Source organism: Marinobacter azerbaijanicus, from assembly GCF_030250645.1.
In the GTDB taxonomy this organism is placed as follows: Bacteria; Pseudomonadota; Gammaproteobacteria; order Pseudomonadales; family Oleiphilaceae; genus Marinobacter; species Marinobacter azerbaijanicus.
The window spans coordinates 1-51991 of the sequence record NZ_JASSVS010000016.1; the positions used below are offsets into that span (position 1 = coordinate 1).

Annotated in this window: 40 protein-coding genes and 1 pseudogene; 22 read left to right on the plus strand and 19 right to left on the minus strand. The window is 56.7% G+C overall.

Annotated elements, in window-relative coordinates:
• Window positions 1-355 precede the first annotated feature (355 nt).
• Window positions 356-1291, minus strand: a complete 936-nt coding sequence (locus QPM17_RS21240) for a hypothetical protein (RefSeq protein WP_285393669.1) — start codon at window positions 1289-1291, stop codon at window positions 356-358.
• A gap of 404 nt (window positions 1292-1695) precedes the next feature.
• Here QPM17_RS21240 and QPM17_RS21245 point away from each other — a divergent pair, with 404 nt between their 5' ends.
• Window positions 1696-1902, plus strand: coding sequence for a helix-turn-helix transcriptional regulator (locus QPM17_RS21245; RefSeq protein ID WP_285393670.1), 207 nt, complete (start codon window positions 1696-1698; stop codon window positions 1900-1902).
• A gap of 101 nt (window positions 1903-2003) precedes the next feature.
• Here the strand turns inward: QPM17_RS21245 and radC are convergent, their stop codons facing one another.
• The 6 genes from radC to QPM17_RS21275 form a co-directional block, all read right to left on the minus strand.
• The gene (radC, locus tag QPM17_RS21250; protein WP_285393672.1) at window positions 2004-2501 is read right to left on the minus strand and encodes a RadC family protein; all 498 of its coding nucleotides are present in this window, start codon (window positions 2499-2501) and stop codon (window positions 2004-2006) included.
• Between the two features lie 11 nt (window positions 2502-2512).
• Window positions 2513-3124 (minus strand): lambda exonuclease family protein, encoded by a 612-nt coding sequence (locus QPM17_RS21255; protein ID WP_285393673.1) that lies wholly within the window; start codon window positions 3122-3124, stop codon window positions 2513-2515.
• A 56-nt stretch (window positions 3125-3180) separates the two neighbouring features.
• The gene (locus QPM17_RS21260) at window positions 3181-3969 is read right to left on the minus strand and encodes an ERF family protein (protein WP_285393675.1); all 789 of its coding nucleotides are present in this window, start codon (window positions 3967-3969) and stop codon (window positions 3181-3183) included.
• 11 nt (window positions 3970-3980) lie between these two features.
• Window positions 3981-4166, minus strand: coding sequence for a hypothetical protein (locus QPM17_RS21265; RefSeq protein WP_285393677.1), 186 nt, complete (start codon window positions 4164-4166; stop codon window positions 3981-3983).
• A 113-nt stretch (window positions 4167-4279) separates the two neighbouring features.
• Window positions 4280-5248 carry a DUF932 domain-containing protein gene (locus QPM17_RS21270; RefSeq protein ID WP_285393679.1) on the minus strand — a complete coding sequence of 323 codons (969 nt, stop codon included), beginning with the start codon at window positions 5246-5248 and terminating at the stop codon, window positions 4280-4282.
• A gap of 128 nt (window positions 5249-5376) precedes the next feature.
• Entirely contained in the window at window positions 5377-5709 is a 333-nt protein-coding gene (locus tag QPM17_RS21275; RefSeq protein ID WP_285393680.1) for a hypothetical protein, read from the minus strand.
• Window positions 5710-6136: 427 nt separating this feature from the next.
• Here QPM17_RS21275 and QPM17_RS21280 point away from each other — a divergent pair, with 427 nt between their 5' ends.
• From QPM17_RS21280 to QPM17_RS21295, 5 genes are all read left to right on the plus strand, one after another.
• Window positions 6137-7828 (plus strand): methyl-accepting chemotaxis protein, encoded by a 1692-nt coding sequence (locus QPM17_RS21280; protein WP_285393682.1) that lies wholly within the window; start codon window positions 6137-6139, stop codon window positions 7826-7828.
• A gap of 330 nt (window positions 7829-8158) precedes the next feature.
• A complete protein-coding gene (locus QPM17_RS21285; RefSeq protein ID WP_285393684.1) occupies window positions 8159-8878 on the plus strand; it encodes a hypothetical protein in 720 nt (239 codons plus the stop codon).
• Complete coding sequence (locus QPM17_RS23855) at window positions 8815-8985, plus strand: hypothetical protein (RefSeq protein ID WP_422732792.1); 171 nt, start codon at window positions 8815-8817, stop codon at window positions 8983-8985. The genes QPM17_RS21285 and QPM17_RS23855 overlap by 64 nt, the downstream gene beginning before the upstream one ends.
• A gap of 826 nt (window positions 8986-9811) precedes the next feature.
• Window positions 9812-10933 (plus strand): YagK/YfjJ domain-containing protein, encoded by a 1122-nt coding sequence (locus QPM17_RS21290; RefSeq protein ID WP_285393686.1) that lies wholly within the window; start codon window positions 9812-9814, stop codon window positions 10931-10933.
• A gap of 264 nt (window positions 10934-11197) precedes the next feature.
• A complete protein-coding gene (locus tag QPM17_RS21295) occupies window positions 11198-11356 on the plus strand; it encodes a hypothetical protein (protein WP_285393688.1) in 159 nt (52 codons plus the stop codon).
• Window positions 11357-11371: 15 nt separating this feature from the next.
• On the opposite strand, the gene QPM17_RS21300 is transcribed toward QPM17_RS21295, so the two are convergent.
• A complete protein-coding gene (locus QPM17_RS21300) occupies window positions 11372-12661 on the minus strand; it encodes a hypothetical protein (RefSeq protein WP_285393690.1) in 1290 nt (429 codons plus the stop codon).
• A gap of 215 nt (window positions 12662-12876) precedes the next feature.
• On the opposite strand from QPM17_RS21300, the gene QPM17_RS21305 reads away from it, so the two are divergent.
• The 8 genes from QPM17_RS21305 (at window position 12877) to QPM17_RS21340 (ending at window position 25504) form a co-directional block, all read left to right on the plus strand.
• On the plus strand, window positions 12877-13539 hold the full coding sequence (locus tag QPM17_RS21305; RefSeq protein WP_285393692.1) for an SH3 domain-containing protein: 663 nt from the start codon (window positions 12877-12879) through the stop codon (window positions 13537-13539).
• 304 nt (window positions 13540-13843) lie between these two features.
• Complete coding sequence (locus QPM17_RS21310; protein ID WP_285393695.1) at window positions 13844-14341, plus strand: BrxE family protein; 498 nt, start codon at window positions 13844-13846, stop codon at window positions 14339-14341.
• Entirely contained in the window at window positions 14338-15123 is a 786-nt protein-coding gene (locus QPM17_RS21315; RefSeq protein WP_285393697.1) for a DUF1819 family protein, read from the plus strand. The genes QPM17_RS21310 and QPM17_RS21315 overlap by 4 nt, the downstream gene beginning before the upstream one ends.
• Window positions 15104-15676 carry a BREX protein BrxB domain-containing protein gene (locus tag QPM17_RS21320; protein ID WP_285393699.1) on the plus strand — a complete coding sequence of 191 codons (573 nt, stop codon included), beginning with the start codon at window positions 15104-15106 and terminating at the stop codon, window positions 15674-15676. Before QPM17_RS21315 ends, QPM17_RS21320 begins: the two co-directional genes overlap by 20 nt.
• Before the next feature lie 15 nt (window positions 15677-15691).
• Window positions 15692-19363 carry a BREX system P-loop protein BrxC gene (brxC, locus tag QPM17_RS21325; protein WP_285393701.1) on the plus strand — a complete coding sequence of 1224 codons (3672 nt, stop codon included), beginning with the start codon at window positions 15692-15694 and terminating at the stop codon, window positions 19361-19363.
• A gap of 3 nt (window positions 19364-19366) precedes the next feature.
• On the plus strand, window positions 19367-23221 hold the full coding sequence (pglX, locus tag QPM17_RS21330; protein ID WP_285393702.1) for a BREX-1 system adenine-specific DNA-methyltransferase PglX: 3855 nt from the start codon (window positions 19367-19369) through the stop codon (window positions 23219-23221).
• Window positions 23222-23510: 289 nt separating this feature from the next.
• Window positions 23511-24803, plus strand: coding sequence for an IS1380 family transposase (locus tag QPM17_RS21335; protein WP_285393704.1), 1293 nt, complete (start codon window positions 23511-23513; stop codon window positions 24801-24803).
• Between the two features lie 98 nt (window positions 24804-24901).
• Entirely contained in the window at window positions 24902-25504 is a 603-nt protein-coding gene (locus tag QPM17_RS21340; protein ID WP_081712043.1) for an exopolysaccharide biosynthesis protein, read from the plus strand.
• 251 nt (window positions 25505-25755) lie between these two features.
• On the opposite strand, the gene corA is transcribed toward QPM17_RS21340, so the two are convergent.
• A complete protein-coding gene (corA, locus tag QPM17_RS21345) occupies window positions 25756-26646 on the minus strand; it encodes a magnesium/cobalt transporter CorA (protein ID WP_285393708.1) in 891 nt (296 codons plus the stop codon).
• Between the two features lie 88 nt (window positions 26647-26734).
• Between corA and QPM17_RS21350 the strand changes: the two genes are divergently transcribed.
• The 3 genes from QPM17_RS21350 (at window position 26735) to QPM17_RS21360 (ending at window position 28144) form a co-directional block, all read left to right on the plus strand.
• Window positions 26735-27313: a YqhA family protein gene (locus QPM17_RS21350; protein ID WP_023006438.1), complete on the plus strand. Its 579-nt coding sequence runs from the start codon at window positions 26735-26737 to the stop codon at window positions 27311-27313.
• A 53-nt stretch (window positions 27314-27366) separates the two neighbouring features.
• A complete protein-coding gene (locus QPM17_RS21355) occupies window positions 27367-27831 on the plus strand; it encodes a hypothetical protein (RefSeq protein WP_023006437.1) in 465 nt (154 codons plus the stop codon).
• A gap of 115 nt (window positions 27832-27946) precedes the next feature.
• The gene (locus QPM17_RS21360; protein ID WP_023006436.1) at window positions 27947-28144 is read left to right on the plus strand and encodes a TerB family tellurite resistance protein; all 198 of its coding nucleotides are present in this window, start codon (window positions 27947-27949) and stop codon (window positions 28142-28144) included.
• Window positions 28145-28190: 46 nt separating this feature from the next.
• Here QPM17_RS21360 and QPM17_RS23860 read toward each other — a convergent pair.
• From QPM17_RS23860 to QPM17_RS21370, 3 genes and pseudogenes are all read right to left on the minus strand, one after another.
• A pseudogene (locus QPM17_RS23860) lies at window positions 28191-28955 on the minus strand (FAD:protein FMN transferase); the annotation flags it as partial.
• Window positions 28871-29671, minus strand: coding sequence for an undecaprenyl-diphosphate phosphatase (locus tag QPM17_RS21365; protein ID WP_023006435.1), 801 nt, complete (start codon window positions 29669-29671; stop codon window positions 28871-28873). The pseudogene QPM17_RS23860 and the gene QPM17_RS21365, both read right to left, overlap by 85 nt.
• A gap of 64 nt (window positions 29672-29735) precedes the next feature.
• Window positions 29736-30011, minus strand: coding sequence for a hypothetical protein (locus QPM17_RS21370; protein ID WP_146132026.1), 276 nt, complete (start codon window positions 30009-30011; stop codon window positions 29736-29738).
• A gap of 33 nt (window positions 30012-30044) precedes the next feature.
• Between QPM17_RS21370 and QPM17_RS21375 the strand changes: the two genes are divergently transcribed.
• The 5 genes from QPM17_RS21375 (at window position 30045) to brxL (ending at window position 40018) form a co-directional block, all read left to right on the plus strand.
• Window positions 30045-31364, plus strand: a complete 1320-nt coding sequence (locus tag QPM17_RS21375) for an IS1380 family transposase (RefSeq protein WP_285393716.1) — start codon at window positions 30045-30047, stop codon at window positions 31362-31364.
• A 225-nt stretch (window positions 31365-31589) separates the two neighbouring features.
• Window positions 31590-32951 (plus strand): IS1380 family transposase, encoded by a 1362-nt coding sequence (locus QPM17_RS21380; RefSeq protein ID WP_172416000.1) that lies wholly within the window; start codon window positions 31590-31592, stop codon window positions 32949-32951.
• Between the two features lie 167 nt (window positions 32952-33118).
• Window positions 33119-35335, plus strand: coding sequence for a GmrSD restriction endonuclease domain-containing protein (locus QPM17_RS21385; RefSeq protein ID WP_285393719.1), 2217 nt, complete (start codon window positions 33119-33121; stop codon window positions 35333-35335).
• Window positions 35336-35395: 60 nt separating this feature from the next.
• Window positions 35396-37924: a PglZ domain-containing protein gene (locus QPM17_RS21390; protein ID WP_285393721.1), complete on the plus strand. Its 2529-nt coding sequence runs from the start codon at window positions 35396-35398 to the stop codon at window positions 37922-37924.
• Window positions 37925-37927: 3 nt separating this feature from the next.
• Window positions 37928-40018, plus strand: coding sequence for a BREX system Lon protease-like protein BrxL (gene brxL / locus QPM17_RS21395; protein WP_285393722.1), 2091 nt, complete (start codon window positions 37928-37930; stop codon window positions 40016-40018).
• Between the two features lie 821 nt (window positions 40019-40839).
• Here the strand turns inward: brxL and QPM17_RS21400 are convergent.
• The 7 genes from QPM17_RS21400 to QPM17_RS21430 all read right to left on the minus strand — a co-directional run bounded on the left by QPM17_RS21400 (window position 40840) and on the right by QPM17_RS21430 (window position 51713).
• Window positions 40840-42417, minus strand: coding sequence for a dynamin family protein (locus QPM17_RS21400; protein ID WP_285393724.1), 1578 nt, complete (start codon window positions 42415-42417; stop codon window positions 40840-40842).
• Complete coding sequence (locus QPM17_RS21405) at window positions 42414-44699, minus strand: dynamin family protein (protein ID WP_285393725.1); 2286 nt, start codon at window positions 44697-44699, stop codon at window positions 42414-42416. Before QPM17_RS21405 ends, QPM17_RS21400 begins: the two co-directional genes overlap by 4 nt.
• On the minus strand, window positions 44700-46484 hold the full coding sequence (locus tag QPM17_RS21410) for a dynamin family protein (RefSeq protein ID WP_285393727.1): 1785 nt from the start codon (window positions 46482-46484) through the stop codon (window positions 44700-44702). It abuts the gene before it with no gap.
• Window positions 46485-46663: 179 nt separating this feature from the next.
• Entirely contained in the window at window positions 46664-47689 is a 1026-nt protein-coding gene (locus QPM17_RS21415; RefSeq protein ID WP_285393729.1) for a helix-turn-helix transcriptional regulator, read from the minus strand.
• Between the two features lie 41 nt (window positions 47690-47730).
• On the minus strand, window positions 47731-48375 hold the full coding sequence (locus QPM17_RS21420) for a DUF2201 family putative metallopeptidase (RefSeq protein WP_285393731.1): 645 nt from the start codon (window positions 48373-48375) through the stop codon (window positions 47731-47733).
• Window positions 48376-48941: 566 nt separating this feature from the next.
• Window positions 48942-50360: an IS1380 family transposase gene (locus QPM17_RS21425; RefSeq protein WP_285393735.1), complete on the minus strand. Its 1419-nt coding sequence runs from the start codon at window positions 50358-50360 to the stop codon at window positions 48942-48944.
• Between the two features lie 171 nt (window positions 50361-50531).
• A complete protein-coding gene (locus QPM17_RS21430) occupies window positions 50532-51713 on the minus strand; it encodes a tyrosine-type recombinase/integrase (RefSeq protein ID WP_285393733.1) in 1182 nt (393 codons plus the stop codon).
• Between the last annotated feature and the right edge of the window lie 278 nt (window positions 51714-51991).

Sequence of the window (51991 nt, forward strand, 5' to 3'; positions counted from 1 at the left end):
AGCACGCCTGGAAAGTGTGTAAGTCGAAAGGCTTCGAGGGTTCGAATCCCTCCCCCTCCGCCACAGAACATAGATAAGCCGCTGATTTGAGCGGCTTTTTCTTTGTCTGAAAAACGGCGGTCCCCCACCCAGTCCCCCAGTCGTTTCTAATGGTGCCACATCATCCAACCCTCTAAACTTTTCTTCATCATCGGGGACACCAACCAAGGGTGTTCAGGCATACGGCATTGGTCTCCCCGTTACCGCCTCACCGCGCCCTTAGATCACTCGTTCAATGCCCATCGTGAGCAGTGCTACAGCATGCATCTTGCTCATGTGAATCCAATCAGCCACCCAGGGTGCGGCTAGCTGGTTTCTACTTGAAGCGCTCCTCCCAGAAGCCCTGCGCATTAATGTGACTTTCATATTCCTTGTCGATCAGCCATTCAATTGTCTTGTTGATATTTTGTCCTCGCTGCTCGGATAGCCAATCAAGCTTGGCCTTAGTCTCTTTTCTTATATATGTATTTAAAGGTTTTTTTCCTTCTTGCTTTTGACGGTATTTTTTCTGGTCCCATGCTTTTTTCATACTTATTGTAAATAATTTCTTTGTGTCTTTATGGGTGTCGTTAAGATCTAGAGATGCAACGGTGGCAAGGTATTTTTCTGAATAGTTCATGGGCTTGAAGATCGAAAGGGCCATTTGGTGTTCGTTTAAATAATTCCACGCCCATTCGCATTGCTCGCTATTGGTTGGGGAAATAAACTTTAAAGGGTGAGCGTTATTATAAATAGTGGCCCAGGCTTCTTTCATGGTTTCAATAGTATTTGTTAAGAAGTCTAGCAAGTAACCAGTGGTGTCAAAAAAATAAATAATAGCTTCTAGTCTTTCTTTTTGGTTGCTTGGGTATATTCTTGGTTTACTATAGAAGTCAGTTTCGTTAAAGCCTTTATAGTTTTCGATAAAGGAGAATGCGGATTGTACGGGAGGTGTAATCGGCTTGATTATTAGCCTTCCCCAAGCCCAACAGCATGCTCTCTCGTCATTCTCCAACCATTCGAAAAATTCTCTAGGCAGCATGTATATATTTCTTTTATGGTTTAACCAGCTTATCTGATCTTCTCTTTCTTTTTCCTCGTGCATCAAGAGATAGTTTAAAACCTGCTGCCTGCAGGCATCATGGCTAATGGTCGTTCCGTCAGAGATTAAACCATGAGAAATAAGAATGTTTGAGTAAAAGACGAAGTCCCGTGATGAGGTGCCATCCAGTCCTCTGAATAATTCTCTCTTATTTCCTGTGTATACGCCCATAAGTATTTTCCGAGGTTATTAATAAATATTGTCCATCAATCAAGAAGTGGAACTACGTAGTTTTTTTGTCGTTTCTTCGTTGTTGCTCCATAGTGTTTGGCAGTTAGTTATGTAGGTTTTGCGTACCTTTTACGTCTTCTTGCGTAGGTGTCTCATCGTTCTGAATTTTTTATAAAACAGTATGTTACGGTTATTTTCTTGGGTTGTTCTCTGCATTTTCACCAATTTCTTCGCACAAAGCAAGAAGTGATAGGTGCCTGCTTTTTTAGTTCGACACCATAGATTTTTTTGGCTTCTCCATGTTAGCTGTTAATAATTTGTGTGCTTTTTCTCGAGGGTTCCTTATGGTGGTGGTAAGTTTGTATGCTCTCGACCCATCTCATGGGACAAATGGAGACTTTCTCATGAGACTTATCAAGCTTGCAAAGGTGATGAATGTCACAGGGCTCTCGCGCTCAACAATCTACAAGTATATTTCAGGTGGATGCTTCCCAAAGCCAGTCTCCTTGGGTATTAGGAATGTTGCTTGGGTTGAAAGTGAAGTAGAGGACTGGATCCTTGAGAAGATCAAGAAAAGAGACGAAGGAGACTTGGGTGCGAAGTTGTACTAAGTGTTTTGTTTTTGCATCAGTCTCTTGAAAAAAATAGTGTCATTGCCATCATAGGCTACTGTGGCGCCTAACAGGCGCCACAGTAGCCTATGCTTTAAATCTTATAAGTAACCTAGTTCTGCAAATGATTTGCAGCCCCCGCTTCCGATGACAATATGGTCAAGGACTCTAACCTCAACAATACATAGTGCTTCTTGAAGGCGCTTTGTGATGCGTCGGTCTGCGTCGCTCGGCTCGGGGTCGCCACTAGGGTGGTTGTGAACTAAAATCACAGCGGCGGCGTTGTGTGCCAAGGCCTGCTTGACTACCTCGCGGGGGTAAATGTTGGCCGAGTCAATCGTGCCCCGGAACAGCTCCTCAAAGCTGATCACGCGGTGCTGGCTATCGAGGAAGATGGCACTGAATACCTCGTGCTCGTAGTCTTGCAGCAGGATTTGCAGGTACTCGAACGCCAGCGTTGGCTGGGTGATTTTGCGTCCCCTGGCCAGACGGCGACGGGCAAAGGCCTTGGCGATGCTTAAGAGCTCCGCTTCGGTCACCGTGTCGGTGATGCGATAGGTACCGGCGGTCTCGCCGGCACTCAGCTTGCGATGATTCATAATTGTGCTCCTCAGGCCGCCATGACCATAGCCATGCGCCGCTCCAACTCCTCGTAGAACACCTCGACACGCTCGGCAATCGTGCGGATCAGTGCCTCGTCCCGGTAGGCCCGCTTCACGAACAGCGGCATGCCCGGCCAGTAGCTGACGAAGTCGATCCACTCCCGTTCGCTGACCCACAGGCCACCCTGGCACTGCGCCACGTGCTCCTGGGGCAGCTCATCGGCCAGAAGTAGCTCGATCTGGTACTTGGGCAACTTGGTCTTGATCTCCACCAGGCCGTTACTGTCCACCAGGCAGTCGGGGGAGTAGCCCACTTCGTGATTGAGGATGATGCCGACCTGCTCCAGACGAGGCAGGCCGGTAGCTTCCTGGTAGAGCTCCCGAGCCATCGGCTCCAGTTCGTGGCCACGTTGGGTATGGGCGTTGCCCTGGAAAGCATCCGCCGGCTCACCGGTAATGCGCTCGCCTATCAGCTGATGCATGTAGCTGATGGCGCCAGTACCGAAGCCCGCCGGGCCCTTGCCTTTGACGAGCAAGGTCTTCAGCTCGGACATGGTGACGATACCGAGGCGTGCGGCATGCCACTCGGGCGTGCCTTGTTCCAGTGTCAGGATCTGCATGACGATCTCCTTGTAACATGACGGCATAACGGCGAGGGGTAACCCTCGCCGATCGCTCAGTGACGTTGGTGGTTGGGTAAGGCCCGCTTCTGCAAGGAGGCGCGTAGCTTGTCGAAATCACTGCGGGGGACCCGCTCAACCTCGCCGTACTTGCCGACGAACCACTCCTGGGTGGTGACGGGGCAGGTGGTGATCAGCTGCTTGAGCTGACTCGCCTGGAACGGCGTGACTACCTTCACCGGTGGTGCGGCGCCATGACCGTTGTCGTCCTGCCCGCGGGTGGTGATGTTGAGCAACGCGCACAGCACGTAGCGCTTGCCGTAACTGGTCGATGAACCGAAGGCCTGCACAGCGTTCTTGCTGCCGCTGCTATCGGCCGGCAACAGCATGCTGGTCTCCTCACGGTGGCCGTCCTTGTGCATCAGCACACCAGTGACCTGAATACCGCGCTCCTGGGTTTGGATACGGAAACTCACCGCGAAGCCGTGCTGCTTCATGATCGGCCGCACGGTGTCGACGATATCCTCCAGGGTGGCGTAGGCCCCGTTATTGCTCTGGCCACGCTCGGCGATGCTCGGCAGCTCCGTTTGCATGGCCGCCATGGCGGCGCTGTAAGCCATCAGCGCCTGGCGATCAAGCACGCGCTCCTGCATCTGGAGCAGGCGCTCCATCTTGTCGATATCGACCTCAGGGTTGAGGGCGGCTCGCTCAATCACCTGAATGATCGCGGTACTCTCCTGAAGCGGCGACGCCGGGACCGGGACAGTCTCGGTGACCGTGGCCTGGCGGGTAGCCGGAGCCCGGTCGTTGGGCTTGCTGCGTAGGGTTTGGCTGGGTGTGGTCATGTGACCTCCTTTTACTGATAGTGCTTGAAGACGTCCTGGAGCTGATCGGCAGGCACCGGCTCCAGCGACACGACCACGCGAAACACCTGGCCCTGGGCCATCACGTGGGTCTGAGCTTGCTTCTCGTTAGCTCCGAGCAGCTGACGAGCCAGCTGCGTCAGCGCCCGACAGGCCTCCAGTGAGAGGGGCAGTGGCATGGGACCTCCAGAATCGAAAACGCCCGACCTGGTGGGGTCGGGCGCTATGCCGTGAAAGGGAAATTTGAACCTGATGGGCGCGACCGCAATGGGTACGTCATGTCAGGTGAGGATCAAGCCACCAGGGCCATGGCGGACTCGAGTGCCATGTCCTTGAGGCTCGCCCCCTGGCCGAACCAGGCAGAGTCCATTCGGTAGTCATTGCTGCGCGCCCGCTTCTCGTGGTCGACGTACTCGGTGATGGCGTTGAGCAGACCCCATGCGGTGCCCTGGGCGGAACACAGCTGCGATCCCCGCCCCTCGCCGTGGTAGAGCTTCTGTACACGATTGAGGGCGCGGTAATTGGGTAGCTTGGAAGGATCGTCCACCGGTTCTTCGGCGTTGCAAATCACTGCCTGGAAGTAGGTCTTCACTTCCTCCTTATTGACCTTGCGCTCGGCCAGGGTCTTCATGCGGTACATGAAGTCGTCCCACTGCGTGACCGAGATCCCCAGCTGCTGCTTGACGCGCTGCGGGTTGAACTCCGTGCTGTGCGGCACCTTTACCCCCTGACTCATGCCATCCACGGCAATGGTCAGGGTGTTGTTGCAGACCACCCGGACCGAGGTGGGCGTGGCTACGGTCGCTAGCGATCCGTCACAGGAGGTTGCCAGCAGCAGATAGGCGTTGACCTGATCCTGCCCCTTCAGCGCCGTGCCCAGCCCGCTGCGGGCCAGGGCCCAGAACTTGCGGCCCCCCTTGAGCACCCCGGCGGTCTCCAGCTCATAGCCCGCGTACTCGGTCAGGTCGCGATAGAACTCCAGCACCTCCTCCGGCTGGACCACCTTGTAGCGCTGGGAGACCACCGACAGCGGTGCCCGGGTATCCGAGCGATAGAGCACCTTCTGCTCGGGGAAGGAGTGGATGCTGCCCAGGTGGCCGACGCCATCGGCGATGAAGCGCACCGGGGATTCCTCGATATGCCAGTCCATGCCGGCCTGCTGCCGCCAGACCTCCAGGGGTTGATGACGCGACAGCTGCTGCCCCAGGCCGTGCCAAGGGGTGTCGCCGACGTAGGCCATCTGTTCGATTTGGTGTGCCATGGGTATAGCTCCTTGAGAAGTGACGATCACGGCATAACGGCCCGCCACCTCGAGGGCAGCGGGCTCGACATGACGTAGGGAAAAGGGAAGAGGGGGAAAATGGGGCTGGAGCGTGATCACGCGCTCGACTAGTCAGTGTGCGGGCGAAAGGTGTGATGACAGCGACAGCACTCGTAGTTGTCGAGAACCTTGCTATCCAGTTCCTCACCCAGCCTGGCTCCGGCGATGCCGCCGGCGGTGCCACCGACCAGCCCGCCGAACACCGCTCCGGCCAGACTGCCCAGGGCGATGCCTACCGGACCACCGATGGCTCCTATCGTCGCCCCCGCCTTGGCGCCCCCAAGGGCACCGGCTGCTCCACTGGCGCTACCGGCTGCCGCGCCGGTGACGCCGCCCACCTTGCGCCCGTAGTTGCGTGATACCACCTGGTGCGAGCCGCAGCTCGGACAGTAAATCGACATGCTCACCTCCTGTTCGAAAGATGTCGTTTCGTGAAGCCACCGGGTGGGGCTCCAAGGAGGTAATACGGGGCTGAGATCGGGTTATTTCGATTCGGCGGACCTGAGGCTTGCCACAACAATCTGTTTTGTAAAGGTTTTTTCGCGTTTAAAGCAGCCAAGGCTACGCGCTCTGAAATGATAAGCGGGTGGAACGTTAGCGACGCGGCATTTAGCATGCAAACTAAAAAAAATCAACAATTTTTGTGTTTTTTTCAACTATAACAATGACCTGCATCAAATTTAGCGGTTCTATGTGGCCATCTGCCTCATGTCGCTTACTGAGTGGCCGATATGGGTCAGGACTGATAAAGCAATCGGGGTGACTCGGCGCCTGTCAGTCAGCAAAAGACAAAGAACGATATGACGATGCAGCTGATTAGGGGGCACTATGAAACGTTTGCTTGGGAATCTTTCGATCAAGGCTGGATTGACCGGTGTGCTCGGTCTTTTTATCGCTTTGATTATGTTGGTGTCTTTCTTAGGCTACCAGTCCAGCCAGCTAGGAAGCGCATCCATCCAGGAGCTCAACACGATAAACGTTCAGCAGCTGAATGAGCTCAACCGGGCGCAGGTGAACGTTGCTGATACCCAATTAGGCTTTCTTAACCATCTTGATGCCATAAACGAAGGCGATCCAGCATTGGCCAGACGCTACTTGGAGATGAGTGAGCGTTTTCTTGATAGTGCACAGGAGCGTTTTAACGCCTTTCAAGTTGTCCCTAAGTCCGAGCAGGGTCGGCCCTACGCGGATCGCTTAGAAGACATTTTCACCCGCTTGGTTGAGCGCGGGCTGGAGCCGCAACTGGCAGCGCTTCAGCAAGGCAACGAAAGCGCCTATCGGGCCGCCAAGCGAGAAGGCGATGCCATCAACCAGGAGTTCATCGAGGCCAACCGGGATTTCGTGACTTACGCCAATGAGCGGGGAGCCAACCTGATGGAGCACTTTGCCGACACCATGCAGACGTATGGAACGATTGGTCTGGCGGCACTGCTGCTGGTGGTTATATGTGTGGCCGCCGTTCGTGTTGGCATGATGCGTATTCTGATACGCCCTTTGCAAGAAGCGGTACAGCACTTCGAGCAGATAGCCAAGGGGGATCTATCCCAGAGGATTACCGACCGAGGACGCAATGAGATCGGGCAGCTCTTTGCCGCAATGCAGCACATGCAGACGGGGTTACAGCAAACCGTCGCTACGGTGCGAGACAGCAGCGGCTCGATCCATATCGGTGCACGGGAAATCGCCAGCGGTAACGCCGACCTTTCCTCGCGCACCGAGGAGCAGGCAGCTTCCCTACAGGAAACCGCTGCGAGCATGGACCAACTGACTGCTACAGTGCGGCAGAATGCAGAGAACGCCCGTCAAGCCAGTGCGCTGGCCAAGGAGGCGTCGAGCACTGCCGGACGGGGTGGGAAAGTGGTAGAGGAAGTCGTGCATACCATGCATGGCATTACCGAGAGTTCACGCAAAGTAGCGGATATCATCAGCGTGATCGACTCGATCGCCTTCCAGACCAATATCTTGGCACTGAATGCCTCAGTTGAAGCGGCACGTGCCGGTGAGCAGGGGCGTGGTTTCGCGGTGGTAGCCAGTGAGGTGCGCAACCTAGCGAGCCGCAGCGCGGAAGCCGCCGGCGAGATCAAACGACTAATTGAAGCCTCCTCTGAACAGGTCGATAAGGGCTCATCGCTGGTTGAAAGCGCTGGCACTACGATGCAGGAAATTCTCACTTCGGTGCGTCGAGTGACCGATATCATGGACGAAATCTCAGCTGCCTCCCAAGAGCAGAGCTCTGGCATCGAGCAGGTCAATACAGCCGTCACGCAGATGGACGAGGTCACCCAACAGAATGCCGCTCTAGTCGAACAGGCTTCGGCCGCGGCGGCGTCGCTTGAAGCGCAGGCGGCCCAACTGGAAGCTGCTGTGGCTACCTTCCGCCTGTCAGACAACCAGCCGTCGGGAATGCTCGAGGACCCCCGCGTAGCGGCAATCAAGAGCGGCTCCCGCGAAGTGAGCAAGCTGGTCAAAAAGCTGGCAGCGCCTACCAGTACTCACGAAGGAGAATGGGCCGAGTTCTAAGTACTCATGCGTACTGCTTGCCGGAGCTAGGTGCGCTCCGGCAAGCATACGCCAAAGAGCTGCGACCAAGGTCACCTTGGATGGAAAGAGAGAAATGTTACAAACTGATAAGAATTCTTGCGCTACCGTTGGTGACTAACGAATACTCAAGCTTGCCTAGGAAGCAGCGATCGTTTGTTGAGTTGTTCGGCTGTATGCCAGAGGCTAACACTAGGCGGCTCGCCAGTCAGCCGTGAGCTTGCCTCCCAACTCGTACGCCTTCGGTTTTTGACTCAGCTATGCCCTCCATGAAGGGGCACGCTCTGAACAACCACAAAGGAAGGCGCGACCATGAAACAACAGCCCCTCCGCGCTTACCTGACCCGGCTGATCTGGCTGAGCATTTTACCCTTAGTATTTCTATCCATCTGGTTAGCATGGGAAAGTGTGCGTGACCGGGAGCAGGACCTAAGGAAGAAAGCACATCACCTTGCTCACAACGTGTCCAGTGCCATCGAACAAACACTGGATTCACATATCCGAGCCTTATCTCTGCTGGCGGACTCGCCCTTGGCAGGTAACCCAGATCGCTGGCCAGAACTGTATGCCGAGGCACAAGCATTCCGGGAACGCTTTGAGAGCCATGTCATCTTTGCGGATACCGGCGATCCGATGCGCATGCACTTCCATACACGCCTTCCTTTTGGAGAAGAACTGCCTCCCGTTCCCCGACCGGAAGGCCGGGCGGCTGCCCCCCAGGCTCTAGCGACGGGACAACCTGCGGTGGGGGACAGTTTTGCAGGTCCCATAGCTGAGGAAACCCTGGTGGCCATCGCCGTTCCGGGCGGGCGTGGCGAGCAGATAGAGCATTTACTCCCCCAGAGGATATACCTCGCCTATTGGCAAATGTCGCAGAAGTGGCAAGCCAGACAAATCCCGTCTATCACCTGGGAGACGTTGAAGCATGGCGACACTACACCAGGGACGGCAGGCAGCTTGATGTCGAGATCCACTCTCACGCGTTGCAGTATGACGGCCAGCCAGCAGAGCTGGTACTTGCCCACGATATAACTGACCGTTTGCAAGCCGAAGCGGCATTGCGACATAGCGAAGCCGAGTTCCGCGGCAACCGTCCATCTCAAGCATCAGGAGCGTGTATGGCAGACGCAGAAAGATGATGCTTGGGGTAATCAGGGTTCTAGCGAACCCTGTTTCCTAGTGGACCTTCCTATCGTCAGCACAGTCCGCATGGTTGACGAGTCCGCTGCGCGGCGCCGCTCAGGGCACCGGCCGCGCCACTGGCACTACCGGCCGCCGCGCCGGTGACACCGCTCACCTTGCGCCCGTAGTTGCGTGATACCACCTGATGCGATCCGCAGCTCGGGCAGTGAATCGACATGCTCACCTCCTGTTCGAAAGACGTCGTTTCGTGAAGCCGTCGGGTGGGGCTTCATGGAGGTGAAAAGGGATGGAATCGACTCGGCCTTCGACCAGCCAGAAACCCTGTGAAAACCCTGTCTTCGACACTAACTTTTTCAAATGCTTAGGGGCGGAATCGCCCCGTCTACGGTCGAATTTGAGGGGTCATGTCGCCCATTTTGCCCGGTTTTCGCTGCCCGGCTAATTGGCTATATATGTTATTGGCGGTAATCAGTAGCTCTATAGCGAGTATCCATAGCACCTGAGAGATCAATGGGCTCACGAAGTAAGAGCCCAAGAGATAGCTCAGCAGAGTGAGGTAGATGACGATGGAACTCATCCGATAGGACACCCCACCAGCACGCCCTGACGAAGAAGACGACTGCCAAGAGCCATCGATTCAACGAGACCCATGAGGGAGTGACGGCAGCGCCACGTCACGATGTCTCCAAGGCGATCAGCCAGCGAATCCATGAACAGGCCTCTGGGGGGGCCTGATGCGTGCTTGCTGTCGACGTAAATCTCTACACGCCTCGGCGATGGTACGAGCAAACCGCTCCCAGACCATCAAGAGAGGCGTTTCCCATGTACGACGAGGTTTACGACGATACCCTGAGCGAAGCCGACATGCTGGCCATCTCCCAGAGCATGAGCAGCAGCGTGCTAACGACTTCCACCCTGGGCCAGGAGATCGCCACCCTTTCCGACCACCTGTGGCGACAGGACGTGATCGAGGCCGATCGGCAGCTGAAAGCCTTGGCCGCCGCGGAGCCGCTGTTGCAGAGTGAACGGGTGATCCTGCCGGATGGGTACGGCAGCAATATCGTGGTGTTAACGCCGGATGCGCTCCTGGATACGCTGACCACGCTCTACACGGTGCTGGTGACGATCTTCCAGGAGACCGAGATCGGGGAGCATTATCGGCCGAGCCCTTACGCCAAGCGCTTCCTGTGGGCGTTTGCCAGCTGTGCCTACCTGCACGAAGCGGGGTTTCATGAACCGCCGACCATGAGCCGACAGATCGCCGAACAGACGGTCATCGACCTCAATAAACGGCTGACGGCTTGGTATCAAGGCCTGAAGCAGCCGGACTTTGCCTACGAGTGCAGCCGCAATCGTCGCAACAGCGGCAAAAACTACCAGCGTCTTCGCCACTTGGTGGACGCGCTGTTCGCTCGCCACAGTCGCATGACGGTGCTGCGGGTGGATCTGGGCTACACCAAGTTCGATGGCCCCTACATCGATTACGAGACGGCGCGCTACCACCGCGAGCAGCTGTGTCTGGCGTTCCACTCTAGCCAGCTGTTCGATCACCTGATCGGCTACGCCTGGAAGCTGGAGTGGCAACCCGTGAAGGGCTTCCATTACCACTTCTTGTTCTTCTTCGAGGGGCGCCAGGTGCAGGAAGACATTACCCAGGCTCGGCGCATCGGTGAATTCTGGCAGCATGCGATCACCGGCAGCCAAGGGAGGTACTACAACTGCAACCTCGACGCAGAGGGTAGATACCATTACAACGCGATGGGGTGCATTGACTATCACGACTTCGAGAAGCAGCGTGGGCTGGACTATATCGCCCGTTACTTGACCAAGGTCGACGAATACGCCGCCATGCTGGTAACGGGTCGTACCTTTCAGACCAGCAGTCCCTCCGGATCTTTCTTCGGGCCTCGCCCTGGACGCCCACGACAATACCGCCGCCACTAGGTGTTACTGCGGCCTCATTTTTGACACCCGTTTGCCTCTTCTTTGTAAGGTACCTGAGATAACGGGAAGAATCCGGCGGTACATGACAAAGCATCGGGGACGACGCTGCTTCGGGGTGAGCAGAGACGTATTGCTGCGAGGAGTTCAAAAAATCCCACTTCGACTCCCCTCCCGGGAGAGCATCACCACGGCGATCCTCTCAGTACCCAGTAGCGCAGTGAGCTCGCTCTGCTGCTGGTTCACCCATCACAGGAGATGATCACCATGGCAAAAGGTAAGACAAACATGACCCAGGCAGCTGCCTCACGTATCCAGAGCAGCACGGCGAAATCGAACGGCGGCAAAGTGTCACCGGGTGACTTTGCTGCTCGAGCTACCAGGGCGGCCGCTCACAACACTGGTGGTAATGGCGGTAAGAAGTAGCTGTAGGGTCCAGTGCTAAGGCCCAGGTTCACCGCTGGTGGCCTGGGTCTTGGCATGTGCCCAGTACTGGGGGTATCGCGAGAACTTCTGTACTAACCATTCAAAATCCAAATCCTCGGCAAGGGCTGGCTGTTCTTGAACTAGCTGGTTCAACAGGGTCCTTTCCTGTTCGATCCATCTGGTCCAGACGGTGGCTACGCGTGTCATGATAAATGGAAAGAAAGCGCCATAGTTCTCACCAGTAATAGACTCTAGAAAATCGGTCAACTGATCGGTATCGGGGACAGTTCCAGCCCTCCATTCCTTTAACCTGGAAAGCCGGGTCGCATCGGCAGCATTCTTGATGTCTTCTTGATCCGCCTGGCCTCTGACTCTTGTCCTCCCCTCGTTAGGGCGAGGCAAGTGCTGCGCCATGAGTCGGTACGACATCGGCCTCTCGCCGAGTGGCGAGAGAACATCTCGCCAGAATTCGTAAAGCTGATACGTTGGAGTTGTTAGCTTTCCCTTTGTAAGCAGAGGCATCAGTTTCCCCATACCACCGTGGTTGACCAGAGCATCTGCTAGTTTGCATGGCATCTTAAGCGATTCTTTTATTTCCAGCATGTCAGCCATGATGTTGGCAAGGAGTTGATGGTAAAAATCGACTCGAAGGCAAAATAAACATTTTAGAACGTCTGCTACCATCGGCGTCGTTCTCGGCTGTCCAGGCCGACTGGTATCGATCATTGCAGCGCTATAGTTTTGGATCTCGTGTGAGTTTAGCAAGGTGTGGTGTCGGAACGCTTCGCAAATAGTTTTGCGCATTAGAGTAAGCTTCTCTTCTGGCAAGGCCTGCATCTTCCTGGATTGATGACATGACAGGATTAGCTCCCTTTCCGCTTTGGCGCGCCTCTTCAGAAAAGAGAATGTCAGGGGGAGATCGAGTTTCTGTATCGGCTGATGTCTGTTGATTCCCTCGAGAAGTCCTTGGCTGAATATCAGCCACTTGGTTCCGTTGGTATTGCTGGCTACGGGCTCTGTCGGAGTAATACGATTGAGCAGTTCTGTGACGTTTTTTTGTTCTAGAACTCTATGGAGGTTGCTCTCGATTCTTTCGGCAGTGCGAGGAGACACCCCATTCTGACAGGCCTTCCTTAGTGTCTTTCGGTCGACCCGTGCTGGCTCAAAATGTTCATCTTCCTGCATCCGATAGAGGAGCGTGTGCATACCGGTGCATTTGTCGTCGATCCAGCCGACAAGCTCCCATACTGGTGGCATAAACGGGAATAGTGCTTCGGGTGTATCAATGATTACCTTCTCTGCCATGGGGTGTCCTGCCAAGGCTGCTGGCGTCCTGCACCGGCTGATGTCCCTAACCCTAACCTATGTACTAGCAGTGGTGGCAGGCCATTAAGTATAATTTTCTAGTTCAGTCGAAGCTGTCATGATGCTGCGGTGAAGGTATGGCTACGCTTGGGCACTGCAGCAGTGACCCGTGGGGTACCATCCCCGTAGGGCTCACAGAGAGAATTGGGTTGATAATGAGAAGAATTATTTTTTTTGCGTTGTTATGGCTGATGTCGATGGCCACGGCAGTGGCAATGCCGATCGGGATGACGACGGCGCAGTCGTTGAATGTCCGATCAGCGCCCTCGGGTGAGGTGGTGGCCTCTTTGCCAATGGGCACGGTCGCTGGCGTGCTGGATATGGAGGGGAACTGGCTGAAGATCATGTACTTCGAGGGAGGGGGCACCAATCGTTCTAGAGAAGGTTGGATCCATAGCCAGCACTTCCGCTTGACCTCTGCGTCCGGTGTCGGTGGTTCGAGCTGCGATACGGAATATCGTTCTGGGGCAGAGGTCTGCTTGAATATCATTAATACCAACCTTGATTGTCGCGAAGACTTATCCAGCGACACCTACCGGAGCTGCGACGTCACTGCCGAGTACGAACTGACGACCGACTACCGTGGGCAATCGTCCCTAGGTGTGGATGTCTCCTGCGACGCCGAGATTACCCACCAGACCGTCAACGGCAGGCGGCGGAGTAGTTCAGAGTCAGAGTGGTTCAGCCATTCGCTGTATTCTCAGGGCTCAGACTGGGATGCGATGAATCTTTCCTTCAGTTTCAATAGCTTTGATGATATCTATCGGGTTCAACTTGATTCGGTGACGTGTAGGATCGAGAGCATACAGCTGTGGTAACCAAAGCTAAGAAAAGCGGAGCTTGCCTTGCACCTCAACACGCGCCAGCCCGGCTGGAGCTGACCTTTCCTCAATCGGTATGGCCGATAGAGCCACTTACCGGGCAGGGCGTGTCAAGTCAGTAGACTAAGGGCGAGCCTCCCGGCTGGAGCTATGCCCAGAGAGGCAATCCAGATGCTGCCTCTCGCGATTAACTGTGACCTGGCGTAACATGAATTTCTTCATGAGAGGTACGAGAAGGCTCTCGTTAATACATGTTTTTTCAACGTATTGGCGTCAAGCTTTCAGGCACGCAGGGGACACCATGATCAAGGATGCAGCAACGCTGGCCGAGCTGCGCGTGCTCGTCGGCTACCTGGGGGAGCAGTCACCGGCCTGGTGGAGCTCTCACTTCTTCGGCCCATCGGCCATGGCCTTTCTGACGCCTGTGTTTGGCCGATCTGCTCGGCAGGCGCAGTACCAAGGGGTGCTGGAGGCTGCCCGGCGTGTTCATGATGAACACATCGGCATAGGCCGCACCCTGCACCTCTTCCATATGCCGGAGCACTATGAACAGGGAGCAGCCAGCCTGGTTGCCGATCGCGAGCGGGTCGAAGCGTTATTTGCCCACATCGATTCGCCACAGAGCGTACAGGCCCGCCTGGAAGCGCTGGCCTCGCCGCAGAAGGCAAAGGAAGGTCCCGTCGTCGTCGGCGACCTTGGCGATAGCCTGGCGATGCCCCTTGCCACCATGGCCGGCCTCTATCTGGACGCGTTCCGGCGCGGCATTCAGACCTACCCCTACCTGCGGGAGGCGCAGTGAGCCAACCGCCTCTCTACACGACTCAGCTTCAGGCCGGCCTGGGATTGATCGAGGAAACCCAGCGGCTCCTCGAGCTCTATGAGCCCGGGATGCGCTATCCCCAGCTGTTCACCAAGGCACTCGAGTCAGGCCAGTTTCCGCTGGTCTCGGCGAGACGATTGGATAATATCGTTCGAGAATGTTTCGGGCCGCGCTACCTGCGCCAGCCGGGCGTCGCCGAGTGGCTGAAGCAGCTGCTGCCCCATCTCGATAGCGACGCGCGCCGCCAGCTGTTGATGCTGCACACCGCCCGGGCCAATCCCATCCTGGCCGACTTCATCCGCGAGGTGTACTGGCCCCGCTATACCTCCGGTCGAGATTCTCTCTCTCGCGATGACGCGCTGCGCTTCGTCGAGGATGCCGTGCGCGCGGGTAGGACACAGAAACGCTGGGCCGATAGCACCATCAGCCGGATTTCTAGCTACCTGCTCAGCGCTTGCGCCGACTTCGGCCTGCTGGAGTCTCGCCGCAGCGGGCCACGCCGGCTCTATTCCGTGCGACTCTCCACCCGCGTGGCCGGCTACCTGGCCTATCACCTCAAATTCCAGGGGCTCGGTGACAACCAGGTGCTCAATCACCCCGACTGGCAGCTCTTCGGCCTGGAGCGCGCGGACGTGCGCGAGCAATTCAAGCGGCTATCGCTCGAGGGTCTGCTGATCATGCAGACCGCCGGTAACGTCACGCATATCAGCTGGCAGCACAAGAACATGCAGGAGGTAGTCAATGTCCTCGCTGGATACTGACTTCAACGAACTGATAGAGCGGATACGCCACGGTCGCGAGTTCGGCCACGCCAGCTTCGAGCCGATCTTCTACCTAGTGTTTCGCCCCGAGCAGATCCTTTCCGTGAAGCGACATCTGACCGCCTGGAAGAGCCGGCTGAGCAACGAGGGCTGGGACGTTCACACCTTCTCAATCGCTGAGGCGGTCGACGAGATCCTCGCACAGGCCCGCATGCGCAAGATCTGGCTGACGGCTGACCAACGCAACCCCCTGGACTGGAAGAAGACCAATGCGTCTCTCGCCAATGCCGTGGCCAACGGGGCGCTTCAGGAGCGGCTCGAAGCCAAGCTGACCGAACTGGAGGGCCAGCCGGGCAGCATCCTGCTCGTCACAGACCTGGAGGCGCTGCACCCCTATATGCGCATCGGGGTGATCGAAGGGCAGCTCCAGGGGCGCTTCCACGTGCCCACCGTGTTCCTCTACCCCGGAGTACGCACCGGCAAGACGCGGCTCAAATTTCTGGGCTTCTACCCCGAAGATGGTAACTACCGGTCGGTCCACGTCGGCGGCTAAGGAAGGAATGACTACATGGAAATCAAACAGCTATTCGACCCCAGCCGCGATATCTACCGCAGCATCGAGAAGGTGATCGCCTATGGCGTCTCCCAGGAGGAGCGCCTGCGCAAGGAAATCTCGGAGTATGTGGTCACCGATGCCATCGACGAGCAGTTCAACCAGCTGCTGACCAAGATGCAGGTGGCCATGGAGGCTGGCGGCGAGAACGAGGTCGGCGTCTGGGTCTCGGGCTTCTATGGCTCGGGCAAGAGTTCCTTCACCAAGTACCTCGGCCTGGCCTTCGACGACAGCGTCACCATCGATGGGGTGCCCTTCCGTCAGCACCTCCAGGATCGCCTCAAGAACACCACCACCCGGCAGCTGTTGAGCACTGTCGCCAAGCGCTTCCCTGCTGCCGTTCTGATGCTGGACCTGGCCACCGAGCAGGTCAGCGGCGCCACCATGGAGGAGGTCTCCAGCGTCCTCTACTACAAGGTGCTGCAGTGGGCCGGCTATTCACGCAACCTCAAGGTGGCGGCCCTGGAGCGTCGTCTGAAGCAGGAGGGGCGCTTTGATGAGTTCCACAAGCTGTTCGAGGAGAAGACCGGCGGCGAGCCCTGGCGTGACTATCGCAACGACGAGCTGGTGGTCGACAGCCTGATACCGGTGATCGCTCACGAGCTCTACCCCTCACTCTTTACCACCCCCAGCTCCTTCAACACCGCCACCAGCGAGGTGATCCGCTTCGAGAACGATCGCGTCGAGGAGATGCTCGATATCGTTCGAGAGCACTCCGGCAAGGAGCACGTGATCTTCATCGTGGACGAGGTGGGGCAGTACGTGGGTGCGCGCCAGCCTCTGATCCTCAACCTTGATGGCCTGGCCAAGAACATCAAGGCACAGGGCAACGGCAAGGTGTGGTTGATCGGCACCGGCCAGCAGACCCTGACCGAGGATGACCCGCGGGCGTCGCTCAACTCACCGGAGCTTTTCAAGCTCAAGGACCGTTTCCCTATCTCCATCGACCTTGAGGCCGATGACATCAAGGAGATCTGCTACACCCGCCTGCTCGGCAAGTCGCCGGAAGGGGCCAAGCAGCTCGGCCAGCTGTTCGACCAGCACGGTCAGGCCTTGCGCCATAACACCAAGCTGGAAGACGCCCGCGTCTACGGGGCTGACTTTGATCGCCAGACCTTCATCGACCTCTACCCCTTCCTGCCGGCGCATTTCGACATCCTGCTTCACCTGCTGGGCGCGCTGGCGCGCTCCACCGGTGGTATCGGCCTGCGCTCGGCCATCAAGGTGATCCAGGACATCCTGATCGAGGGCGATGGCAAGCGTATACCGGTGGCCGACCAGCCGGTGGGCTGGCTGGCCACCACCGTGACCCTCTATGACGCCCTAGAGAAGGATATCGAACGCGCCTTCCCCAACTGGCACAAGGCCGTGAATACGGTCACCAAGATTCGCTATCGTGACGCCGAGCTTCCCCAGCGCATCGCCAAGACGGTGGCCGTGCTGCAGATCCTGGGCAACCTGCCGATTACCCGGCGCAATGTCGCAAGCCTCATCCATTCCGAGGTGGCAAGCGGCAACCAGGCCGACGAGATCAATGCCGCCATCGAAGAGCTGATCGGCGATCCCATCGTGCCCTTCGGCGAGCAGGACGGCTTCCTCTGCTTCTTCAGCGAAAAGCTTAACGATATCGAGCAGGAACGCACCCAGATCCCGCTTCGCGGTGTGGAGATGAAGCGCATCCTCAACCGGGCGCTTGAGGAGGTGTTCTCGCCGCTGCCCAGCACCCAGCTGCATGGCTCGCTCTCGGTGCAGACGGGTCTCAAGACCCAGGGCCATGAGGGGCTGCCGACCTCCCTGGCCGGGGACCGTCACCCCATCCAGACGGTGGTCGAACTGGTTGAGCCTACCGATTACGATGCCGCTCGTTCGCGCCTCCAGGACGACTCCCGGGTAAAAGCCAGCGAGAACCTGATCTACCTGGTGGGGCGCAAGTCACCGGAGCTCGACGACCTCACCGCGGACATCTATCGCTGCCAGGAGATCAATGACAAGTTCCGCCACGATCCCGACCAGGAGGTCCGTGACTATTGCCGTTCTCAGCTGGATCGCGCGAGCCGCCTGGCGGCCGACCTGCAACGGCTGATCAAGCGCAGCCTGCTGCAAGGCTCCTTCATCTTCCGCGGGCAGACCACGGCCGTGGAGAGCCTGGCGGGCGATCTGTCCGAGGCGGCGCGCAAGCAGCTGGCTGGCGTGGCGGGGCAGGTATTCAGCCGCTACGGCGAGGCTCCGGAGCGGGTACAGAGCGACCTGGCCGAGCGCTTCCTGCGCGTCGGCAACCTCAGCGGTATCACCACCAAGCTTGATCCGCTGGGCCTGGTGACCCAGCAGGGTGGGCAGCCTGGCATCAACGTCGATCACCGTGCCCTGGTCAGCATTCGCGATCATATCGACCGGGTCGGCATGGTGGAGGGCAAGAGCCTTGCCAGCCGCTTCAGCGACGCCCCCTATGGCTGGTCCCAGGACACCCTGCGCTACCTGGTGGCGGCCATGCTGGTGGGCGGGGTGATCAAGCTGAAGGTCTCGGGGCGGGAGGTCACCGTCAACGGCCAGCAGGCCATCGAGGCACTGAAGACCAACAACGCCTTCAAGAACGTGGGGATCTCGCTGCGCGAGGACCGACCCTCCATGGAAATGCTGGCACTGGCCGCTACCCGGCTCACCGAGTTGAGCGGCGACATGGTGGTGCCGCTGGAGGACGACATCAGCAAGGCGGCGGCCAAGCTCTTCCCGCAATTGCAGCAGCGCTACGCCTCGCTCTCCGGTCGGCTCCAGGCGCTTGGGCTGCCCGGCGATGATCGGCTGGAAACCATGGGCCGCGACATGACCGATATCCTGCTCACCGATGGCTCTGACGCTCCCCAGCGGCTGGGGCGGCAGGAGTCCAGCCTCTACGACAACCTGACCTGGGCGGCAGAGCTCAAGAAGGCGCTGGAGCAGGGGCTGGAAGGCACCCTTAAGGAGTTGCGCACCCTGGCCCAGGCTATCGAGGGGCTACCCGGCAGCGGAATTCCCGGCGAGCTGAAGAGCGAATTGGCCGAACCGCTGCAGGAGATTGCGGCCCGGTTGGCCAGTGAGGACGCCTACCGCAGCGCTTCCGACTTCAATACCCGTCTGACCGAGCTGCGTAGCCAGGTGCGTCAGGCCGCGGAGCGCATGCAGGCCCAGCAGCAGCAGCGTCAGCGCCAGGCCGAGCAGGAGCTCGCCCGCGTGCCGGAGTGGCCGGAGCTGACCAACCAGGAGCAGCAGGAGCTTCTCGCTCGTCTCGATGCCCTGACGCTGGACACCGAAGCCGATATCGATGGTCTGAGGCGCCTGGTCAATCGTGATTACGAGCTGCAAGCCGAGCTGGCCGCCCTCAAGGCGCATATCGAACGGGTTGGCCGTGAGCGCCAGCAGGAGCGCATTCGCGAGGAGCAGAAGGAGCTTGAGGAGCAGCTGGAGGGGTGTCAGGAGCCCAGAAAAGTGCTCAGTCGCCGCTTCAAGGCGCGCTCTCGCATCACCTCACTGGATACCCTCGATGCCATGATCCGTGAGCTGCAGAAGCTGCGCGGTGAGCTGGAGTATGCCCACGCCTTCGAGCTGGATGTTGCCCTCGACGAGGCACCCGAGCAGAGCGACAAGGAGTAAGTCATGGCCTTCGATCAAGACACCCGGGGACGCCTAAGAGATCTTGTTAGCGGTTGCCGCACGACGCTGACCGAGGAGTTTAAACTACAGCTCCAGCAGGATTATGGCCTGGACCCTAAGACCGGCGAGGTGACTGAGCTTTCACGGCTGACCCATCTAAGCGATCGCGAGCGCCACACCGCTGCGTTGCTGCGTGAAACACTGGCGCACTACCTGGCCGGGGAGGGAGAGAGCAAGGCTCAGCGCCAGGTCGCCATCGACCGCATCATCCGCGAGCAGGCCTTCACCGTGCTCAACCGCCTGGCGGCGCTGCTGATGATGGAGGCCCGCGGCCTGCTGCGGGAATCGGTCAGCAAGGGCGCTCAGTCTCAGGCCTTTGAGCTCTATCGCCACCTGGCAGGTACCGCCCTGGGCGAGACCGGTGAGGCCTATCAGACCTTTCTGTTCAGCCTCTTCGACGAATTTGCCATCGACCTGCCGGCGCTGTTCGACCGCTTCGCCCCCCAAGGGCGGCTCTTCCCCCGGGAAACGGCCTTGAACGCCCTGCTCGAGCTACTCAACGATTACGAGATCGAGCCGTTGTGGGCCCTGGACGAGACCATCGGCTGGATCTACCAGTATTTCAACAGCCAGGAAGAGCGTAAGGCGATGCGCAAGGCCAGCCAGGCCCCGCGCAACAGCCGCGAGCTGGCGGTGCGCAACCAGTTTTTCACTCCCCGCTATGTGGTGGAGTTCCTGGTCGACAACACCCTGGGCCGGCAGTGGTACAACGCCACCGGTGGCACCACGTCGCTACGCGACAGCTGCCAGTACCTGCTGGTGAAGCCTGACGAGCAGCCAGAGGCCGGCATCAAGCTGCGTGACCCGCGCACCCTCAAGCTGCTGGACCCGGCCTGTGGGTCCATGCACTTCGGCCTTTACGCCTTCGACCTCTTCCTGCAGATCTACCGCGATGCCTGGCAGTGGGAGCAGCAGCACGGCCCTGGCTCGCTGGACGTTTCCACCCAACCAGAGGCCGGGTTCGAGCCGCTCTGCCACACCTATGCCGAGGAAGAGGCCCTGCTGCGCGACGTGCCGCGGCTGATCGTCGAGCACAACATCTACGGGGTAGACATCGACCCCCGCGCCGCCCAGATCGCCTCGCTGGCGCTCTGGCTACGCGCCCAGCGCGCCTGGCACGAGGCCGGTGTGCCGGCAATGCAGCGCCCGGACGTGGGGCAGGGCAACGTCATTGCCGCGGTGGCCCCGCCGGCCGAGAAGGAGCTTCGCGAGGCCTTCGCGGCCCGACTGGACCGCCAGGATGCCGAGCTCTTCGCGAAGACCCTGCAGATGCTCAAGGGGCTGCCCGAGCTGGGTGTGCTGCTGCGCGCCGAGAAGGAGCTTCCCGCGCTGATCCGCCAGGTTTATGTGGGCAAGGGCAGCGACCTTTTCGCCGAGCAGGAGCAAGAGACCTGGCAGAAGGCCGAGGAGCGTCTGCGCAGGGCTCTGGTCGACTTCTCCGAAGAAGCCGGCGCTACCTACCAGAGCCGCCTTTTTGCCCAGGATGCCCTGCAGGGCCTTCGGATGATTGATCTTTGTCGAGACGTTTTCGACGTTGTGGTAATGAATCCACCTTTTGGTCAGGCTACTAAAGGGCTATCTGACTTTTATAAGGATAACTATCCTGATTCAACTTCAGAAGAGTTGGCTGCCACCTTCTTCACGCGGGCGACTGAACTGTTAAGGATAGGTGGGTTGATAGGTGAAATAAGTTCTAGAACTATATTCTACCTTTACAGCTTGAAAGAGTGGAGGTGCCGCTCGATATTTAATCAAGCTCCGTTAAATGTTTTTGTTGATCTTGGTGGTGGTGAACTTGATGATGCTGTTAATGAAACAGCGGCATATATTGCAAAGAAGGGAGGGTGTGTAGAAGAAATATGTGGATTTGGGATGTTTCATCGTTCCAAAGATAAGCCACGATCTGTCAAATCAATGGTTGATGGTAATGCTGGTGACGAAGTCTTTTTTCGGCCGATGAAAGATTTCCAAATTTTGCATGATGTGCCTCTGTGCTATTGGGTTAGTAATTCATTTTTAGAGCGCCTTTCTGGTCTTAGTATGTTTGGGGGTGATATCGCCGATGTCCAAATGGGGCTTGCTCCAAGAGATGAGTTCAGGTATTCAAGGCTTTGGTGGGAGGTTTGTCCAGAAAAGGTGGGGCGTCACAAGAAGTGGACTAGTTACGCAAAGGGTGGCGAGCTTTCCCCTTATTTTTGTGATGTTGATCTTCTTTTAAATGCTGAACATGACCTGCGAGAAATAAAAGCAGACCTGAACAGAAAGTACCCATATCTTAAGGGGAATCTCGATTGGGTGCTTCATCCTGAAAATGACTATTATCGGCCTGGTTTGACGTTTGGGCAAAGAACTACTTTTCTACGGGTTTCTGCCCTCCCCGAAGGTGGTTTTTTTAGCGTGGCGGGAAAGGCAATTTTTGGGCTGTCTCAAAGCAACGAGTCTCTGCTTCAATCTATTAATACGCCCTCTGCCCAGTATTTAACATATTTGCGTAGAGAAAGGTTGGAGATGGATCCCCAGTTTCAAGAAGGGGGGGTGGCAAGGATGCCATGGCCTGATATTAGCGATGAACATCAGTTGCGCCTTGCCAGACTGGCTATGCAGAATGCAGCTTTGGTTGAAAAAGTGACTTCCTTTGACGAAACCACCCACTATTTTAGGGGTGTTGTCAACAAGGCTCTTTATGATGATGCTGCTGCCGAGGCTGGGCAGGAAATAATTAATAATGAGTATGTTGCTGACCGGTTGATGGCTGATTATTTGTCTTTAACTGAGCAAGATAAGAAGTTCATTGATGACGAGATCCTTTCAAGATGGCCCTCCAGAAGCACGGCCAATTGGTATCTTTATGGCGAATTTAAGGATGAGATATCTTACGCAGTAGGGTGCGCTTTCAATAGGTGGAAAGTGAAGCCAGCAAGTGAATCTGAGCTGGAAGGAGTTGGAGAGCACGATCCTTTCTTAGCCCTGCCTGTTAAGTCGCCGGCAATGTTGGCTGCTGCACCAGTCTATGGTTATTACGAGTCGCCATTGGGAGTGTTAGACCATTCGTACGGTGGCAGTGGATCATTAAGCACACTTGTTGAAAAGTTTTTGAAGATTATTGCCAACGATGGTTTTGATGATTTCGAAAGCAAGGCTTGCAATGCGCTCAAGGTGAAATCCTTACACGAGTATTTTTCTAAGCCAAGTAAATTCTTTTCGGACCATTACGGTAAATACAGTAAAAGTGGGAGAAGAGCGCCCATTTACTGGCCGCTCGCAACCGCATCTGGCAGCTACACGCTCTGGCTTTACTATCCGGTTCTGACTGACCAGACCCTCTTTACCGCAGTCAATGACTTTTTGGATGGCCCAAAGGGCAAGCTGACACAAGTTGAAGCTGAGTTGGGCAATCTGCGCCTGGCTGGCGCCAGCCGCAGCCGCGTCGACGAGAAGCGCCTGGAGGAGCTGAGCGACTTCCGCGATGAGCTCGCCGACCTGCGCGACACTCTGCTCAGGATCGCTCCCGACTACAAGCCCAACCACGACGACGGCGTGCAGATCACTGCCGCGCCGCTCTGGCCGCTGTTCCGCCATCGCCCCTGGCAGAACGTACTGCGCGATACCTGGGAAAGGCTGGAGCAGGGCGACTACGACTGGGCCCACCTGGCCATGGCCTACTGGCCGGAGCGCGTGCGTGAGAAGTGCGTCACAGACAAGTCGCTGGCCATCGCCCACGACCTGGAGCACCTCTACGCCGAGCCGGAGCCTGCGCCCAAGAAAACGCGCGGCCGGAAGAAGGCATCAGAAGGATGACGGGAAAGCGACGTCGAGATGTGTTTTGTGGCTCACCAACGCGCCTTTCGTGGGCCATGATGCAAACTGTGGGCATCGGCGAGCCACAAGCCTTCTATCCGGCGAGAACCGAAGTGCCTACTGTTTTCATGCTGCAGGAAGCTTAACGAATGAAGAATCAGAATGAGACAATTCGCAGGCTGGTGTCTTATCTCAATCCTGAATCCGTGAGACCGGCCCCCGGAAGCACTTCTAACCCACTGACCTGCATGGCAATATAGCCATTATCGCCATTCACCCAGACAGTGCCATGCCCAACATAAAGTTCCGCGCCAGTTGCCGCACCCTCACCAGCCACGCCGGGCTGTCCATCATCGGGCAATGCTTCGAGATCGCTGGCGTCGACAGCATCGACAGCCGCTTCCCCACCACGCTGGGCATGCGCACCAGTGACGTGATCAAGAGCTACCTGGGCCTGCTGTGTCTGGGCATGAGCGACTATGACGCTGTCGAGAACTTCCGCCGCGACAAGCCCTTCCAACAACTGCTGACCCTGCAGAAGGTGCCGAGCGCGGCGACGCTGCGACAGCGGCTGGAGAAACTTGCCGCCAACGACCTGCAGGCGCGCACCGCCACCTGGTCCACGACCCTGCTGTCACTGATCGAAGCACCGATCACCGCCGAGACGACGCACGTCTGCCTGGACATCGACACCTTCGTCATGGACAACAGCAACTCGAAGAAGGAAGGCGTCTCGCGGACCTACCAGAAGGTCGATGGCTACACCCCGATCGCCGCCTATCTGGGCAACGAAGGGTGGTGCCTGGGTCTGGAACTGCGGCCTGGCAAGCAGCACACCATGAAGGAGAGCAACGCCTTCCTGGAGCGGGTACTGCCTCGCGCCCAATGCTTGACCAAGCAACCGATCCTGTTACGCGAGGACAGCGGCTTCGACAGCCAGGCGCACCTGGCGCTTCTCGAACAGCAACGCCAGGTCTTTGCCGACGAGGGGCGCCGGCTCGACTATGTCGTCAAATGGAACCCGCGTGGCTCGGCCACGGCTGATCGAGATACCTGGCTGGCGGTGGCGGCGGACTACTGGGAAGAGCTGCGTCCTGGCAAGCGCCAGGCGCTGTGGACGCAGACCGTCTCGATCCACGACGACAACAAGACCGAATACGTCGTCCAACGCGTGATGCGCCTGGTAGAGCGCACCGCCGATGGCGATGGCCAGTTGCTGCTCGAACCGGACTATGAGTTGGAAGGCTGGTGGACCAGCCTGGACGAGGCGCCGGAGGCGGTGATCAAACGCTACCAGGCGCATGCCACCCATGAGCAGTTTCACAGCGAGATCAAGACCGATCTCGACCTGGAGCGCTTGCCGTCCGGCAAGTTCGCCACCAACGATCTGATCCTGCATCTCGCCCAGTTGGCCTACAACATCCTGCGCCTGATGGGACAGCTGGGCATGACCGGCGAGCTGAGCCCGGTTCGCCACCCGGCCAAGCGGAGCATGACCGATCACGACAAGGTCGAGATCGTCAGCATGGAAAATTCCGCTTTGGCTCGTATTGATTATTGTAGGATTCAGCGGTCTAATTGACAGTGTGCTTCTCTAAGCGGGGCAAGAGTGGGAGAAGCGACTGACCACGCCTAGTAAGCCTAAAGGCCTAACCTTTACGAGACGGGAACCATTTCGCCATGAGCGGTGACAACTCAAGCCTGGCTTCTGCATTGCGTGTTCTGCCTGACCGTTTGCCAGCTGGGCGTCCGACGCTGAATGATATCCTGAGCGCTCTGGGGGATCGTGGACTTGGGCTCGTTTTATTAATTTTTTCGATCCCAGCCATTATTCCGACACCAGGCATTCCAGCTGGCATGATATTCGGCTCGGCGCTTGCGCTGCTCGGTGGGCAAATGGTGGTCGGTGCAAAGCGTGTCCGCTTGCCGTCTTTCATCGCTCAGCGGCGTATTGGGCAAGAAGTGCTGCGCCAAGTCTTCCAGCGCGCTACGCCACTTATAGATAAGCTAGAACGCCGCCTGAGCATCCGTCTGGCCGGGCTGATGTCCCCTTTGGCCATGCGAGTTATCGGAGGGGTTATTGTTGTTATGGCGTTACTGATTGCATTGCCCATCCCATTTGGAAATACCTTGCCTGGCTTGGCGATTCTGGCTCTATCGCTAGGCCTCGCGAGGCAAGATGGGATTGCAGTATTGGTTGGTATGAGCCTTGCGGTATTGGCTAGTGGTGTCTCTGTAGCACTGTTACACGGCAGCCTGAGGTTGTTCGATATGATTCACTGATGCGTGCGTAATATTCAATACCACCAAGCACAAGCAGAAGGCGCCGCAGACCAAGGTGTCCCCCGTTCCTAGGCAAGGCCACCATGACCTACAACAGGGGTTTCCCCGAGTCGAGAAGAACTGCGGCGTCGATCTATCAACCTTCTAGGGAGATTAAGTCTTTGGTGGATCAGAATGGATCGTCAACCATTTAATCAGGATACCCAGTTTAAATTCTTTAACGATTTTCACCTACGGCTCGCTTCCTTCCATCAGAGCCATCCTTTACGTTTAAAGTACCAATACGGTGCGATGCCTGACATAACCATCAGCCCCAGTGCCCAGGGATAGCCGAGCAACCACTTCAATTCCGGCATGTAGTCAAAATTCATTCCATAGATGCTGGCAACGAGAGTAGGCGGCAGGAACACTACGGCAGCAATCGAGAAAGTCTTGATGATTTGGTTTTGTTCGATATTAATAAAGCCCTGAGTCGACTCCATCAGAAAGTTGATTTTATCGAACAGAAAAGTGGTATGGGACATGAGAGTCTCGATATCGCGCATAATCTCACGTAGGCTTTCCGACTGCTCCGGTTGGGTTTTTAGATGACGCAGCAAAAACGAAATATCCCGTTGGGTGTCCATGAGGCAAAGGCGGATTTTTCCGTTGCTGTCCTCCAGGCGGGCCAGTTTGCCGATGGCGTCTTCCAACTCCGACTCCTCGTCCTCTAGAACCATATAACTGATCTTTTCCAGTTGGCGATGCAGATCTTCCAGAGCATCGGCATGGTTCTCCACTTTCTGCTCCAACAGCGTGACCAACAGGTCTTGTGGGGATTGCACTTCCACCTGTCCCTTGTGCGCTCTCATACGTAGCAGGCGGAAATCGGCCAAATCTCCTTCACGAATGGTGATCAAGCAATTTTTTTGAAGGATACAGGCAACGGATACGGTTGTGTGGCGACCCTCGCTTTGGGCGAGAAACAGTGAGTGGACGTGGATACCGGCCTGGTCCACGAAGCAGCGGGCCGAGGTTTCAATCTCTTCCACTTCATCCGGTTCGGGCAACTCGGTGCACAGCATGTGTTGCAAGAGAGCACGTTCGTCTTCATCCGGCTCGTGGGCATCAATCCAGTCGGCTTGGATCAGATGGCTACCCAACTCCTCGAGGGGACGTTTTCTGTCTTGACGATGGGGTCCACTTTAAGGTGCTATCTTGGGCCTCGATCTACTATCGCAAGGAGCCCTCATGAGCCAGCCCACCCCTCCCGAACCTCGACCCGATACAGCGGTGCCTTCCACCAGCGGCAAGCGCTATGAACGCATCTTCGAGCGCTTCCTGTGGAACAGCCGGCTGCTGGTGATGCTGGCGGTGGTGCCGAGCCTGCTGGGGGCACTGGTGCTGTTCATCATCGGTACTCTGGATATTCTCAAGCTTACCGTGACCGCCGCGACCTACTACCTGGTCGGCGGGCAGCCCGATATTCACGAGACGGTGGTGCCGAGCGTGGTGATGGCGGTGGACATCTACCTGGTGGCGATCGTGCTGCTGATCTTCGGCCTGGGGGTGTATCGGCTGTTCGTGTCGCCGATCGAACCGGCCGAGTCGCACCCGGCCTCGAACCCCTTCAATGTCTCGTCCTTCGATGAGCTCAAGGACAAGATCGCCCGGGTGGTGATCCTGGCGGTGATCATCGAGTTCTTTCGCGCGGTGGTGGATATCACCTTCGAGACACCGCTGGATGCCATCTACCTGGCGCTCTCGGTGCTGGCCCTGGCCGGGGCCCTCTACCTGATGAGCCGCGCTCACAAGCATCATCGGGAGTAGGCTCGCCGACGCTATGGCACAATACTCCTTTTGTTGTTCGACAAGGATCGCCAATGGCGTATGTGCTGGTGATGGGCGGTCTCGCCCTCTCGGTAAGCTTTACCTTGGGCTGGGCGCTATGGCGTCTGGGCCGTGCTGCCTTGGGCTGGTTGGGCGGTGGCCCCGCGGCGGGCAAATCGAAGGTCAAGCCGCGAGCCCGCAAGCCTGCGGCGAGGAAGCCGGCCGCCAGCAAGGCGGCGACCCCGCGTAAGACGAGCACCCGGCAGTCGGCCAAGACGCCCAGCGAGCCCTGGGCACTCACCCGCTGGCTGGCGGCGCGTCACTCCCTGTTACCCCTGGCCAGCCTGGCACTGATGCTCTATGCCCTGGGGCGTGTCGTGGTGTTCGGCCTTCAGCACCGTCCGGTGGAAGCGCCGGCATCATTCCCCCAGGTTGTCGACGTGGTGGGCTGGACGGCGGCGGCGCTGCTGGGCCTGGCGCTGCTCTCCCTGCTGGCACGCTGGCGCTGCCGCGATTAACCCCGCCCCCTTGGGGTCAGACCCCTCAATCTACTTAGGGGTCTGACCTCGACGGGCTGGCGAACCCGAGAGCGGCTGGCAGGTCCCAGCCTTAGCAAAGAGAAAGGAGACACCCGTGTTAGCCAATATCCAGCGATTCTTTCAGGAGATGCTCGCCGAGGGGGAGGGTGGTGCCGGTCTCGAGGCGCCGAGCCTCGAGCTTGCCGCGGCGGCTCTGCTCTGCGAGGTGATGCGTGCCGACTACGAGGTGACGCCGGAGGAGCTCGACACCCTGCGCGCTCAGCTGCGCGACCACCGGGCAGAGGCCTCTTGACGCCAATACGCCAGGAAGAACTGTCCGGCTTATGCCCCCGGGTTTGCAGCTCTCCGCCAATCTCCACGAGATAGTTCTGTATCCCAGCAGCTTCCACTACGGTGGCAACCCGACCAACGCTGTAGCCTTGAGCAATGGAGGAAATATCCACATGAATCTGCGGGTCGGTTTTGCGCAGTTGGGTGGGTGTCGGGGTTTCTAGTTTGCTAAAACCGACGTGTTGTAGCTGCTGCATCAGGGTAGCCGGATCCGGTGGTGCCAGCGTTTGGCCCGAGAATCCCCAAAGATCAAACAATGGTTTGATGGTCAGGTCATAGCACCCCTGGCTGGCTTGACTGACCTGCTTTGCGGCTTCTACCAGTTCGACGATCTCGGAGCCGTCATCAATCGGAGCGGTAGTCTCCGTGGCGTTAAAACGTTCAATATCTGAATCCGGTTTGTAGTTCGACAACGAGCGATCCAGGCGATTGAATTCAGCATCGATCCGTTGCTGGAGCGCGTTAACGTCCACGCCTTCAGATTGCCAGACGCTGACATGCCAAGTAGTGCCCTGAGCGGCACCACTCAGCTTATGCACCTGATTGTCGAATGAATCACATCCTGATAGCACCGAAGCGATGGCAAACACTACAGGCCATTTAAGCCTCATGCTGACCAATCTGGAGGCTTTCCCAGCTATTGTGCCAAGCCCCTGAATAGCCACTGAAACAATTACCATCGTACTCCTTATCTCATCAGAACCCAGTAAATCAGGGCAGCCAGCCCCAGGCGATAGACCACATAGGGCCACATCCCAAAGCGGTTGAGCCATTTCAGAAAAAAGTGGATGGCTGTTAGCGCCATAGCGAAGGAGGTCAGTCCGCCCACTAGGAACGCGATCCAATCCACTGCAATATCACCAGTGGCCACCTCCAGCAATTTGGCGGAAGCGGCCAGCGCGGTAATGGGAATGGCCAGAAGGAAGGAAAAGCGAGCTGCTGCCTCTCGACTGAGGCCTAACATCAACCCAGCAGTGATGGTCACACCCGAACGGGAGGTGCCGGGAACGAGTGACAGTGCTTGGGCTGCACCGACTAACAGCACATCTCTCCAGGTCAATGTGGTGATCTTCCGGCTCTGTTTGGGACACCAATCCGCCCAGCCCAGCAACAAGCCAAAAATTAACGTGGTGAAAAAGATGATCGCGACAGAACGCAGTTGGGTGTCAATCAGATCCAGCAAGAGCAAACCGGCCAGTGCAGCTGGAACGGTGCCGATAACCAGGTAGCCTGCCATCAGGCCTTGTCCGATAAAGCGTCGCTGAATCAGCGAAGTAACGCTGTCCTTGGTCAAATCTCCAACATCGCGACGAAAATACAACATCACGGCGAGTAAAGTGCCCACATGTACCGCTAAGTCAAAAGCGACACCTTGGTCAGCCCAGCCAACCAACACCGGAGCCAGAATCAGATGCGCGGAGCTGGAAATCGGCAAAAATTCAGTGATGCCCTGAATGATGCCCAACCAGAAGGCCTGAACTACTTCCATCAAACCTCCCACGCCAATGTTTCGTCATGGCAAGCGGGAATGTGGGGCCAAAGTTTTCTTTGTCTCATAGGGATTGCGTTTCCTTTTTGTTGATGAAATAAGTGCCTTTGGGCAGCACGTGTTTGTAAGGCAATAATGAGTTGTGTGCCAGTGTGTCGTCGTCCACCGTTTCGCCTTGGTTTTTCAGTTCGTCCACGATGTTGCTGTTGCTGGAGATTTTCCAGTACTGGATGCACCCTAAACTTAATCCTGAATCCGTGAGACCGGCCCCCGGAAGCACTTCTAACCTGGATATTGCATAAGACATGAAAAAGGCGGCTGAAAATCGGTTATAATTCAAGCTCCTACACAAGAACCAACCGCCTCAGCCGCCATGACAAAATGTACCACGCCGTCCGCTTCCTTTCCACGCTGCAAAGGCCGTCAGGTCATCGCCCGTTTCGATGGCGGTGATCTCACTTCCGACGGCGGTATCCTGCTGCTGCGGCAGCTCGATCGCGAGATGGGCCTGACCCGCGCCGTCGCTCGCCGGCTCAGCGACGAGCGCGACGCTCAGCGCTGCCTGCATCGCACCGAAACCCTGGTCCGGCAGCGCGTGTTCGGCCTGGCGCTGGGCTATGAGGATCTCAATGACCACCAGGCCCTGCGTCACGATATCGCCCTGCAGACCGCCGTCGATACCGATGGCGTGCTGGCCAGTCAGTCCACCTTGTGCCGCTTCGAGCAGCAAGCCGACCGGGACTGGGCGATCACCATCCACGAAGAGATGATCGAGCAGTTCATCCGCTCGTTCCGGCGGCCACCCAAGAAACCGCTCTACCTCGACTTCGATGCCACCGACGATCGGGTGCATGGCCAGCAGCTCGGGCGGCACTTCAACGGCTACTACAACCACTACATCTTCCTGCCGCTGTTCGTATTCTGTGGCGACCAGCTGCTGGTCAGCTATCTGCGTCCGGCCTCGCTGGATGCCGCTCACCACGCCGGTGCCATCCTCGCCCTGTTGGTCCGGCGGCTGCGCCAGGCGTGGCCTGAGGTGAAGATCGTCTTCCGAGGCGACAGCGGCTTCTGCCGTCCACTGATCCTCAACTGGTGTGACCGCCACGGCGTCGATTACATCATCGGCCTCGCCGGCAACAAGCGCTTGGCCAAGCTGGCTCTGAACATCGACTACGAGTCGGCCATCCGCTTCGAGAAGACCTGGGAGAAGGAGCGTGTCTTCGGCTTCATCGAGTACGCTGCCAAGAGCTGGAAGGAGCGTCGACGAAAGGTCATCGTCAAGTCCGAGACCAGCCGGCGTGGCTTCAACACCCGCTATGTGGTCACCAGCCTGCGCGGCTGCAGCGCCGAGTGGCTCTATGACCACCGCTACTGTGCTCGGGGCGAGATGGAGAACCGTATCAAGGAGCAGCAGTTCCTGTTCTCCGACCGCACCAGCTGCCACGAATGGTGGCCCAACCAGTACCGACTGCTGCTGTCGGGGTTGGCCTACCTGCTGCTGGAGCGGCTGCGCCGGGTCTACCTCAAGCGCACCGCCTTCGCCCAGGCCCAGGTCAACACCCTCCGCCTGAAGCTGCTGAAGATCGGCGCTGTCTTCACCCGCAACACGCGCACGATTCGGCTGATGTTGAGCAGCCAGTACCCGGAGCAGGACCTCTTCCTGAAGCTGGCCAGCAAGCTGGTGCCGGGATAGCGCCGCGGCGTGCTGTCCCCGGCACAGAAAACACATGGGGGTAGGGGGAAATGCGCCTTGAGCTCAGGAAATTGATCAATATATAGCCAACTTCCAGCTCTGGGCGGCATCATCGCCACCAAACCTGGCATTTGGGTGCTGCTGACCAACCCGATGCAACATCCGGGCTAACCCACTGACCTGCATGGCAATATAGCCATTATCGCCATTCACCCAGACAGTGCCATGCCCAACATAAAGTTCCGCGCCAGTCGCCGCACCCTCACCAGCCACGCCGGGCTGTCCATCATCGGGCAATGCTTCGAGATCGCTGGCGTCGACAGCATCGACAGCCGCTTCCCCACCACGCTGGGCATGCGCACCAGTGACGTGATCAAGAGCTACCTGGGCCTGCTGTGTCTGGGCATGAGCGACTATGACGCTGTCGAGAACTTCCGCCGCGACAAGCCCTTCCAACAACTGCTGACCCTGCAGAAGGTGCCGAGCGCGGCGACGCTGCGACAGCGGCTGGAGAAACTTGCCGCCAACGACCTGCAGGCGCGCACCGCCACCTGGTCCACGACCCTGCTGTCACTGATCGAAGCACCGATCACCGCCGAGACGACGCACGTCTGCCTGGACATCGACACCTTCGTCATGGACAACAGCAACTCGAAGAAGGAAGGCGTCTCGCGGACCTACCAGAAGGTCGATGGCTACACCCCGATCGCCGCCTATCTGGGCAACGAAGGGTGGTGCCTGGGTCTGGAACTGCGGCCTGGCAAGCAGCACACCATGAAGGAGAGCAACGCCTTCCTGGAGCGGGTACTGCCTCGCGCCCAATGCTTGACCAAGCAACCGATCCTGTTACGCGAGGACAGCGGCTTCGACAGCCAGGCGCACCTGGCGCTTCTCGAACAGCAACGCCAGGTCTTTGCCGACGAGGGGCGCCGGCTCGACTATGTCGTCAAATGGAACCCGCGTGGCTCGGCCACGGCTGATCGAGATACCTGGCTGGCGGTGGCGGCGGACTACTGGGAAGAGCTGCGTCCTGGCAAGCGCCAGGCGCTGTGGACGCAGACCGTCTCGATCCACGACGACAACAAGACCGAATACGTCGTCCAACGCGTGATGCGCCTGGTAGAGCGCACCGCCGATGGCGATGGCCAGTTGCTGCTCGAACCGGACTATGAGTTGGAAGGCTGGTGGACCAGCCTGGACGAGGCGCCGGAGGCGGTGATCAAACGCTACCAGGCGCATGCCACCCATGAGCAGTTTCACAGCGAGATCAAGACCGATCTCGACCTGGAGCGCTTGCCGTCCGGCAAGTTCGCCACCAACGATCTGATCCTGCATCTCGCCCAGTTGGCCTACAACATCCTGCGCCTGATGGGACAGCTGGGCATGACCGGCGAGCTGAGCCCGGTTCGCCACCCGGCCAAGCGGCGCCGGCTGCGCACCGTGCTACAAGAGCTGGTGCACCGTGCGGCTCTCGTGATTCACAAGGCACGGCAGATCATCCTCGACTTCGGGCAGGATATCGGGCGCATGACGGTGCTCAAGACGCTGCGGAGCCGACTGCGTTATCCACGAGGAACGCCATGCTGACCGTCAATCGGCGACACTCTATCCACAAGCAGTTCCAAGCGACACGCGATCGCCAGATATGTCGTGCCTGGCGGGTGGAAAGGCATGACAAAACGGGCCGTCAGCACCGATCAGCACGGTGGGTTTTGGCAATAACGGGCTTGCGAAAGCCAACTTGCACGGGGCGAATGATCAAAAAGTGCTCGCTGGCGGTGATAGGGAAAGTGTCGGCGCCGGCTTCACGGATTCAGGTCAATAACCCGGAACACCAAGGTGGGTTCTGGCTGCCCAACATCCAGCGGCCTTTCGTATGGCATGATGAGCAGATCGAAAGGCTATTTGACTCTCTGATGCGGGACTACCCCATCAGCACCATGTTGGTTTGGCGGACCGAATCCTCGATCAGGTGTCGGCGCTTTATCGACCACTTCCAGCCGGGTATCCCCCTTAGCCAGTACCAGGTGCCAGAGAACGATAAGCCAAAGATGCTGGCTTTGGATGGCCAGCAACGTCTGCAGAGCCTTTTCATTGGTCTGCGGGGGAGCTACGACGGCAAGCAGCTATTTTTCAATATCACTAGCGGAGACCTTGACTCCTCTTCGCCTGATGAAATTCGCTTTAAGTTTCGGTTTCTCAAGCCGGCCAAGGCCATATACCCATGGATCCTGTTTAGCGACATTGTGAACTTTAAAGGATTGCCTAATGACCTCGGTGAGGAGCTGGCTGATCGCTCACCAACGGCACTCGATAAAGAAACAATTGATCGTATCATCCGCAATGTTTGGCAAGTTCAGCAGGTCTTCTGCAATCAGGAGCGTATTTCCTATCAGCTGCTTGATAGCGTGGATAACCCCAAGGCTTATACAGAGAATGAGATCGTTGAGATATTCATTCGGGCGAACTCAGGTGGCACACAGCTAAGTAAGTCTGACCTGCTTTTCTCGCTTCTTAACAGCGCTTGGGAAGAGGCTGATGTGCAGATGGAGAGCCTCTTGGAAGAGCTCAACGCGGGTGGCTACAAGTTTGACCGCGACTTGGTGCTCAAGACTTGCCTCGTGCTGCTTGGCAAGGGGGCAAACTACGATGTCGGCAAGTTTCGCGATGAGACAACTCGTGCTCGTATTGTTGAGAATTGGGGGCGCATCTCGGCGGCCATCGGTGATGTGCGCGACTTCCTGAGAAATCATACCTATGTTCGCAGTCACCATGCGCTGACCTCGTACAACGGCTTGCTGCCACTTATCTATTTCCGCTATCACTACCCGGATAAGTGGTCCGGTACTCAAGGCCTGGCGACTTTTGTGCTGCGGGTAATGGTGACTCAGGCCTTCAGCGGTCGACCCGACAACCTTATCAATAAGTTGACCAGGCAGATTGATGTCGATAAGGATTTTAAGGTGCCGCGGTTGTTCGAGGTGATCCGGCAGGATGGGCGCAGCCTGGAGCTGACCGATGAGACTCTACTCGCGATCGGGTATGGCTCTCGTCAGATCCACCTTCTCTTCAACCTGTGGTATCGGCAATTCGACTATCAGCCGGCTTTCGCTGGCAACGCGCCGCAGGTTGACCACATCTTTCCTCAGAGCGCTTTAAAACGTGTCAAGGAGTACAACCCCGAGACCGGCCGCAACTCCCTGATGCGCTACCCGGCGCCAGCGCGTGACCAACTTGCCAACTGCATGCTGTTGACCGCTGCCGAGAACGGCCCCGGAGGAAAGGGGGGTCGGCTCCCCTCCGAGTGGTTCGCGGAAAAGGGGCGGGCCTATCTGGACATGCACCTGATCCCAAACGACCCCAAGCTGTGGAATGTTGATCACTATGATGACTTCATCAAGGCACGTCAGGGACTGCTGCTGGAGAGGCTCATGCCGATTATTCATGAGCTTCCCGATTGGGAAGAGGCGCCTGACTCGCCGACTCCTACCGATATAGCGTCAGATGCAAAGCCAAATTCAGCGCTGGAGTTGGAACCGGACCAAGAGTCAGATCCACGGCCGAAAGCCAGTGGTGAGGTTTGCCAGGTAACGACGCCGGGGGAGTGTTCGTCCATGGCGAAAAACTCATCGGTCCAGCTCGAGACCCTCAGTGCTGAGGGAGTTCTGGCCGATTTCCTGGAGCGTATCGCTCAGCCCACCAAGTATATCGCCGGGTTTAGAACGCCTGAAGGGCGTGAGCTGGCGCTAGAGCGAGAAGCCTCAACGATTACACTGTGGAGTGAGGTGGTCCCCGGCGCCGAGGAGAGTGGCTTCATGCTCCGTCGTCGTTATGACGCCACGAAGTCGCGTAACTCCAACCTCAAATCGAAGAACTTTCCACGCTTGAAAATGGGCAATCCGGTGTTGATGTGGAAATTGGCTGATACGGATGAACTGCTGGACTTCATCAACTGGTACCAGCAGGCTTGAGATTTCAGCCTGGCACGAGACCCGGCAGGCGCGACGCCAGGGAACAGGAGTAATAAGCAGATGAGTATCGAGGCCTACATCCAGGAGCAGGTGCTGGCGGAGCGACTGCGGGACCGAGCGGTTGTGGTGGTCTATGACCCCGATCTTCGCTACCGAGGGCTCTGCCAGGGTCTGGCCAGCGGTTCCACCGAGGTAGTGGATGCCACCGAGAGCAGTATCGAGAGCCGAGAGCAGGCCATGCGGGCCCTCCAGCGCTTGGGGCGAGGAGAGCTGCACGAACTGATGGTGTATGTGCCGGCACCGGCGCCACTGGATGACGAGCATAAGCAGATAGATCCCTTCTCGCCCTTTGCGGCGTGCGGTGGGGTCTTTCCAGACGGAGATGGTGACAGCTTCCAGTCACTCTGCCTCAAGGCCAAGCCGGAGCACGCGGAAGAGATCCGCCGGCTCTTCGCCGAGGATGCCAGTCCCGACTTCGCGGTCATCGATGCCGTCGGTGGTGGTGTGGGCTGGCCCAATCTTCGGGCGCAGCTGGGGGCGGAATCCAGCCGCGACATTCTGCTCGGGCTGATGGCGCCGAATAGCAAGCAGCGACAAGCGCTCCAGGCCAGCGATGCCTGGATCAGCGAGGCGCGCGATCTGTTCAAGCGGACCCTCGGGTTGAAGCTGCGAACTCGCGGCAAGACCTTGTCTTCCATCGCCGATGAGCTTTGGCGCTTCGTGCTCTTCAGCGAATTCGTGTTCGACCTGCCGGAGACACTGCCCGAGACGCTCGCCGACATTCCTCGGGCCGAGGAGGGCGCCCGACCGATCATCGAGGCGCTGTGTGAAACGCTGCGCAATGATCGTCGCCGCCAGGATCTCTACATCGAGAAGGCCAAGGAGATCGAGGAAGAGCTGAACCTGCCCGATCACTGCCAGACGATGATCGATCTGGGGAGACGGGATACCTTCCCCTTCGAGGAACGCACCTTCCTTCAGCAGGCAATGTTGGCCTTCGACGCTGGCGATATCGATCGCGTGCGAGACATTCTGGTCCAGCACGAGCGCTCCGTCTGGACGGGGCATGGCGAGAGCCGCGAGAAATGGTATCTGGTGGATGCAGCCGCCGCCCTGGCGCAGGTGTGTGATGATCTCGGGCAACGGTTGCCGGAGCACTCCGACACCTTGGAGGACCTCGTTCAGTTCTACGTGGGCAGCTTGCGTGAGATGGACCGGCTTCACCGTGAATTCGAGCAGGCGGTGAGCGATTTCGTTTGGCAGGACACTCGCGGCGAGATGGCGTCGCTGATCCAGCGTGCGCGCAAGCGCTACTCCAGCCTGTCGGAGTCGGTGCAGCAGTGCTTTATGCGGTTGATCAAGGAGACGGGTTGGCCGCTGCCCGGCATGCTGGCCAATACCCAGGTCTTCGACCGTCTCGTGGCGCCTCAGCTGAAGCAGAATGGCCATCGTGTGGCCTACTTCATGGTGGATGCGCTGCGCTATGAGCTGGGGGTGGCGCTCGAGAAGCAGCTGGCCGACGATGGTGCGATCGAGATGCAGTCCTCACTGGTTCAGCTGCCCAGCGTGACGCCGGTCGGAATGGCAAGCCTTTTGCCAGGTGCCGACGACCTGCTGACGCTGGAGAAAGGGGAGACGGGGCTTGCCCCTATGCTGGACGGTAAGCCGGTAGGCAGCGTTGCCCAGCGCATGGATGCTTTCCGCCGCCGCTATGGACAGCGCTTTGCCGAGATGCGCCTAGAGGATTTCGTTCGCAACAAGGGACCCAAGATTGCCCCGGATACCGATCTGCTGGTGCTGCGTTCGGTAGAGATCGACAGCCATTCCGAGAATCACCCCGAAACGGCGCCCACCGAGCTCCCCAATGCGCTGAAGCGGATCCGCATGGCCGTAAACCGCCTCGCTGAGCATGGCTTCCATGAGGTGGTGATAGCGACAGATCACGGGTTCTACATGAACAGCCATGCCGGGGCCGGCGACGTGGCCCGCAAGCCCCATGGCGACTGGCTGATCGTTCACGACCGTTGCGCGCTGGGTGATGGCTCAGCTGATGACCACCACCTGGTGATGGAGACCCAGCGCCTCGGGATACGCAGCAACGCCACCAGGCTGGCCGCACCGCTCACCATGGCGCCCTATCGAACCGGGCTGCAATACTTCCATGGTGGCTTGTCGCTACAGGAGTGCGTGGTTGCGGTGATTCGCATGCAGCTGAGAAGCCAGGAGCAGCCCAGCATCAAGCGGCCGAGCGTCAGCATCAGCTATAAGCAGGGGGCAACGCGAATCACTACCCGAGTGCCGGTGATCGATGTAGCTGTTGAGGCGGCCGACATGTTCTCCAGCGAGGGCAGCTACGAGATCCTGCTGGAGGCGCATGACAAGAAGAGCGGCAACGTGGTCGGGGAGGCCAGGGCGACCGGCCCTGTGAACCCGGCGACAGGTACCCTGACCCTGCAGCCAGGCGAAGCGGTGAAGGTGAACCTCAAGATGCAGATGGAGTACGAGGGCAAGTTCAAGGTGAAGGCCCTGGACCCCAGGACCCATACGATCTATAGCCAGATCGACCTCGAAACGGACTATGCGGTGTAAGCCATGGATCAGTTTGACCAGGATAAACTCGACCAGCAGTTGACCTCGCTATTCGATGGCAAGGTGGTGCGCAAGGACCTCCTGCACCGCATCAAGAAGGGCACCAACGTGCCGACCTTCGTGCTCGAGTTTCTGCTGGCGCGCTACTGCGCCAGCGACGAGCCGGAGGAGATCCAGGCCGGTATGGAGGCCGTGCTCGACACCCTGAACGACAACTACGTGCGTCCCAACGAGGCCAACGCGGCCCAGTCCCGGGTCGCCACCAAGGGCAAGCACCGCTTCATCGACAAGGTGCATGTCAACTATGTCGAGAAGGATCGGCGGCACTGGGCGGCCCTGGAGAATTTCGACTCCCGGCGCGTAGCGATCAGCGAGAAGTTCTACCGTGACAACGAGCGGCTTCTCCAGGGTGGGCTCTGGGCAGAGGTGACCATCGCCTACAACGAGATCGAGGATGACGACTACGCCTTCTTCGTCGAGGACCTGCGCCCAATCCAGCTGAGCCGCTTCGACTTCGACCGCTACTGCGAAGGGCGGGAAGCCTTCAGCCGCGATGATTGGATGGACGTGATCCTGCGCTCGGTTGGCCTGGAGCCGAGCAAACTGTCGAAGCGGGTGAAGTTCCACTTCATCGCACGGCTGGCGCCGCTGATCGAGCCCAACTTCAACTTCATTGAGCTCGGGCCCCGGGGCACCGGCAAGTCCTACTTCTACAGCGAGTTCTCACCCTACTCGACGCTGATCAGCGGGGGCCAGGCGACCAAGGCCACGCTGTTCTATAACGTGCAGCGGCGCAAGATAGGCCTGGTGGGGTACTGGGACACCGTGGCCTTCGACGAGGTGGGTGGGATCAAGATCAAGGATCCCGACACCATCCAGATCATGAAGGACTTCATGGCCAACGGTCGCTTCTCCCGCGGCGTCGAGGTGATCGCCCAGGCCTCCATGGCCTATGTGGGCAACCTGGACCTTTCGGTAGAGCAGATCGTCAACTCCGAGGTGTATGACCTCTTCCAGCCGTTGCCCAAGGAGTTCGACCTGGCGGTGCAGGACCGCTTTGCCTGTTACCTGCCAGGCTGGGAGATGCCCAAGAACAGCAGTGAGTTCCTGACCAACAACTACGGCTTCATCACCGACTACCTGGCCGAGGCCTTTCACTACCAGTTCAAGCAGACCAACCGCTACGAAGAAGTCTCCAGCCGGGTGAAGCTGGGTGATGCCGTGGAGGGGCGTGACGAGAAGGGCATCAAGAAGACCCTCTGTGCCTTCCTCAAGATCCTCCATCCCAACGGCAAGCCCAGCGATGAGGAGTTCGAGGAGTACGTGGCCTATGCGGTGGAGTCGCGCCGCCGGGTCAAGGAGCAAATGAACAAGCGCAAGACCGATGACGAGTTCTCGCGCATCAATCTCTCCTACTTCACGGCTTTAGGCAAGGAGGTGGTGGTCTACTGCCCGGAATCAAAGACTGCCACGGCTACTCAGGAGCCAAGCCGGCGTAATATCCATGCAGGAGAGGAGGGCGACGAGGCGAAAAGCGAAGCCCCGACGAGCTCACTCGTGGCTGCCGAGGTGCCGCTGGCCACTGAGTTGTCTGTCCCAGCCATCGAACCCGAGACCAGCGTTGAGCCCCAGGAGCAGCATTTCACGATTCACTATGGCGACACTGGCTACAGCTATGAGTCGCTGATCCTGCCATACCTGAAGGGCGCCAAGCTTGTGGAAATCGAGGACCCCTACATCAGGGCCAATCATCAGACCCATAACTTCGTGCGCTTCTGCGAGGCGGTCATCAAGTCTCCCACTGTGCGCAAGATCGTGCTGACGACGAGCTATGATCAGGACACCGATCTGAAGATGCTCGAAGACCGCTTCGAGGAGCTGAAGCAGAGCCTTTTGGAACTGGATATCGAGCTAAAGGTACTGATCAATGAGAACCTGCATGACCGGGAAATCAAGATCGACAATGGCTGGGTGATCAAGATCGGACGGGGGTTGGACTTCTATCAGAAGCCCGACCTATGGTTTGGGGTCGGGGCGCATGATCTCAGCATGCGGCGTTGCCTTGAGACGAAGGTAGATATTTTTCGTAAATAGGTATTTGCTTAGTTAGAATTAATATATGCCGCTTAACGATAAGCAGAAAAGCATCCTCATGAGGCGTAAGCCTTCTATGAAAGGGGATGGCTATAATTAGAAAGAGGTTATGGAGTTGTCCTCCTGGCTAATGAGTAAGGGGTATACCCGACAAGCTGCCTATGCTAAGGCTAGGAAGAAATACAATGAAGCATACAGAAAGTCGGCGCGTAGATTTTATCATGGCGGTGGAGTTAAGCCGAAGTAAGACCTAGAGAAGGGAAACTGGTAAGGCTGATTGAAAAATCAGGTGGGAGCTAAGATTTCTGATTTAAGCGAAAAATCAAAAAAATAGAAAATAAGGACGAGCATGAACGCAAAAGTTTTGCTCGCAGGGGTTGGGTTGACGTTATTGTCAGGGTGTGCATCTACAATCCAGTATGGGAGCGGAGATGTCGCCACAGAGGTAGACGACCAGATATAAGTTCTTAACCTAGAGATGGATCGGCATATTCGCTCGGGTTTTTTCTCTAACGAGATAAGGAACGATGTATCACTTTACGTGAACGGTATCCGTTCCATTCGCGGTCCACTCCACAGTGATGGCTCTGGGTATCTGCAAGGTAGTTACGATGGGAAGCCCGTCTCTTTAGATTGCATCAAGCCGAACGCATTTACTAACACACAATGTGATGTACATATCGCAGGCCGTAAAATCGATACTCTAAATTTTACGCCGGGCTCAAGGTGAGTCTATGCTTTCAGAAGTACTTTTATTCTAGACTTCCATTAACGCTTCGACCTTTGCGACAATTGTCGTAAAGGTCGAAGCTTCGGCGTGGCTATACTTGCAATTGGGATGGTTGCAAGACGGGCACAGTCTGACTGCCACGGCTTCCTATGGCCTCGAACGTTAGATCTATTGCTTCAACCATTTTCTCTTCCAGCTCACTAGAAAGCAACAAATGGTCTTGGTGGGCGGGGGCTGATAGGTCACGCCGTAGCTCCTCGAAGCGTTCTCCCATGCGTAGAAACAGTTCTTCGTCACCGGACTCCAATATATCAAGATGAAGTGAGCGAAAGCCAAGTTGTACTTTGGCAGAGTGCTCAATATCTGATTCTATTGCTTTTCGATACCTTTTGAAAACGCTCCTGACTTGTATGATAAGTTGATTTTTCATTTCTACAGCGCGATTTTTCACATCCAGATAGTCCATGAGCGAGAGTCTCCGGTAGCATAGCTCCTGCCCCAAGACAGAGCTGTAAGCGCTGATGCCACAAACGTCTATTTGCTCATATTCGAAAACGCTCTCTATTTCCTCAAGTATGTCTTGTATATCATCTTCTGCTTTTAAATCTGCTTTATTGGCTATTATGTAAATTTCTTTTTTCGAGATGTTGTTTAGTTCGTGAATAAACTCCAGATCGGGAGCGGGGACGGTACCATTTACGTCGAGACCAATCACCCAAAGTACGGCGTTGGACTGTGTGACGTATTGTAAAGCAGTTTCACGATCATGCTGAGTAAAGCCACCGGTGTCGGCGGGGTCGTACCCAGGAGTATCGATGAAACAGATGTGTTCTAGTCCGTTTTCACCCAGTTGAGTCCCCACTGATATATAGGGCATTACAGTTTTTAAATCGAAGGGGAAGGTCCGTACGAAGTCGTGGGTAATGGCATCAAATTCTTTGATAGTGAGTGGTACGGATCCCCCTTGTTTAGAATAGGCTTGAATGCTAGAGTTGGTAGCGCCGGAGACATATGTAGGAATAGCAGTTACCGGATTAAGACCAACGGCTAGACGAAATTCAGAATCTTGAATAAAGCTGTTGACGAATTCCGATTTTCCGCTACTAAAGCCGCCAGAAACAGCAAGAATGTTTTTGCTGTGTATCCCTGGAAAACCCGCGATCAAAGCTAGTTCTTTACCAATACCTTGCAACTCTATAACTGCCAAAGCTTCATTGGGTAAAGAAGTAACTTGATTCGCGAACCGCATGAATTCCTCTTCGAAAAGTTTCTTGAACTGCTTTAACCCATTGTTTTCCTGAGGAATTGCACTAAGTAGACGGGTAATCAATCCATGCTTGGTAGTTAATTTTTCGTAATCTTGTTGAAGCTGGTGGTTTCTCTTTTGCAAGTTATGCACTTGCTCAATTGTTTTGTTATGGTTTATCTCGCGTCGGGTGGCTTCAGTTTCCTGATAACTCTGTGTGGCCACGAACTTTCGACAAAGTTCGTTTAGTTGTCCACAACGTTCCTGGGTGGCACTCAGGGCGTTTGACTGTAGCTCGTACTTCTTTTCGGCAGCCGACAGCGATTCTTGTACTGCTTCGACGATAGGCTTGCGGCGCCATACCCATAAGGACGCAAGTTTGGTAAGTTGTACATGAGTTTCTTCGTGAATCAGGGTGCTCATGCTTGCCTTGCCTCCGCTAGGTCGTCAACCAGCCTGGCAAAACGGTCAAGCGACTCTGCCTTGTTTTCAATATCGTGTCGCAGTCGTTCGATACGTTCGTCGAGTGATTTGTAAAAAGTGGAAGCGATATCGGCAGGAAGGCTACTTTCTACATTGGCAATATAATTCTTGATGGACCCATCTAGTTGAATCTTGAGATTGGTTACAAAGCGTTCTGCTTCTTCTTGATAACTTTCCGCGTCTGTACCTTTTAACCTTCCACGAGGGCGGAGCATGTTAGGCAGAGTGGCATCGACTTTAAATTCCTGCACAGGAATGCTATACACCACGTTGTTGATAGTTTGTCTAGCAAGCGTGGCATCGACTTGTTCGTCACCTACCGTTTGGCGGTAGGTGTCTACAAGCACTTGAAAGAGGTTTTTCCGCCATTCGTGACGTGTTTTACGCGCACGCTCATGTAACTTTTGTGAAACGTTTGTCAAGTAGTGGCTGAGTGCGCTGGCAACGGGTGCAGTATTTACTACCGCTCTTGATTCAGTACGCCATTCCGTACCGCCTCCCCATAAGAACTTGGCAACCACCGATAAGCCACCTTTTTCGTGTTCGTAGGAGTATTCTTCGGTGCCTCCTGCGCTCTGTTGCTTAGCGGTGGCAGTCTCATAAAGACTTTCAAGTGTGTCAGTGAGATCAGCGCGCATGTCTTCCACGAGCTTGAGGCGAACGCTTTCGAAATCGCTGCGCATACGCTCGGTCAACTCAGTTTTCATGGTTGAGAGCTCTGATTTTTTTGCGGCAAGCTGGGTTATATCAGTAAGCTTCAGGGTGGTCTGATTTTCACGCGCCTGGCTGAGAATGGCATCATGATAACGTGTCATCGCATGTGTCTTGGCGCGTAGCAGATCGTCTCGGCGCCTTGCCATTATAGCATCCTTCTGGCGACGAGCATCTTCAAGAACTTCGCTCAGTCTGGAAATATTGCCCAGTCGTTCTAGCTGCTTGCCTACACTCTCATCTAGATTGTTGCTAAAGTGAGCTGGATAATGTTGTAAAAGGTTTGACCATGATTTTTGCTCGGCGCTATCCCAGTTAATTTTATCATCCAGTCTTTGGCTAAGTGCATGGGCCATACCTGAGACATTGACAATCCGCTTTTCTGGATATTGAATTAACGCGTCAAAGGTGCTGCCGACTTCGGGACTCTGTTGCCTAAGTTGACGCAGAGTATCTGTGACATGCCGTCCGAGACGACAGGTTACTTTGGCGAGAGCATCACCGATATCAGCCATTTTGGTGTCACTGCCATATAATACATTGTCAACCTGACTCGCCACCAGATAAAGCTCATGTACACCTTCCTTGGTCGATATGCGTCCCATTAGATCGATGTCTGTGGCATTCAGGCACTGTCCCGCCGGACTGACGATAAAAACAACATCACAATGCATCAGAAGTTCGTTAGTCCGTCTTTCGCGGGAAACAATGGGGTCATTCAGCCCGGGGGTGTCTATAACCCTTATGTCCTTGAGGCTTTCAAGGGGTAAGTAAAGGTGCACGCTCTTGGTAAAAGGCATATATGCACCTTCAGCACCCACATAGTCACCCAAGGTTGCCTTAAGGCTCTTGAGATCCTTTGCCTTAAGCCTCGCTGATGTGCTTGTTCCAACCGTCTCCACGCCGCTATTTCGAATTCTGTTGTATTGGTCGTGAGCTGCTGTCAATAGTTCATTTTCTTGTGTGATTTTTCGTGCCAATTTCAGAGATCTGACCCGTATCTTTTCCATTATTTCAGGCGGTGGCTGTATATCAGAAGCACCCGCCTTGGCTGGCCATTCCTGTGTTCGCCTTTGCTCTGCCTTCAGCAACTCCCTTTCTTGTCGTTGCCTTTCCTCTTCGAACCGCCTTTCGTATTCTTCCGCCTGGAGCCGGATGGCCTCCAAATCATCCTGCGAATAATACTCCACTTCAGCTAATAGTTCCTCACCATAGGTCATAGTGGTAAGTGCTGCTGTCATAGGTGTAGCTGCTTTGGGGAGTACCGATTTACCATCGAAGAAGAGAGCGTTTAGCAGTGAAGATTTTCCGGCTTTAACGCGCCCGATAATACCTACTTGCATCAGGCGTTCTTGCTCCTCTATTGAAGAGAATGCTTGTTCAAGTGCATCGGCACTTTCTACGCCATGCTCAGCACGCAGCATATTTGCCTCCGTGCCCAATATCACCGTATTGCGAGCCAGTATCTCTTCAAGCTTGCGGGCGCGTTGAATTAGCTGCTCTTTTTGCATCTAAATGGCCTCCCGGTAGAGGTGTTGGCTAGCAAGACGTTGGATCTTTTGCTGTACGCTTGTAAGGTGCTCAACTTGGCTCAAGATGTCACTCTTGTTATCGCGTTGCTCCAGAGTTACCTTGCTGAGAGTAAGCTGATGCTCCTTGATCTTATTCTCGAAAGTGGCTGATATATTTTCAACAAGACTTTCGACTTGATCATTATAAATTTCCGGTAATTTAGCCTGCAATTGCCGCTTGACTCCCGGGATGAGTTGGCTAGTTATTTGTCTTCTGAGTTCCTCTCGCTGTCGTTTCCGCATCAGCCCTGATAGGAGTTCTGGAAGGAAAATAATCACAAGCTCTATGAGTGGTATAACAATGCTGGTTGTTACTGCTAGAGTGGTAGTCAGTGCTCTGTAGAGATGAATGTTTCGAGTGGTTTTGTCCTTGTTCTCATTGTTGCTTCCATTGACTGAATTATTATGGTTTACATCACCTTGACTTGCAGGATGGGCGTTTTTCTCACTCATTTTTTCCGAAAATGACTGGATAGAGGTGGACAGTCGTTGTGTGCCACTCTGAACTCTTTCGGCAAAATCTGCAAGCCAGTCTTCACCAATTTCAAAACCGTTTAGTTTAATGTAAAGCTCATTCACTTCCGTTGTTAGTTTATCGACAACCGTGCTGTTGATTTCATTCATTTCGCGTTTTATTTCGCTCAATAATACGCTTCGAGTGATATCTGAAACCACTAACCCTACGGCTTTCCTGTCTCCGGACATGGCTGTGTCTGTAAGCTCGTGAATCGCCTGGCTGAGCTCAGTTTCCACAGCATGGATACAGCGGTGAATGCTAGCGTCTGAGTGGCGAGACTGAACCTCTGAAAGGATGCTGTCTCGCTTGGAAACAATTTTTTCCAGTGTAAGTTGCATCTCCTGAATTGTGTCGTCACAGTCATCAGCGCCTTGTTGAAGTCCTGCGATAGATAGCCCCAGAGTGCCGCTCAGGTCTAGGTGAAGGTCCTTCATCGATCGGCCATGAATGCGCTCGTAGAGATTTTCTGGATCTATCTCTCGCAATCGTGTGGCCAGTTCTTCCTGATCATCTTGCCCCATTGCGCTAACAGTTATCTCCTCGCCGAAAAGTAGGCTAGCCTGATCTTGGACGCGCGCTAAGATATCCGCCAGCTCATCTTGAGGCTTAAGATTAGCTTTGCTGACTATGAAGGAGAAGGATTGTTCTAGTTGGTTGATGTCACGTAAATGTCGCTGAAGCGATTTGGTAATTGTTCCTTCTTCGGCACTAATTAACACTAGATAGTGCGCGCCATTGCCTATGTAACGACTTATCGCTTTGTTATGGTTGGCAAGGGTTGAGTCGAATCCTGGCATATCGACCAATACCAAGGGACTTAGTCGGCGTAAAACGTCGCTATCGATATACAGCACCAAGTGAGAAAACTCGTCGACTCGAGGCTTAATAGCCTCCATTTCTTCGAGCTTGAATTTGACTATGCTGCCATCGCTACGTATGGCTTCAACGCGTTCATCACTGCTTGCGCGCAGTTCGGTAGCCAGGTCGGTCTCGGGAGAAATATCGACGGGTAGTGTAGGCCGTCCCAGCAGAGTGTTAAGCGCTGTACTTTTTCCTGAGCTAAATACGCCAATGACTGGAATAATAAGCTCTTCCTGGATTAATTGAGATTTAATTTCTTCTAACCTTTCGACCGAAACAGGCGTGTGTGCCAGCGCATTAGTGGCTTCGGTGAGGTAACGGGCGTAACTGGTCTGAATGTTAAGCATTTATATCGCCTTCTTCCTTGGTGTGATTTGCACCGCACTAGTCAATATTTTCGGCGGCGAATAAGCTTAGTTATTTTTATCTGTGGTTTGTAAGTCTCAAATGTAATTGATGTTGAAACGCTGATATTGGTGACCTTTGTTCTGCCTTTAGCTTATGGAAAGCCGTGCGCTTGGGATTCTCAAGAACTTACCGGTTCTTGGTCGAGCTGCGCTAATATCTTCTCGGCGGTGGCCCGCATGTCATCACGCCATGCCTTGGGCTCGATGACCGTCACACTCGCTCCCATCCCTCTCAACCACCACAGCGTCTGCTGATCGTCCGGCACTACGGCTTCCAGGCGTTGCCAGTCGCTGTCGGGAAACGGCGTTAAGGTCTGCTCTTCGGCCAGCGGTGTCACCGTCAGCAGCCAGGCGACCTGGGGCTCGACGTGGGCGATTAGCCGGACGTCATCCGTGTTCTGCGGGTAGCCGAAGGCCCCACCGCGGATGTATTCGTCCAGGTTGAAGCCCGTGGATTCTTGCCACGGCGTGTCGCTGAAGTCAGCGGCTTCAATGCGCTGCAGGGCGAACTGACGAATATCTTCAAAGTCGTTCACGGTGGCGAGCAGGTAGGTCACGCTGTGGCGGCTCACCAGGCCCTGCGGGTGAAGCGTGAAAATCTTGTGCTCTTCCCGACTGCGCGACAGGTAGGTCACGTCCAGCGCTCGTTGTTCCAGCAGCGCCTGGGCGACGGTTTGCCAGATAACCTCTCCGAGTCGGGCGGGTATCAGTGCCTTGCCGTTGGGTATCGCGCGCACGCGCTTGGCCCACTGGCTGAGTCCGTTGCGCTGCACCTCATCGAGCAGTTGCCGGGCGCTCTGTAAGTGAGGAGTAAGCTGTCCGATCACCACCGGCGGTAGCAACCCTTTCAGGTACTCTTCGGCCAGCACGAGGGTCAGCGCGCTCGGTACGTCGAGGGCCGGCAGGTTGCAGTGGTAGTCGCGGTCGAAGAACCAGCGATAGGGCTTCTTGCTATCGTCGCAGCTCAGAGGAAAGTATTGCGAGATCCGGCCCCGCAGGTCGCGCTGCAGGGAACGGTTGTCGATGATGAAACCACGCTCTCGCAGCTTTTCCAGCAGTACCGGCGTACTGATTCGGCCCGGGTAGCGCGGTATCAGTTGAAGCATGGTCAAGAAGCGAAACAGGGTGTCGCGGCTCTCGGACATGATGGCCCTTGTGGGTTGGCTCTTTCTCGTACTGGCCTTCGTCAGCCTAACCGCTGCATACGAAGGTCCCCTATGCGCTGGATCAACCAAAGCGCCTTCCGTGTGCTGTTCGCCGAGGCGATCTCGGGTATCGCCAGCAGTGAATCGACTCTTTTCGCCCACGCCTGGGCGCACTCCGTACGATCCTTGGCGGTGGGCTCCAATCGGTCAATAAAGTCCTCTTCGGCCAAACGGGGGTGAAACTTTAGCCATTCGTGAATTTCGGTCAGTGGCTTGCCAATGCAGGCAGGGAAGAAAGCAGCCTTGCCGGGTAGAGCGATACCCAGCAACAGCAGTACGGCATTGGCTTCATGGTCGCAGGCCAGATGCCAGCGATGACAATCGGGGACCGGAACCGGAAGAAAATGTCCGGCTGCACAATGCCATACCAGATGAGCTTGCATGTAGCACCGGGTCGCATCATCCAGGCCGGCACTCCAGAGCGGGTTGAAACGTATGGCGGCACCGTCCGTGGCAGCCGTATCGAGTTTTGTATCTTCAATCAGGGGCAGGTGAGCGGCCAGGGCCCAGGTCAGTGGTTGGCCTTGTTGCCATCGCGCTCGATCAGTGAGCCATCTGTCTAGTTGCTGGTCATCATGCGGCTGAGTCCTTGGCTCCACGGAAAGGGTCGAGTGTGGGTGCGTCATGATAGTCTCCTGGCAAGTGCGCTTGCCTCACTATCGCACCGGGTAGCGACGATTCTTGTCGCATCATTGTAAAACGTAGCCGTGGCTTCTAGGGCTATGTTGGGTTAGTGAGTAGCAACAGTCTCTTGCTGCCTGCATTGGCTAGTGATTTCCTTGTTTCGTAATGGATCTGTGATCGAGGAGGTGCCTTCGGCATGGTTCATATGCAGTGGAGCCTACTTTTTTGCACTTCTGGTTTGCCCAATAGCCCAGGGGCAAGATACCTGCATCGCGGGGAAGAGGGGGGTCACCATAAGCGCCGTACGCGGTTGCGCGTACTAAGTCATTTGTTCATCCCGCCTCATTCACGAGGATGCTGATTGAGCGGTCTGAAGGTCCTGGCTGGTGGCAATGCTTACCAGGATCGGCCTCTTCAGCGCGAGTAGCCGTTGAGTAATTCTTGAGCGCTGCCTTTTCCCGCTTCCTTATAGCTCTTTGGAATCAATTGCGACCGTCCAATCAGATGTTATCGTCGACCCCTGCTCCAGTCGCTCGCTTTCTGATGTTGTGGTGGTCTCGCAGGAGCGTCAGCTCAGTGCGGTCAGCTTCGGCAGCCCCTTCAGCAGCGTCGGCCACCACTTGTCGGCGGCGGCACCCAGATGAACGGTGATTCGCCGAGCGTGCAGCCTCAGCGTGGCGGCGACCTTCAGCACCTGCTCGCGCATCCGGCTGAGGCTCCAGCCTTGCCGGGTCTGCCGCTCCAGCAGACAGCGCAGGCCATGCAGGACCTGGTAGGCGTAGAGGCTGAGCAGCAGGCTCACCTCGTTGCGGGCCATCACGTCCTGGACGGTGGAGGCACCGCGATCCGTCGACGAGAGGTGCACGTCGAGCGCCGACTTCACCTCGCCCATGTGCGCCTCGGCGCTGCCGCGCTTGCGGTAGAGCGCCAGAATCTTCTCAGGCGGCCAGTCGAACTTGCCGAGGTTGGTGACCAGGAAGAAGGCATGCAGCAGAAGATCATCGGGGCGCTCTTGCACCACCAATACCACGCGACGCGGTGCCGGCCAGGTACCCGCTTGGTACTCCAGGTCGTGGCACCACTCGCGAGGCTGCTCGGGTGGCCGGCCGGGTGGCCGCTTTAGGAGTGGCGCCGCCCGCTTCTGCAGGCCGGTGTGACTACGCAGCCGGCCCAGGTACTCGATGTCGCGATCTTCCAGGGCCTCCAGCGTCGCGTTGTCGGTGAAACCGGCGTCGATGCGCACGCGAACCTGGGCGCCGGTGCTCTCATTGAGTCGCCGCACCAGATGCGGGATCCAGGTGTCGGCATTCTCGGCTGGGCCGGCGTTGCCCTCTCGCAGCAGGCCGCCCACCATGTCGCCTGTTTCGGCCAGCGAGGCGACCAGCGGGGAGTAAATGCGGGCTCCGTAAAGGCCATGATAGGCCGACCCGCCTTGGTGGCCATGCACCTCGATCGGCAGGCCGTCGATGTCCAGCGTCAGCTGCTTGGGGCACTCACCGTTCTTCAGCGAGGCCAGGCGCCAGACCACCAGCCGCAGCAGGCCTTCGTGCACGGCATCGATGTTGTCGTTTCGGCCAAGGCAGCTCAGCAGCCGCGACAGCGTGGCTTGAGACGGCCGATCCTGGGCCAGGGGCGTCATCCCGCGCGCATCGCTGCAGACCAACTGCCAGAGCGGGTCACGGCTCAGGGTGTCGGTATCGCTGAGATCGATCCAGCCCATCGCCCGTTGCAGCACCAAGGTGCGCAGCTGACTGGCCAGCGAGTGGCGGATGCGTAGCGGGTTACGGAAGTCGACCAGATTGTCTTCCAGCGCCTCGATCACGCCGCTGTTGTCGAGGGCTTCACGCAGCAGCAGAGCGCCGCTGTCGCTGGTGGTGCGTTGGCCGCTCAGCTCGACACGGACAGAGCCGTTGCACGAGGGCGACCAGGCCGTTAGGGTTTCACCCATGGCGAGTGGTCCTCTTGAATCGTGTTCTGCCAGGAACAGTTTGATTCTACAAGAGAAAACCACTCGCCATCTTCGTTTTCAGGCCGCCCTCATGAATAAGCCGGGTTCATGGCTCGGCACGCTGTTACGACGATTCGGTATGCCTAGGAAGGGCATCCTGTGCTTGTGATTCCTCGGTAACTATGTATCGCGTGGAGCGTAGGAAGGAGTTCAAGCAATATAATCAGCCCACTCCTGCATCATCGCCCGACGCTTCTCGAACAGGTCGCCTCGTCGGTACGCGGCCTCCACCTTGTTCTCGATAGTGTGGGCCAGTGCCATTTCGGCGACATCCCGCGGATAGCTGGAAACCTCACCTGACCAGTCGCGAAAGCTCGATCGGAAGCCGTGGGGTACGTAGTCGCCACGCTCGCCACCGACGCCATACCCCATGCCGCGCATCAGTTGCAGCATCGCCATGTTCGACAGGGGTCTGCCGAGCCGTGCTCCAGGGAAAACGTAAGGATTACCCTGCAACCGCGGCAGGTCGGAAAGCAGTGACACTGCCTGGGTGGGTAGCGGAACCCTATGCTCCCGGCGCGCTTTCATGCGCTCTGCTGGTATCGTCCAGGTTGCGTTCTCGAGGTCGATTTCCTGCCACTCCGTGCGCAGTACTTCCGAAGTCCTTGTCGCTGTCAGGATCAGGAACTGCAGCGCCTTGGAGGAAATGCTGGTATAGCCCTTAAGATCAGCCATGAAGGCAGCAACTTCATCGTATGGCATAGCAGGGTGGTGGCTGACCTTCTTGACCCGGGAGGGCTTGGCCAGCAGCTTGTCCAAGTGGCCGCGCCATCGCGCAGGATTGGATTCATCGCGGTACTTGTGAGCTGCGGCATAGTCCAGGACGTTTTCGATTCGCCCCTGTACCCGTTTGGCTGTTTCTGTCTTCGATATCCAGATAGGATTGAGAATCGATACGATATCTTGGGTGTCGATCTCGTCCACCGGCATATTGCCAATTACCGGGCGAGCATACGCTTTCAGCGTGCTGACCCACTGTCGAGCGTGCTTCGCATTGCGCCAACTGCGCCGGTGGGATTGGATGTACCGAGCAGCGCAACTCGTGAAGGTTGGCGTAGAGGTCTCTTGCTGTTCTGCATCTCGTGCCTGAATCGGGTCGGCTCCGTCCTTGGCGAGACGACGATAATGCTCAGCCTTGCGACGAGCATCAGCCAGGCCGGTGTCAGGGAAGCTTCCCAGCCCCATCTCACGGCGCTTGCCCTTCAGCGTAAATCGGAGCACCCACTTCTTTGCTCCGCCCCCTGAGACTACCAGACGAAGGCCGCCGCCATCCTCATGCTTGCCAGGCCCTGCTGTGGCGACCTTGCGTGGACTGAGTTTGTGTATTGCCATCGCTGCCCTTTCTCCATGGCAGGGGAAGGGTGGTCCCCCAAATAGTCCCCCAAGATGATAGGATTACGATAGACCTTGCGAGACGTTGATGCAATACAAGTGCATGATATCAAATGGGTGTGTAGAGCTATCAGGACATCGTGGGAATCTAAGATAACGGACTCCCCCTCCGCCACAGAATATGAAAAGCCGCTGATTTCAGCGGCTTTTTTTGTAGTCACCTAGCCCAAGCGTCAGTTGGCTTCCATCGGCTGCTAGGGGGCCTGTCCCAACCCGGC

Coding starts and splice junctions, on each gene's coding strand:
- QPM17_RS21240 (WP_285393669.1), bottom strand. CDS start 1,291: ATGGGCGTATACACAGGAAATAAGAGAGAATTATTCAGAGGACTGGAT.
- QPM17_RS21245 (WP_285393670.1), top strand. CDS start 1,696: ATGAGACTTATCAAGCTTGCAAAGGTGATGAATGTCACAGGGCTCTCG.
- radC (WP_285393672.1), bottom strand. CDS start 2,501: ATGAATCATCGCAAGCTGAGTGCCGGCGAGACCGCCGGTACCTATCGC.
- QPM17_RS21255 (WP_285393673.1), bottom strand. CDS start 3,124: ATGCAGATCCTGACACTGGAACAAGGCACGCCCGAGTGGCATGCCGCA.
- QPM17_RS21260 (WP_285393675.1), bottom strand. CDS start 3,969: ATGACCACACCCAGCCAAACCCTACGCAGCAAGCCCAACGACCGGGCT.
- QPM17_RS21265 (WP_285393677.1), bottom strand. CDS start 4,166: ATGCCACTGCCCCTCTCACTGGAGGCCTGTCGGGCGCTGACGCAGCTG.
- QPM17_RS21270 (WP_285393679.1), bottom strand. CDS start 5,248: ATGGCACACCAAATCGAACAGATGGCCTACGTCGGCGACACCCCTTGG.
- QPM17_RS21275 (WP_285393680.1), bottom strand. CDS start 5,709: ATGTCGATTTACTGTCCGAGCTGCGGCTCGCACCAGGTGGTATCACGC.
- QPM17_RS21280 (WP_285393682.1), top strand. CDS start 6,137: ATGAAACGTTTGCTTGGGAATCTTTCGATCAAGGCTGGATTGACCGGT.
- QPM17_RS21285 (WP_285393684.1), top strand. CDS start 8,159: ATGAAACAACAGCCCCTCCGCGCTTACCTGACCCGGCTGATCTGGCTG.
- QPM17_RS21290 (WP_285393686.1), top strand. CDS start 9,812: ATGTACGACGAGGTTTACGACGATACCCTGAGCGAAGCCGACATGCTG.
- QPM17_RS21295 (WP_285393688.1), top strand. CDS start 11,198: ATGGCAAAAGGTAAGACAAACATGACCCAGGCAGCTGCCTCACGTATC.
- QPM17_RS21300 (WP_285393690.1), bottom strand. CDS start 12,661: ATGGCAGAGAAGGTAATCATTGATACACCCGAAGCACTATTCCCGTTT.
- QPM17_RS21305 (WP_285393692.1), top strand. CDS start 12,877: ATGAGAAGAATTATTTTTTTTGCGTTGTTATGGCTGATGTCGATGGCC.
- QPM17_RS21310 (WP_285393695.1), top strand. CDS start 13,844: ATGATCAAGGATGCAGCAACGCTGGCCGAGCTGCGCGTGCTCGTCGGC.
- QPM17_RS21320 (WP_285393699.1), top strand. CDS start 15,104: ATGTCCTCGCTGGATACTGACTTCAACGAACTGATAGAGCGGATACGC.
- brxC (WP_285393701.1), top strand. CDS start 15,692: ATGGAAATCAAACAGCTATTCGACCCCAGCCGCGATATCTACCGCAGC.
- pglX (WP_285393702.1), top strand. CDS start 19,367: ATGGCCTTCGATCAAGACACCCGGGGACGCCTAAGAGATCTTGTTAGC.
- QPM17_RS21335 (WP_285393704.1), top strand. CDS start 23,511: ATGCCCAACATAAAGTTCCGCGCCAGTTGCCGCACCCTCACCAGCCAC.
- QPM17_RS21340 (WP_081712043.1), top strand. CDS start 24,902: ATGAGCGGTGACAACTCAAGCCTGGCTTCTGCATTGCGTGTTCTGCCT.
- QPM17_RS21350 (WP_023006438.1), top strand. CDS start 26,735: ATGAGCCAGCCCACCCCTCCCGAACCTCGACCCGATACAGCGGTGCCT.
- QPM17_RS21355 (WP_023006437.1), top strand. CDS start 27,367: ATGGCGTATGTGCTGGTGATGGGCGGTCTCGCCCTCTCGGTAAGCTTT.
- QPM17_RS21365 (WP_023006435.1), bottom strand. CDS start 29,671: ATGGAAGTAGTTCAGGCCTTCTGGTTGGGCATCATTCAGGGCATCACT.
- QPM17_RS21375 (WP_285393716.1), top strand. CDS start 30,045: ATGACAAAATGTACCACGCCGTCCGCTTCCTTTCCACGCTGCAAAGGC.
- QPM17_RS21380 (WP_172416000.1), top strand. CDS start 31,590: ATGCCCAACATAAAGTTCCGCGCCAGTCGCCGCACCCTCACCAGCCAC.
- QPM17_RS21385 (WP_285393719.1), top strand. CDS start 33,119: ATGATCAAAAAGTGCTCGCTGGCGGTGATAGGGAAAGTGTCGGCGCCG.
- QPM17_RS21390 (WP_285393721.1), top strand. CDS start 35,396: ATGAGTATCGAGGCCTACATCCAGGAGCAGGTGCTGGCGGAGCGACTG.
- brxL (WP_285393722.1), top strand. CDS start 37,928: ATGGATCAGTTTGACCAGGATAAACTCGACCAGCAGTTGACCTCGCTA.
- QPM17_RS21400 (WP_285393724.1), bottom strand. CDS start 42,417: ATGAGCACCCTGATTCACGAAGAAACTCATGTACAACTTACCAAACTT.
- QPM17_RS21405 (WP_285393725.1), bottom strand. CDS start 44,699: ATGCAAAAAGAGCAGCTAATTCAACGCGCCCGCAAGCTTGAAGAGATA.
- QPM17_RS21410 (WP_285393727.1), bottom strand. CDS start 46,484: ATGCTTAACATTCAGACCAGTTACGCCCGTTACCTCACCGAAGCCACT.
- QPM17_RS21415 (WP_285393729.1), bottom strand. CDS start 47,689: ATGTCCGAGAGCCGCGACACCCTGTTTCGCTTCTTGACCATGCTTCAA.
- QPM17_RS21420 (WP_285393731.1), bottom strand. CDS start 48,375: ATGACGCACCCACACTCGACCCTTTCCGTGGAGCCAAGGACTCAGCCG.
- QPM17_RS21430 (WP_285393733.1), bottom strand. CDS start 51,713: ATGGCAATACACAAACTCAGTCCACGCAAGGTCGCCACAGCAGGGCCT.